Genomic DNA, 57,671 nt, shown 5'->3' on the forward strand with positions numbered 1-57,671 from the left:
AACGAGTTAGGGGGATTTTTTTATGCAAAAGAATATATATTAATAAGGAAAAATAGGAAATAATTGCCCGCGGAGAGGCTGAGCGTAGCCTGAAGCTTATATATTAAATTTATTCATTGGAATTCAATATGTATTCGCTGATGTTAATGATGGTTTAATGGCTTATTCTAAAAAAGACTACACAAAAGCTTTTTAGGATATACAGATGCTCAAAGATCTCGATGAAATCGTTATTTTAGAAATATTGCAGAAGCGTTTTGATGAAAATATGCAGCGACATCCTCAATTAAAGTGGATAGATATTGAAAAGCAATTGATTGCGCAGCCCTTAAAATTAAAAACATTGTTTGAAATGCAAAGAACAGGCGGTGAACCAGATATTGCAGTGTTGAGTGAGCATCCTGCAGAGGTTGTATTTTATGATTGTAGTCTGGAGTCACCGAAACCTAGAAGAAGTCTGTGTTATGACCATGACGCACTGGAAAATAGGAAAGATCGCCCTCCTAAAGATAATGTCATTGATATAGTCAAGGAGATTGGCGCGGAGCTGCTTACTGAAGATGAATACCGTGCAATACAGAAAGTTTTTAATTTTGATTTAAAAACATCGAGCCGGGTATTAACTCCTTCAGCTATCCGAAGAAGGGGGCGGAGCTATATTTTGCGATAATCGATATGGGCATGTATTTACCTATCATAATAGTGGGCAGTCATACTACGCATCACGTGGATTCCGATGTAAGCTTATTCTCTAATAACTCTATAAAGCGCTTTTTAAAATTTTCTGATGTTGTTTGACTTGTTTAGCATAGCGTTTTCCTTGCTTTTTCATACGCCGGTCAGAGTTATACCCAGTTGGTCCAACATTGTAATATGCTAATGCTTTAGGCCATTCACCAGTTGTGTTTTTATAGCGGGCGATGATATAGCTTCCACATTGAATATTAGTGTATTCGTCAAATAAATCACCAGGACAGTTGTTTTGCCAATAGCGGGGAATAATCTGTGTCAGTCCAACTGCACCAGCAGGTGATGAAATATAACTGCGGTAACTTGATTCTTGCCTAATTACAGCAGCTAAAAGCAATGGATCTAAATCATAGCGTTCAGCGCTTTGTACAATCATTGGCGATACTCGATTAGCCATATTAGGATCAACCGAATAGGCGCGCTGGATTCCTGCAGAAAGTTTTGCCGCGCGTTTCTCAATTGATCCACCACCAAGAGATGAGCAGCCTGTAAAAACAGTTGCTGTAATCAGCATGCATAATGATTTAACAGTGATGTTTTTGGAAAAATGAAGCATATTAATGTGTTTTAGCTGCTGAATTGAGTTGATCAAAATATTTACTGTCGAGTCTTTGAATTACTTCAAAATATTATTCGGCATTATGTGAGCAGTCAATTGTTTCAAAAGCTGAAGCTGTGTTGAATTTGTTAAGCAAACACAGTTGCCATTAGTAATGGCGCAAATTGTTTGCTAATGAAAATCATAAGCTATGGCTGAAAAGCTTATATTAAACTTTTTAGCATCCAGATTTCACAGGCATGGTTATGTCCAGTATTGCCTTTCGGTGCAGATAAATGCTGGAAACCCAGTTTTTCGTAGAGTTTAACTGCCTGCCATAAATTGGCAGTGGTTTCTAAGTAGCAAAAATGAATGCCATGTTTTGCAGCAAATTCAAAAGCAAGGGATAAAATTTCTTTTGCAAATCCATGACTGCGAATTTCAGAACAAAAGTACATTTTTTGTACTTCTAAAATATTAGAATCACCCTGTAGCGGGGAAATGCCTCCACCGCCTAAAATGACTCCGTGATTGTTTTCAATCACCCAATAGTGTGCATTTTTCTGTTGGTAAACTTCATAAAGGTTATCCAATATAGGGTCTGCAACTGCAAAGCCTGATTCGGCAGCAAGTCCGAATTCTTCCGAAACTTCACGGATGACACTGGCAATTTGAGCATTGTCTTTTTGTTCAATAGTGCGGATTTTGTACATATAAAGTTTGGGATAAAAAACAGTAAAGATGGATTGTTATAGTATGTTTTACTGTAAAAATCCATCTTTAAATGAAATCACAAATAGCTTAGCTTAGTGCTTTGAAAAAAGTTATTTAAGTTCGCTGGAAGATTTTCCCAGTTCACGCCGCGCGATAATAAGTTGCTGAATTTGCTGCGTGCCTTCAAAAATATCCAAAATTTTAGAATCCCGTGCCCATTTTTCTAGAAGCTCATCTTCGTTATAGCCAATACTTGCTGCCAACTCTACGCATTTGAGTGTAATTTCATTGCCTACGCGGCCTGCTTTTGCTTTAGCAATTGAGGCTTCACGTGAGTTTGGCTTTTTGTTGTCAGCCATCCAAGCAGCTTTAAGCATTAGTAAACGGGCTGCTTCCCATTCAGCCTCCATATGGTAGATTTGAGCAGCTAGATTTGAGGTCTGTAAATAGGGAGTCGCATATTGCTCATCTAGCTCATCTTTAAAGATTTCCTTAATACGTTCTAACGATGCTTTTGCACAGCCAACTGCCATGGCTGCGACGAGTGGACGGGTATTGTCAAAGGTTTCCATGACGCCTGCAAATCCCTTAGCAACATCAATTTCAGTATTTCCCAATAAATTAGCAGCAGGCACCCGGCAGTCGATGAAACTGATAGCTGCTGTATCGGAAGCTTTAATGCCGAGTTTGTGTTCTAAGCGTTCAATCTTCATGCCAGGCGTTCCTTTTGCCACGACAAAAGATTTAATGGCGGAACGTCCTAATTTCTTATCCAATGTCGCCCACACGACAACTGAATCTGCACGCTCACCAGAAGTAACAAAAATTTTTTCACCATTGAGGATATAGTCATCGCCATCTTTTATGGCAGTCGTACGGATTGCAGCAGAGTCAGAACCGCAATTGGGTTCAGTAATCGCCATTGCGGCCCATGTCCCATTAAAGCGTTGTAGCTGTTCCTCATTTGCAACGGCTGCAATTGCTGAGTTGCCAAGACCTTGACGGGGCATGCTCAGCAGCAGTCCTGTATCGCCATAACACATTTCAATGATGCTGAGCGCTGTAGACATATTGACGCCATTTTTATTGCCAGAATTCGTATCACCGCGCTTATTTACAGCTGCGCCGGCATTCATGCCGTCACCGCCTTCATTCATGCCATCGACTAGAGCTGAGAGCATATCTAATTCTTTGGGGTAGTTATGTTCGGCTTTGTCATATTTTCGGGAAATTGGGCGCAACACATTCAGAGCAACTTCATGTGCTTGATCAATAAGCATTTTGAATTTTTTAGGGTTTTGCAAGTTCATTGATTTATTCCTTTTAATGCTTATTAGGCATGCAGGCCAGAGTGCATGATGGCAGTCGCGCGCAGGTCCCGGTACCAGCGCTCTACTGGATGTTCTTTGGTAAAGCCATGACCGCCAAGAATTTGCACGCCATCTGTGCCAATTTTCATGGATTTTTCTGCACAGAGCAGGCGCGCCAAGTATGCTTCACGGTGGAAAGGCTTTCCGGATTCAGCCAAGCTTGCGGCATTCAATACCAGCATGCGCATTGCATCAATTTCAATTGCCATATCGGCAACCATGAAGGCAACGCTTTGACGGTGTGAAATAGGTTCACCAAATGCAGTGCGCTCATTTGCATATTGAATGCAGTATTTTTTAACAGCTTCGCATGTGCCAATCGCCATTGCACACCACATTAAATTGCCTAAATTCAAGAAAGCAGCATAATCAAAATCGTCATCACCTAGCCGTTCAGCAGGTGTATTATCAAAATGCAGGGTGACAGTTTCGGCGGCTTTTAATCCCATAGCAGGAGATTTTTTGACAGTAATACAGTTATTTCGAGTAACGGCAAATACATCAGACCGGCCTTCAAATTCAGCGGAAACCAGCAGCACATCAGCCGATTCACCTAATAAAACCAGTGTTTTTTCGCCAGTAATGCTGTACAGGCCATTATTTTTAACGGCTTTCGTTTTTAACTTAAAGGGATTAAAAGCTGGTGTAGCTTCCTGTACTGCAAAGCTGCCTTGAATTTCAGCATCTTCTGCAAAACTCGGCAAATATTTGGATTGAATCTGCTCAGAGCCCCATTGTGTAATGGCATTGATGACGCTGAAAGTGGAAAGCAGACCGGCACTTAAGCTAAAGTCACCTTGAGCCAATTGCTCGGCAATTAAGATATTGCTGATGATATTTTTTTCTGCGGCAACACCGCCGAGCGCTTCGGGCAATGCATAGAAATTCAGGCCCAGTTCAATACTGTACTGATATAGCTCTGATGGAAATTTTTCATTTTGATCTGCATTTTGCGCTAAAGGATAAAGCACTTCTCGCGAAAATTGCGCCATGGCGTCCGAAGTCATCTGCTGTTCTTCAGATAAGCTTAAATCAAATAATGACTTTGATTGATTTGGTAAACGCTGTTTATGTACATTATTTTGCGGTTTAAATGCCTTTTGCGTTTTATTCAGTGTTTTAAATCCAGCTTTAGAGCCTTGGTACAGTGATTTTTCGACAAATTTTCTTAATTTGAGTTGATCTAATACATCACTGCCGGCAATTTTTGTGAGCAATGACAGCCCAAATCCTTGCGCTTTATTTACCATATCATTCATTTTTGTTTTTCCAGAAAGAAATGTTTTTCTAAATTTATGCTGACATGCGGATTGTAAAAATACCATGTCAAAACTGACATAGTTTATTGACATTGATGAACGGATAGCATTTGAAGAAATATATGTTTAATGAATTGATTTTTAATTATTTAATTTTTTTTGTATTTTGGAATTTACAATAGGAATTGACCTGAATGACAAAGGTCATTCAGGTCAAAAACCGCTTATTTGTATTTTTGGATCATTTTTCTGACATTGGTTTTAGCTTCAATGACGGTCATGAATGTGTAGGCGCCAATAAATTTCCGGCTGATAAACATGAACTCCTTCGGTGGAACACTGAAGTAGCGGGATGCCATCGATTTGGAAGCCTGCTGCATGACACGGCTATGCAGCTGGCTTTTTTTCCAGTCATAGCGGTTCTGTTCATCCATTACGCCGGCAGGCAGGTCTGCATTATTGAGCGGGGTGCTGAATGCTTCGGTTGCCAGCAAGAAAACTTTGGCCATATCAGGCTTAATGCTTTGCGGAATAGAGTCGAAGAAGCTGTATCCAGTCATTGCATTTACCATTTCATCAGCATTGTGATTAAATCCTGCAAAAATAAGATTGTGTGCAACTTTCAGCAAATGCTGATCAAATTGGCGGATTGCGCCAAAATCCAACAGCACAATTTTGTCTTGCACATCTAATCCATTGCCTAAACGGACTAAATAGTTGCCGAAGTTTGGATCGGTTTGCATTTCACCCCATTCAAACAGTTCACGTACTGCAATTTCAAGTGAAGCCTCACCTAAAGCATTGCGGCGTTCTTGCGGCAAAGACAGCATCACTGGGCTGTTGATGGGTACGCCGCGTTCGAAGGTCATGCACAGTACTTGATCGGTGCAATATTCATCAATAATCTGCGGGACGATATAGCGCGGATCATCTTTCAGGCGTGATGCAAAACGGCGTGTGGTCTCAGACTCAATTTTGTAATTGACTTCACGGTGCATCATGTCACGCACTTCATCAAACCATTGATCAAATTCGCGGGTTTGCGGCACCATTCGAGTGAGTTTCAGCATATTCCGGAAGAGATTCATATCTGAATCTATGGCATCTGCTACCCCTGGATATTGTATTTTTAAAACAATTTCTAAGCCGTCAGATTTACGGACTGCACGATGAACTTGCGCCAATGATGCAGTACCCAGCGGTTCGCGGTCTATGGTCAGCTCATCTAGCTTAGAACCCAGCTGAACATGCAGCTGTTCTTTAATTGCAGGCCATGCCAATGCTATTGTTTGATTATTCAGTGTATTTAGGGCTTGCGTAATTTCTTCTGGCAGAAAATGCTCGCCATACAATGCCATCATTTGGCCAATCTTTACAATTGAACCTTTTAGCTTGCCAATTTCGGCAACTAAATAGTCCGCCTGTTCTTTCATAGCTTTCTTGCGTTTACGTTCTTTTTCTTCCTCACTGGAAAAAATAGAGGTAGCATTTGATGCAGCCCAGCGGGTTCCTGCAAGCAAAGATGCTTTTGCAATCGATAAGCGTCGATCCATTGAAGATGTTTTCAGCTGTTTGAGCTTATCGTTCTGATCTGACATGTAAACTAAATCCTTTAATCAGCAAATAGCAGAATAATTCATTGTAACGAATCTTACCGTGTCTGCGCGTATTAAAAAAGTTTAACGTGCTGAATAACCAGTAAAGTTATGCAGCTTAAAGGATAAAACTGCTTTAAAGAAAGGCAGTGGATTGCTTAAACATTGAATTTAATTTTCATTTCCGATTTTTGCTGCAATAGCAGTTTGTTGTCCTGCACATGCTGGCAAATAAGCTTTTTGACAGATTGATGCTTAAAGCCGCTTGCGTAGCCTTTCACAATAATAATGCTGGGCAGGCTAAAAAACAGATGTTTTGCATCTTCCAAAGTAGGCATGGTGAAAATGCCATTTTCAATTAGAACCTGCTGAAAGTACTGTTTTTCTTCAATGACTTTGGGAGAGAGTGAATCATTCCAGTAACTTTGACGCATCGCCATAAGGTTATTGTGTTTATAGCTCATAAGTAAAGAATGCTGTTTAAAGTCGCAATTATTCAAAATAGATGAGGGCTTTATTTTGGGTTTCAATGTGCAGGCAGAATTTTTAAATGTGAATAAAATGTCGGCGAGAATTTTTTGCTTCGTATTTCAAGCTTTCATTGTTCAATTCTACAATTGAATCCTGTAGTATTTGAGAAATTAAAAGAAAAGTTTTTGTGATATGCCTTCTATTCAGGCAAGGGGATAATAATGCGTTTTTGGAGTTTAATGTTCATCAGCCTAGCGGCTTTAAGTGCAAGTTCTGTGTTCGCGGCTGGCGTAACCAAAAAATATCAGCAGTGCATGACAGGTACTTATGGAAATACAGATACAATTCAGGGTTGTATTAAAGATGAATTAAAAATTCAGGAAAAAAGCTTAGATAAATACTATAAAAAATATTTGAAAAATTCAGGTGAGTTTGAAGCGAATTATATAACACAGCATAAGCTGTGGGCATTCCGTATTAATAACGTTTGCGGTTCAAACACAGTTTCTGTGCATGCGGTTATTCAGCAGCAGCAATGCATTTTAGGCATGACTGCAGATCGGGCTGAATTTTATAAGAACAAGACCCGGACATTCGAATAATTCATTATTCTCGGTTTGAAAGCTTAATAAAACCACCAAAACTAAGGTATCATAAGGCGTTTAAAAATATGACCTTGGAGACGCCTTAAGTGGATCGACCGACTATTAGCCCTGAACATATGCAGGAAGCCGCTGAAAATTTAACAACTATTCGTGATTTTATCCGTTTTGGTGTTTCAGCTTTACGTCAATACGATGCACATTTAGGTCAAGGTACAGAAGATTATTTTGCTGAAAGTTCAGCATTGGTACTGCAAACTTTGTCATTGGACTGGAATGCCAATTCTGAAATTTTAGATGCGAAACTGCTGCCTAGCGAAGCGGCTGAATTCTTGGCGCTGCTGGAACGCCGCATCAATGAAAAAGTTCCAACGTCATATCTATTGAATTTGGCTTATTTCTTTGGCAAGCCATTTTATGTGGATGAGCGCGTACTTATTCCACGTTCACCAATTGCAGAGCTGATAGAAAACCGTTTTGCTCCATATTGCTTGGGTGAAAATGGTGAAATGGGCGCAGCCGTCAATAATCTGCCGGAAAATCCAAATCCTAAAACGCCGCAGCGCATTTTAGATATGTGCACAGGTTCAGGCTGTATCGCGATTGCGCTGGCTTATGCATTCCCAGACTCAGAAGTGGATGCCACAGATATCTCTAAGGAAGCGCTCGAAGTTGCTTCAATTAATGCAGAGCATCATAACAAGCAGTATCAGGTCGCATTGCTTGAATCTGATCTGTTCGCCAAAATCCCTGCCGAAAATCAATATGATTTAATCGTGTCGAATCCTCCTTATGTAGATGCGGAAGATATGGCTGACTTGCCTGAAGAGTTCCATCATGAACCTGAATTAGCTTTGGCTGCAGGTCAGGATGGTCTGGATTTAGTGCGTAAAATGCTGGCTCAGGCCGCTGATTATTTAACCGAAGACGGTTTGATTGTGATCGAAGTCGGCAATTCTGAATGGGCGATGCGTCAAAATTTCAACACTGTTGATTTTTACTGGCTGCAGTTTCAAAAAGGCGGTACCGGTATTTTTGCTTTAACGGCAGAGCAGTGCCGTACATACAGAGATTTATTCCTCCAATCTATTCAAGCTTAAGGAGCTGTTGAACATGGCTGGCAATAGTATAGGGCAATTATTCCGTGTAACGACTTGCGGCGAATCACATGGCGCAGGATTAATGGCCATTGTGGATGGTGTTCCGCCAGGCCTCGCGCTGTCTGCAGAAGATTTGCAAAAAGATTTGGACCGCCGCAAGCCTGGCACATCTAAATTTGCAACCCAGCGCAAAGAGCCGGATGAAGTAGAAATCATTTCAGGTGTTTTTGAAGGTAAAACAACGGGTACATCTATTGGCCTGCTGATCCGCAACACCGATCAAAAATCTAAAGATTACGGCAATATCGCTCATACTTTCCGCCCCGGCCATGCCGATTATACGTATACGCAAAAATACGGCTTCCGTGATTATCGGGGCGGCGGACGTTCTAGCGCACGTGAAACTGCGATGCGTGTTGCTGCTGGCGCAATTGCGAAGAAGTGTCTATTTGAAAAATTCGGCATTGAAATCCGTGGGCATGTGACTCAAATCGGCACCGAAAAAGCTGAAAAACTGGATTGGAATGAAGTTCCGAATAATCCATTTTTCTGCGGTGATGCAGATGCTGTGCCTCGTTTTGAAGCATTGGTCACTTCACTCCGTGAACAAGGCACCAGCTGCGGTGCAAAATTAGAAATTATTGCATCGAAAGTGCCTGTGGGCTGGGGTGAACCTGTATTTGACCGTTTAGATGCAGATATTGCACATGCCATGATGTCCATCAATGCGGTAAAGGGTGTAGAAATCGGTGACGGTTTTGGCGTTGCCGAACAGTTTGGCCATGAAACACGTGATGAGTTGACGACGGATGGATTTCTTGCAAACCATGCTGGCGGCATATTGGGCGGAATTTCGAGCGGTCAGGACATTCGTGTTGCCATAGCATTGAAACCGACAGCTTCAATTACCACGCCGGGTAAAACCATTACGATCAATCGCGAGAATGCCGATGTGCTGACCAAAGGCCGCCATGATCCTTGTGTCGGTGTTCGAGCAACGCCCATTGCAGAAGCTATGCTGGCCATAGTGTTGATGGATCACTTCATGCGCCATCGTGCGCAAAATGCTGATGTGATTGCGCCATTTGCGCCGATTGAGCCTAACTGATTATCATTTTGATGCTAAAAAGGCCAGACAATTGTCTGGCCTTTTATTTTAAAGAGATGCATGATGCGCTATAAAAGAACAATACATTAGAAAAAATTGCAGTAGAAATATGATAAAGCCGAATTTTAGACTGGCGCACATGGATGACTTGGCTTCTTTGACTGAAATGATAAATCAGGCATACCGCAGCAATACGGGCCAAAGCTGGACCAATGAAGCCGCTATTGTAGATGGTTTACGGATAACCCAAGCACAATTGCAGGAAAGCACGAGGCAGCCTAATTTTGAGATTTGGGTATTAGAGGGAAAGCAGGAGAATCCATTGCGCATATTGGGATGCATAGGATTAACAAAAAATTTAGATTCTGTAGAAATCGGCAGTTTTTGTATTGATCCATTTTTGCAGAATATGGGGCTAGGCAAGGCGCTGTTGAATTTTGCAGAGCGTTACGTTGAGCAGAATTATTCTGAAATTAAAATGCTGGACATGTATGTATTGAATGTTAGATCTGAGCTTATTGCCTTTTATGAGCGGTGCGGTTATACGAAAACATTGAATATTGAAGATTATCCGATAGATGCCAATGTAGGTGTACCGCTTGTTGATTTACATTTAGTGCATTTACAGAAAAGAATAAACAGCCTGACGGCTTAGCTGTGTAAATGATGGAATATAAAAATTTTCATTGAAGAGAAAAGGCGCATTAAATAATGCGCCAAAGGAGCATTTAAAAATTTGCGAGCGTTTTTAAATGCAGAAAGGCTTTGCCTCAATATGCGCGAAGGAATAAGCGGTAAGCTTTTGATTGAGTTCCATTACTCAGCATAGCATGTAAAATGTCTCTTTGATTCGAGCTGAGCAGCACCTGAATATCTTTTGCATTTCTAAAGCGGGTCAAAAGGCTTGATGGTACATACACGGTATTTGATGAATCAATGACATTCGAATTTTCTAACTGATGGTATGATGCAGCGCCGATGGTGCTGTAAGAGTATTTTTACCATCAACAACAAACGTAAATTCGTTTAACTCTATTTGGTTCGGGCTGTAAATATGAATGGAAAGATCGTGTGCGCCTTGGCGTTTAGTCCAATCAATCACGAGTTCCGGACAGCTGGGGATATTTTCACAAAGCAGTGGGCCACGTGTTGTCGTACGTGTCACAGCCTTAGAGTTTTCAACAGCTTTGACCCCTTGAGCGATGGATGCTGGCGTTGAGCCTGATTTAGACGGCACAACAATACAGCCTGACAGCAATGCTGTGAGGCAGGCAATAAGCAGACAGTTTTTCATTTTTAATCCTATAAAACTTTTTTTATTAAGCTGTATTTATTTTGCTGGCTATAATCACATTATGGAATGTGTATTTGATGAATATTTTTAAGCGATTGCTTTCACTTGTCTTAATTCAATTGTGTGCTGTTGAATTGTCATTTTGATGCACTGTAAGGCAGCAAAAAATCAGAATGATTATTGTGTGCGCCCGTCAAATCTATGATTTTGCAAGCTTAATTTCTTTATCTTATCTAAAAGCCTGTTCTTTGCTTGATCAATCATCGCTGCGTTGGTCGCTGTTGATAATTCAGTTGCCGATTTTTCACCTAAAAAGTATTTAATACGTTCAGCATTGGCGCCAGAAGGATGCGGAAAGCCATCCAAAATTTGTTCTTCACGCAAATAGCCTAAGTTTGATAGAGCATAAAGCACTTCAACTACACTGGAACCGAAAGGGATATAAATGGCGTTAGGCAATTGTGCAATTTCAGGTAAGAAATACGTTTTTATATGCTGGTTTAAAAAGTCATTTTTCAGCATATTGGGGCTGGCGCCAGTATAATTTTTACCTTTGACGAGAATGCATTGATGCAGCACAGAAGTCATCTGAACTAAAGACTGCTGTTCATTAAATAAAAGTTCCGTTCCTGAAATTTCCAGCACTTGCGGCAGGCCAATATAATCTAAGATTTTAACTAAATTTTTGCGCATAGGCCCGCTGAAAGCGCCGGCGGCTTTTGCCAGCTTTAGAATCTCATCCGTATCTAATCCTTGCTTGAGGCCATCTTGCGCCGCTTGCAAAGCATTGCGCCATTGCAGCTGACCTGGACAGATACCGACCAGTACAATTTTTGCCTCAGTATTGATTGCATCGAAAGGAGTATAATAACTGTTCAAATTCCCAGATGAGCTAAGGCGCAATATGGATGAGTGTGTCAATTCATCAATGGAATGCTGCAAAATTTTATCTGAAAAATCTTTAAAACTGTAAGCGTGCATTGTCTGGATAGCTGTTAAAAGCGGAGGAACTCAATTTTATATTTTATCAGCGCTACTGGAAAAGCTGAATATTAAATTTCGACTGCAGGCTGAAATATGAAATTAAAAAAATTGCTTGGATCTGGTATAAAAATTGCTCATATTATAGAGAGCAATTATTGCAGGAGAGAAGCGCTCAATGCGCTCGCCGAAGGAGCAAAGCCTCAGGAAACTCTCAGGCAAAAGGACTGCAGTAATTGAAAAAATCTGGAGAGAAGCATTTAAAAGAGAATGCTCACCGAAGGAGGAAGATGAATCTGAAATCATTCAGCTTCATTGAAGCTCTCAGGTACCCAAAACAGATGAGGCGCAATGATTTGAAATGCTTTTTGCATTTTAAGGAGTGCCTATGTGCCGTATAGCAGTGATTGGTGCGGGAATTACCGGTGTTACAACAGCCTATGAGCTTAGCCTTCTGGGGTATCATGTTACTGTAATAGATAAGCATTTGTATCCGGCAATGGAGACATCATTTGCCAATGGCGGACAGCTGTCTGCATGCAATGCAGAAGTTTGGAATCAAAAGGCGACGGTGCTTAAAGGCATTAAATGGATGTCGGAAAAGTCTGCCCCCTTGCTTTTGAACCCCAGTTTCAGTGTGCATAAATATGCATGGCTGATGGAATTTTTAGGCAATATCAAACATTATAAAGAAAATACTCAAGAAACAGTCAGAATGGCGTTATTGGCCCGGCAGCGGCTTTTTGAAATTGCAGAAAAAGAAAGTATTGATTTTAATTTGGAAAAACGCGGAATTTTACATTTTTACTATACTAAAGCAGATTATGAAACGGCAATTCGGGTCAATACGCTGCTATGTGAAGGCGGTTTGGAACGCTATGCGGTAAGCCATGATGAAATTAAATCAATTGAGCCAAGTTTAACGGGAAATTACTATGGCGGATTCTATTGTCCAGGGGATGCGACAGGCGATATTCACAAATTTACCGCTGGCTTGGCGCAAGTCACACAGCAAAATGGTGTGGAATATTTATTCGGTCAGGAAGTCATATCCATTCAGCATTATGGGCAAGGGATCAGTATTCAGCTTAAAGCCAGCGATGAAAATATGGATGCAGATGCCGGCATCATTGAAGCATTGAATGCTGACGCTGTCGTAGTATGCGGCGGTGTGGGCAGTTATCAGCTAGCGGACATGCTGGGTGACCGTGTAAATATTTACCCTGTTAAGGGATATTCGATTACTGTTGAGCTGCGGGATGCCGAAAGTCAAAAATATGCGCCGTGGGTGAGTTTGCTGGATGAAAGCGCCAAGATTGTCACTTCACGGTTAGGTGCTGACCGTTTGCGCGTTGCAGGAACGGCAGAATTTAATGGCTATAACCGTGATATCCGCTCTGACCGGATTCAGCCTTTAGTCGATTGGGTGAACCGCAACTTCAATTTATCCACTGAATTTTCTGTACCGTGGGCGGGGTTGCGTCCGATGATGCCAAATATGATGCCCATCGTAAACCGCGGTAAACGGGAGCGGGTTTTTTACAATACGGGACATGGGCATTTAGGCTGGACGCTGTCAGCGGCAACGGCGGCAATGATTAGCCAGCAGGTTGCTCAAAGTCATCCTATATAATAAGTTAAAAAGGCACAAGGACTTGGAGTTGTGCCTTTTTTTGCAGGTATTATTTAAAAAAGGTGTTATCTTTTTTCATGCATCTGGTAACCAAGCATGAGTATGCTGCCCGCTATTTTTAAATACAGAAAAGTTGATCAATCATACAGGCGGTATATGCCCGCAAAACGTTCGCAGCCCTTTTGCACAGTTTTAACTGAAAGAATCGCCTTGCTGTAGTTAAACTGATATTTGCAATCATGCTCGTTGTCAGTGACTTCAGTTTTTTGGTCTGGCGTGGTATAGGCTAAAAAGGCGATGCTTTGAGCATCTAAGCGGTTATTCGGATTGCGGTAGGCCACAGCTTCAATTTTAATGCGGTCTTTGCTGAGCTGATGGACTTTCATATGCACCTGCTGCTGTGCAAAAGCGCCGCGTTCAAATTTTAAGTAGTGCTGAGTCAGGCTTTGATTCAACGATACAAAAATATTCAGCTCATCTGCGCGCAAATCAATTTGCTGTTTAATGCAGTCAATACTTTTACATTGCTTTAACCGCTGAACCCACATCAGCTGAGTGTCTTTGATAATGCGGGAAGGCGCATCGGTAACCAGGAGTGAGGTCAGGTAGAGGTTATCCAGATGATCACGCTGTTTAGAAAAAGATGCTGAACACACTTTTTGCAAAGAGTGGCCGGGGACCGCGCAGTCTATTGCTTCTGCATGGATAGGGCTTGAGAAAAAAAAGCCAATACTTAAGCCAATTGTAATGGTTTTGATGATATTTATATCAGATTTCAACAGCATGATCGCTTATACTTTCACTACGTTGCGCTTGTACTAACTATAGCGAAATAGAAAGCGTGAATACAAGATTTCAATCGTTTATTTCTAAAGGAAGAATGCGATGGCTGCACAAATTAGAATCGGTCAGGGGCTCGATGTCCATGCTTTTGAAGACGGTGAGTTCGTTACTCTCGCTGGGGTGCAAATCCCGCATACGCATGGCTTAAAAGCGCATTCAGATGGCGATGTGGTTTTGCATGCGCTGTGTGATGCCTTATTGGGCGCATTGGCGCTTGGTGATATTGGACAGCATTTTCCAGATACAGATCCAAATTTTAAAGGCGCTGACAGCAAGGTTTTGCTGAAGCATGTTTATCAGCTTATTTTAGACCGCGGCTACGTGCTGTCGAATGCGGATATAACCGTCGCATGCGAACGCCCTAAACTGGCAAAGCATAATTTAGAAATGCGCCAAAGCATTGCGGATGTGCTGAATGTGGATACGACGCAAATCAGTGTGAAAGCGACGACCACTGAAAAACTTGGGTTCACTGGCCGTCAGGAAGGCATTTTATCGATGGCAACCGTGCTGGTTGTTCACGCAAAATGATTTGGATGAATTAAAGACTGTTGCAGCTCTTGAGTTGATTTACGGCCCTGCAGCTGAAGTGAAACTGCATGAATTAATCCTGTCCATGTTTCATTCGGCTCCCAAATCTGGTGCATCAGCTCCTGTGCTGCGGGCATATCTATATTCATATAGTATTGACGGTATAAATACATCAGGCTGCTGATACGGAAATTTTTTGAGCAGTGCACCCACACCATTTGTTCCTGCACAAGATGATCAATCATATCCAGCACCAGCAAACATTGATCATCTGACGGCGTATCCCAAAGAATGGGCACGTGAATATAGTTCAGGCCTAATTCCAGGCAAATACGGTCTTCGCTGTCTAAATGATTGCTGGCATCCGTCAAGGCAAGGTTGATGACGGTGGTTACGCCGTATTCTTTAATCAGCTGCAGCTGTTCCGCAGACGGCTGCCCAGAACTGAACAGATGTTCGTGAACGAACTGGAAGTTTTCAATTTTGCTTAAACCGTTTTCAATCTCATTCATGCTGTTATTTTTGCTTTCAAGTCATACAGTCACTATAAATTAAAAACGCCATCTTGACGATGGCGTTTTACAGTTCTTTGCGTCTTTGCTTAGCCCTTAACGGTTTGGCAATACGCTTTTGAGCGCTTCATGCATTTCCAGCAAAGCGTGCTCAGTGGTTTCCCAATCAATACAGCCATCGGTTACAGATTTGCCGTATTCCAAGCTGCTCAGGTCAGCAGGGATGTCCTGACGTCCGCCTTTCAAGTGGCTTTCAACCATCAGTCCAACAATAGACTTGTTGCCGTCTAGAATTTGCTCGGTAATATTCTTTAATACTAGCGGCTGCAGGTACGGGTCTTTGTTTGAGTTGGCATGGCTGGCATCAATCATGATTTTGCCGCTGACTTTGGCTTTGGCCAATGCTGCTTCTGCTTCCGCAACTGAACCTGCGTCATAGTTTGGCTTGCCGTTGCCGCCACGCAATACGACATGCGCATAAGGGTTGCCGCTGGTATGAATGACAGAAACTTGACCTTGGTCATTCAAGCCAAGGAAGCTGTGGCCATGCTTCACAGACTGCATCGCATTGGTTGCCACAGTCAAACCGCCGTCTGTGCCATTTTTAAAGCCGACTGGTGAAGATAAGCCTGATGACATTTCACGGTGTGTTTGGCTCTCTGTGGTGCGCGCGCCAATTGCAGACCATGAAATTAAATCTTGATAATACTGCGGTGAGTTCGGATCAAGCGCTTCAGTTGCGCAAGGCAGGCCTTTTTCATTTAGTTCACGAAGCAGCTGGCGGCCAATGCGCAGACCTTTTTCAATATTGAAAGAGTCGTTCATATCCGGGTCATTAATCAAGCCTTTCCAGCCGACGGTGGTACGCGGCTTTTCAAAGTACACACGCATGACCACATAAATCGTATCTTTAATTTTTTCGCTTAATACTTTCAGGCGGTCAGCATACTCATGCGCAGCAACGGTGTCGTGAATTGAGCAGGGGCCAATCACAATGAAAAGGCGCTTGTCTTTGCCATCCAAAATATTGCGGACAGTTTCACGGCCTTTAAGAACGGTCTGATAAGCAGTTTCAGTCAAAGGTACTTCTTTTTTGAGTTCCGCTGGCGTTACAAGAGGCTGAATGCTTTTTACATTCACGTCATCGATATCTGATTGAGTAATTGGGTTTGACTGTTGTGTATTCATTGCCGTCACTGGTTGTTCATACAAAAGGTTGTTTCATGAGCCGAATATAACATGAATGCACTGCTTCATTGTTATAAAAAAGATCAATATGTCGGTGAAAAAAAAGTGATGAATCGTAAAGACAATTTAAACATTCATGCTTTTATGCAGATTTTCAGCATGGGTTTGAATGAGCATTGCTGTTTCAGGTTTAGCCGCTGGTTTTGATTTTACGGGATGAATAATGAAATTTATTCCCAGTGCAAATAGCGTAATGCCTAAAATTTTACGGATTAATTTTTCCGGCAGGCGAGAGCTGATCAGGGTGCCGATGACAATAGCCGGGATTGAGCCGCACAGCAGCCAGCCAAGCAAATGGAAATCGACGTTGCCTGAAGTCATATGGCCCATGCCGGCAACAAAAGTCAGCAATACAGCATGGACGACATCTGAACCGATAATGCGGATCATCGGCAAATTAGGGAACATCAATACCAACGCCATAATGCCGAATGCGCCGGCGCCGACAGAAGAAAGCGTAACGAAGATGCCTAAAATAATGCCCATAATGACAATATATAGGCGTTTATTTTTTGCCTTGAAATTAACGTGTTCCAAGTCTTCTGTCATGTCGTCTAAAACATCAGCTTTACGGAATTTGTTGAAAAAGCGTTCAATATGTCCGCGGAACATAATTGAAAGGCCGGTCAGGGTCAGCATAAAGCCAAGCACCATTGTCAATACGGCTTTATAGCTGCTGGATTGGCTTAAATAATTGTCCAGAACCCAATGCGTGGCGAAGGAAGCCGGGATGCTGCCGATGGCAAGCCAAATGACGATTGGCCATACAATATTTAATTTTTTTGCATGTACTAAGGAACCGCAGAATTTTGAAATAGCGGCATAAAGCAGGTCAGTACCAATGGCGATATGAGGCTCAATCCTAAATAAGCTGATGAGGATAGGAGTCATTAGTGAACCGCCGCCGACACCGGTAATGCCGACACAGAAACCGACCAAGACACCAGCCAGAATAAATTCAAAAGGACCAAACATGGTTATATGCCAAAATCAAAAAACGAGCATATCTTATGACTTTTAAATATAAGCTGTTGTCTTGATTAGTGATTTGCTTATTCTAAAAAATGATAAAGATTGCGGAAAGCATGCTGTTCATGCAGATGACCTATTAAGAGGCTTCCACAGCGACAGGCTGCCTAACCAAATCAAATTGATTAGGCAAAGCATTCTTAAGAGATATAAAGGCATGTATACAGTTTTCTGCCATGCTGCAAAGTCCTTTGCATTGGCGGCATAAGTGATGATTTTCTGCTTAGGTAAATGTTCTGTAAATTGGATTTTACGGATAAACATATCTTGTGGCGTATTTTTATAGTTCATCAAACTGCGCTTAAAGACTATGCCTTCAAGGTGAATAATTTTGGGCTGGATATTTTTTCACAGAGCGATTGGATCGATTTGGCCTGATGAGCGCAATCCATTTTTTTCGATGCTTCTGAATAATCACTGATCGTTGCCGCCGCTGCAGAATATCGATATTCTGCAGTTTGAACTGCATGGGCTGCGGAGACATTGGTATCCATGTGCTTGGAAACACAATAAAGACCAATAACTGAAAAATGCCGGATAGTATGAGGGTCAACAGGACATACTGTTTGCACCAATGCCATAGGTTTAGAAGCGGCTGCCTAATTTCTTGCATCATCCAAGTTTATACAGTGCGCAATCGTATTCCTTTAATGCTATGAATAATTCCTTTGCGCCTTTATAGCCTTGCTTCTGCGCCAGTACAGCGAGCAGCTATAAAATACAGGACTATGCTAAAATGTACGTACTTTAGAAAATATTAAACTCTTGAGGATAAAAAACTTGCAAAACCGGAAACTCAAAATTGGAATCGTCGTGGGGGAAGTCTCAGGAGATACTTTGGGCGCCAAACTGATTCGCCGGTTTCGTGAGCAGGGCATCGATGCTGAATTTGAGGGCATTGGCGGTCCGCAAATGATCGCTGAAGGCTTTAAAAGCTATTATCCTATGGATATCCTTTCGGTCATGGGTATTGTTGAAGTTTTGAAGGATATCAAAAAACTTTTTGCAGTGCGTGACGGGCTGGTTGAGATTTGGAGCAAGAATCCTGTTGATGTGTTTGTCGGCATTGATGCGCCAGATTTTAATCTGCGGCTGTCTAAAAGCTTAAAACAGAAACAGTTGCCGATTAAAACCGTGCAGTATGTCAGTCCCTCGGTATGGGCATGGCGGCAGGGCCGCGTGCATGGCATTAAGGCCAGTATTGATTTGGTTTTATGTTTATTTCCGTTTGAAAAAGCATTCTTCAAGAAATGGGATGTGCCGGCAGCCTTTGTCGGCCATCCTTTAGCAAGCCAGCTGCCATTAGCAAATCCAATCGCAGACGCCAAAGAAGAATTGGATCTCAATCCAGATCAGCAGCATATTGCATTATTACCGGGCAGCCGCCGCGGTGAAATTGAGCGCTTAGGACCGCTGGTATTGGATGCGGCTCAGATTGTGATGCAAAAGCATCCTGAGTATGTCTTTTTGATTCCGGCCATTAATGATGCGCGAAAGCAGCAGATTCAAGCGCTCTTAGATAAGTATCCTGCTGATGTTAAGGCCAAAGTACAGCTGCTTGAAAATACGGATTCAGAGTCAAAAATTGGCCGTCAGGTAATGAATGCTTCAAATATTGTGGCATTGGCTTCGGGTACGGCAACGCTGGAAGCCATGCTGCTGCATCGCCCAATGGTGACATTTTATCAGCTGAATTGGCTGACTTATCATGTGGTGAAATTTTTAATTAAGATTCCATATTATTCTTTGCCAAACATCATTGCCGGGAAAAAAGTCATTCAGGAGCTGATTCAAAAAGACGCAACACCGGAGAAACTGGCGGATGAAATTGAAAAATTGATGAATGTTGAAACCGCGCAAATTCAAGCGATGCAGCATGTCACCATGCATAAGCAGCTGCTGTCTGGGAACAGCGAAGACCCTGTGCAGGCCATTTTAAGTCTGTTGGAAAAGGCATGATCACTTTTGCAGTTGCTGAATATGATTAAGCGTTTTGCGGATGCAGCTGCCGATATTGGCTCGGCGTCAGTTCATAGCTGCGCTTAAAGCTTTGGCTAAAGGCTGTTTCAGATGAATACCCTACTCGATATGCGATTTGCTGAATAGACAGCTGGCCAGAGCGCAAATGCTGTGAGGCTAGCCTCAGGCGGTGCTGCTGTAAATAAGCCAGTGGCGTTTCACCGATGATTTGGGTAAACAGATTGGCGAATTTTGAACGCGACATGCAGCATTGTTCTGCCAAGCTTTCAACAGTCCAAGGCAATTCAGGCTGTCCATGAATCACGGCCAGTGCGTTAGAAAGTTCAGCGTGAGTCAGCGCATTCAGCCAGTTATGCGAATCGCTGAGCTGTGCAATATAATCACGCACGCATTCAATAAATAAAATACTGACTAAATGATCGAGTATTTTATCCCGTCCTGGGCGGATTTGATTAACTTCCACAGCTAAGAACTGCAGGCCAATCTGCAGCCACTCAGGCGCTGTGCTGCTTAAAATATGCTGTATATGCAGATATTTGGGCAGCGCGTTAAACAGAGGTTTCGCCATAATGCTGTCGACATGTCCGCGTATGGCAAGAATTAGGCAGTCTTCGCGCTGCGGATATTGATCTGACTCTAAATTGATCGTTTTTTGATGCTTTTCATCAAACAGTGGACGGATCTCTAGCGCATCTTGAAAAACCGAATCGGTTGATGCGGTGCAAAGGTGATTTTGTCCTGACGGAATCAAAATCAAATCACCTGCTTCAAGCTGAATTTTTTCACCTTCAACATGCAGCAGGCATTGGCCTTGCATCATGATATAGGCAATCATTGCGCCGTGTTCATGGTATTGAAAAGCCCAGTTATTCTTGGCTTTCAAGTAAATGTATTCAGATTTGTTCAGGTGAATATCATCAAAAATTTTACTTAAAGCATCCATGTTTTATCATTCTATCTTCATTACATATTGGCTGGTTAAATATCCCAATACGGTCAATACCGCATTCAGAGGACAATTTTTATCAATATATGCCAAAGACTTTGGCATAGTTTTTTTGGACGCTTGCAACTGTTATTGCGCCTGTATTTCTTGAAATATAAACATAGTAGAGAGAAATAAGGAAGTCTTGCAAATGAATGCTCCAGCAAAATTAAACCAAGAGCAAATGCAGCAGTTCAATGGCGCGTCTATTGATAAGAAACGTTACGGCTGGCTATTAAGCCCAGGATTGCCTGTAATAGGTATGGGTATTTTAGCGGGCTATCACTTTGGCCCGAAAATGACCAAAAAAGTTTTTGCCATGGGGGGGCCGCTGTTATTGCATGTGATTATTCCTGCAATTGATGCGCTTGTTGGTGCTGATGACAATAACCCGACAGATGAAGAAATTAAAGTGCTGGTGCAAGACCCGTACTATGACCGCATTGTCAAAGTATTTATTCCTTTACAGATGGCCGCGAATGTTTTTGCCGGCTATGTAGTGACGCGCAAAGATGTGTCGTTCTTAGACCAGATTTTACTGGGCGTATCGATGGGTGCGATCAACGGCATTGGTGTCAATACAGCGCATGAGCTGTGCCACCGTCCAAATAAAAAGGATCATTATTGGTCGCATGCGACACTCGCGCCACTGGTATATAACCACTTCCGTATTGAACATCCGTATGGACACCATAAGCGTGCTGCAACGCCTGAAGATCCTGCATCTTCAAAAATGGGAGAGACTTTTTATGAATTTTGGCCGAGAACGGTTTTTGGCGGGATTAAATCTGCGGTTCATATTGAAAAGCAGCGTTTAAAACGTAAGGGCTTGTCTTTCTGGAGCAAGGAAAATGAGCTGTTTCATGGCTGGGCAATGAGTGCTGGATTCCATGGCGTAATGTTCTCATTATTTGGAACAAAGGTAGCGCCGTATTTGGCAACACAAGCGCTCTACGGCATCAGCCTATTTGAAATTATTAATTATATTGAACATTATGGTTTAAAGCGTGAAGAAAAGGCGGATGGCAGCTACGCGCGCACCATGCCTGAACACAGCTGGAACAATAACAATGTGGTGACGAATTTGTTCCTGTATCAGCTGCAGCGGCATTCAGATCATCATGCATATCCAACGCGGCCATTCCAGGCGCTGCGCCACTTTGATGAAGCGCCTGAGCTGCCAAGCGGCTATGCGACGATGCTGCTGCCTGCACTGATTCCATCGCTGTGGTTCAAGATGATGGATAAGCGAGTTTATGATCATTATGAAGGGGACTTAACGAAGGCAAATATTCATCCAAAACGCCGCGCCAGCATCTTTAAGAAGTTTGGGTTGAGTGCCTAAAAGCGATTCAAGGTAATCAAAAGCCCAAACAGACTGTTTGGGCTTTTTTTATAAATGATGATGAAATATATCGTAAAGTGGCTGAATATTTAAATAAAAATATAATAATCAAAATTATACGATAATAACGAAGAGTATTTAATGGTATTGCAGAATTTAGAATATGGCTTTCCTGCAGGAACCCGTATTATCACTAAACATGGTTTAGTTCCTATTCAGCAGATATAAATTGGTGATTTAGTCTTAACACAATCGGATTCTGGGCAAGGGGAGCCGTTAGACTATTTTGAAGTTAAGGCGAATACAGATTTAACAAAACTTCATAAAGGAGAATTACTGCTACTTTCCCATAAAGGAAAACTTAAGGGTGCATTGGTTTCTTCAAACACGTTGTTTCTGGTTAAGAATTTGGGCTGGACACCTTTATATGAGCTAAAAAATGGTCAAATCATACAAACTAAGAGCTCAGAAATTGAAGTTTTAGTATTTATGGTCAATCCCCTGAGGGAAACAACACTGGCAAATTGTGCTGGAAGCTATCATGTTCGAAATCTATTGGATGCTGATAGAAAAGGTTTTGACATTCCAGATGATGATTATTTTGATCTATTTGAATATAACGATCATGGTTTATGTGCAATTTTAGCTGAAAACTCCTTCAGTCCATTAAAAGCCAATGGACAAGAGGATCATGTTTTAAGCACAAAATTTAAAAGAACAATCTACAATTTGAAAGTGAATGAACGTTCTAATTTTTATATTTTATCGGATGGATTATTGATTAAAGGCGTTTAATTTTAAATCGATGTTCATCCTCAGTAGATTGTTCAGGATGAATGTTGCACAAATTGGTTTTAAAATATTCAAATTGAATTCTGATCCATATTTATCAATAGTTTAGCTTGGGAAAAAGTCCACAAAATCTGTGGAAAACTCTTGGGATAAAACAAAAAACCGATAAATTATAGAGTAGATAACCTAATAATTAATTCAAAATCAACTGATTGATTTGAATATAAGTACATCGGAAGCTTATACAAATAAATAGCCTAAGCAAGCTAAACAATTCATTTTAAAAAGCATATAATTTCAGAATCACATGCTACATATCAATCAAAGATGACACCTGCTTGCAAAGTTTTAAAATCACAAAAAATTGAATTTTCTATTCATGAATATGAGCATGACCCAGATGCAAAAAGTTTTGGTCTAGAAGCTGCAGATAAGCTCGGGCTGCAGGTTGCAGAAGTCTTTAAAACACTGATGGTGACTGATGAAAAAAACTATTTTGTTGCGGTATTGCCAGTCAATCATCAGCTGAGTTTAAAAAAAACAGCAGCAGCATTTGGCTGTAAAAAACTGAAAATGGCTGATCCTAAAGATGCTGAACGTTTAACAGGCTATTTGGTTGGCGGGATCAGCCCAGTCGGGCAGAAGAAGCGCTTAAAAACAGTGATAGATGTATCTGCAGAAAGCCTAGTTAAAATTTATGTCAGCGGCGGCAAGCGCGGGCTGGATATAGGGCTTAAACCGCAAGACTTGGCTAAGGTGTTGGGTGCAAGTTTCGCAGATATTATTGATGAATAACCATATTATTTTAATTTCTAAAATTGAGCATCATAGAATGTGTTACTCATATTATTGCTCATAAATGAAAATCCTTGAAACCAATAAAGCCGCATTAGGCGGCTTTATTGGTTAATGATGCATCACACATTTATATGCACTAAGAATTGGCCGCCGATGGCGCTCTCGAGCTTCAGGTCATTCACTATCCTTTATAGAAAATGGCAATTCTTCATATTCCTCGCGGTACGTACTCATTCACTCACTGATGAGTATAAACAGCCATCTTTTCATCCTTAAGTTTCAGCACATACCAAAAAATAAGAGCGCTTATGGGCGCTCTTATACTGGATATTCTATACTTGGATGAAGTCAGTGGAAGATGGTTTCCAGCGCCTTCAACCCAACTTTAGGATCGAGCAGGCCATTGTAAATGTCTGGAATGTCGCGATCTACACCAAAGAATTCATAAATAGCCAGCATGGCGCCGCGCACTGAATATTCAACGGTAAACACGACATCATCTTCAATTTCTACGAACTGACCCAAGAAGGCAAAGTTTTGAGAACCCTGTGGAATGACTAATGGACGGTCACCTGGTTTGCGGCATGCGAACAGTGCGGATGCATAAGGCATCATTGCTGTCGTCACATCGGTTGTCTGCAGCACATGCTCTAAAATGTCATCAAAACCCAGCTGCTTAACCAGTTCAGTTAAGATCTCTTTGCCTGTCGCTTCACTCATGGGTTTCTTGATGTAGTCGCCGTTATGGTCAATTTGGAAACCGTAGCCCCATAGCGTGTATGTGCCCTCGGGCAAGTCGGCAAAATGCGGCTGTGCAGGAACAACAATTGATAAGTGCCAGCCAGACTCAAACCAAGTCATCAGCGCACCTGTACCAGGCTCATTGCCGGTGTAGTCAATAATGCGTTTTAATAGCACATCGTCTTTCATGGTAAGCGTGAACGACTCCCATTTATGCTCATCGATGTTGCCGAAGAACGTCATCGGGCGTCCAAAATCAGGGGCTTTTTTGGCTAAAGTTTCCCACAATGTCCAGCCATGATCCAAACGGTCACGGATTAAAGGCGGCACATCATCATTGCCACCATAGCGAGAATCGGCAGTAATTGAGCCTAATGTGAAAATGGCTAAGTCATGCGGTTTCAGCTCGATCTGCTCTGTGCCCTCGGGCAACTTGACATATAATCGTGTCGCGCGGCGCTCCTGAGTTTGTTCATCTGTGACAAAGTCAGCATCGGTCACGTAATTGCCAAAGCGCACATCAACACCTTGCGCTGTCAGCCAGCGCTGCAGAGGCAGAATCATGGAATCATACTGATTATATTTGGTGCGTTTTACGCCGGCGAGGGTATGAATGCGTGGCAGTTCCTGAATAAAACGCAGAAAGTAGCGGCGCAGTTCAGCAGCGCTATGCCATTTTTGAAAGGCGAAGGTGGTGCGCCACATGCGCCAGAAGTTGGTGTCAAAAAAGGCCTCATCAAAAAATTCGTCAATACGCCGGCTGCCAATTTTTTCCTCTTTAGAGGCTAATAGGCGCAACATTTGCGCGCGGTGCATTGTGTTTAGGCCTAATTTGGCAGCGTCAGCAATAATATGATTCGAATCAATCAGGCGCGCTTTGGCGTGAGTTTTCACCTGTTCGTTAAACTCACGGCACTCTTCGCGTACGGAAATTTCTGGGTTTTCTAAGGAAGGAATACTGGAAAACAAGTCCCAAAGGCATAAATAGGTTTCATCAGTTAACATGCGTCCGCCGCGCGTTACCCATGCCTGCGCAGCATGCGGGGTATGGCCGCCGTCCATTGATCCGCCGGAGATATCAAGTTCTTCCAGAATATGAATGTTTTTTGCTGGAACTTTGGCATCACGGATGGCAAAAGCCGCTGCAGCCATACCTGCAATACCGCCGCCAATAATCCAAAGATGTGACTGCTGGGGATCTAAAGAACTGCGTTTGTTATTTTGCATTGTTTACCCTCGTTTGATAAAAATTATATGCGGAAGGTTTTTAAAACCTTAATTTTAGTAAGTCTTTTTATATATGAAAAATGCATGAAATTTAAAGCATTTTAATGATAATTTTTGTAATGATGAAGCCATTCTGATCTGAGGTCAGCGGGGAGCAATCCTCGAAAATCCAGTTATGCACCTTGCAATGGAGCCGATATCTTGAGCTGCGCAGCTTGATAAAAACATGCACCCTTCAAATCAGGCAGTGTGTCCAATTTTGGGGGTGCAGATGAGAGTAGGAGTTTTATAGATAAAGTACTGTATTCAACAAGACTTTATTTTTTACTTTTTGATTTCTTAGATGCTAAGTACTCTTTATGAGCATCTTCTGCAAAACGCCGTAAAGAGTCGCCAATTGCCGCATATTCAAACTCATTTAAATTTGCCAAAGACGCACGTGCAGAAGGATGCTGTACAGCAAATCCAGAACCAGGCAGTAAAACTACGCCAGTTTCCTCTGCTACACGGAAAAGCAGTTCAGTTGGGTTCTTATTTTTCATTACCCAATCAGCAAATTCATCGCCATATAATATGCGTGAAGTGGTTTCTAAATTAACAAGGGTGTAGTAATCAACAGCATTTGGATCTTGAGGAACATCAACACCAAGCTGTCGATAGAGTGCCGCGTCACGTTCTCTTACAACAGATTTGACTGCTTCCTTATAGCTTTGACGGGAGTCCATTAAATTAAACAAGGCAAATAAAACCATTTGCACTTGCTGCGGAGTGGACAAGCCTGCTGTATGGTTTAATGCCACATTACGGCTATCTGCAACAAGACGGTCAATGAACTTAAGGCTCGCTGGGTCCGTGGTTAAAGAGGAATAGCGCTCTTCAAGTTCTTTTTTGTCTTTAGTTGGCAATTCTGTCAGTTTCTTATCAAGAATATTGTTATTGCTGAGTGCAATTATGCCTAATCGCCAGCCTGTTGCGCCAAAGTATTTAGAGAATGAATAGACCAAAATGGTATTGTCTGGGCATATTGCAAATAGGGATTTAAAATTATCTGCAAATGTTCCATAAACATCATCGGTCAAAATAATTAAATCAGGACGTTTTTTGACAATATCCGCTAAAATTGCCAAACCTTCATCACTCATCTTCACTGATGGGGGATTACTTGGGTTGACTAAGAAGAATGCTTTAATGGACGGATCTTCCAGTTTTCTAAGTTCAGATTCTGGATATTGCCAGTCTAAGTTTGGATCAGCCTGAATTAACACTTCTTCAAGCTGATAATCATTGAGTTTTGGAATTTCAAGATACGGTGTAAAAATGGGTGCGCCAATTGCAATACGGTCGCCATTTGCAATGATTTTATTTTCTTTTAATGAATTGAAAATATAGGCCATGGCAGCTGTGCCGCCTTCAACTGCAAATAAATCCAAGCCATCTTTAGGCATACTTTGTACACCCATTTCACGCAAAATATATTCTTTTATAATGGTTTCACTAATTCTGAGCATTCGGTCAGGCACTGGATAGTTACAGCCTAAAACGCCTTCAACCATTTCAAGTAAAAATGCATCTGGGTCTAAACCAAGCTGATCACGAACATATGATACGGCTTTCCCTAAAAATACTACGCCGGGTTTATCACGGTTCTGCAAAATAAAGTTATCAAAGCGGTTCTGTAACGCTACAGGGCGGGGGAATCCACCTAAACCCTCGGGCATAAATGAAAATGAAAACTCAGATTCTGTAGTAGAAAATAAACCAAGCTGGAAGAAGGCTCTGCGTGGAACAGTAGCTAAAAAGTTAGGATTTCCTCGGCCTGCATTAAGCATCATGCGGTCTGTTTTACTTTTAGCTATTTCGATGAGTTTATCTTTTAGTTCAAATGGGCTGAGTTTTGAATATTTAGTGTAATCAACATTCCCCATGAGGAGACTCCTTTTTATATTAAAGCGGATGTTTTATTTAGATCGGCTGATTTAAGCCAAACCTACAATGAGTGGACCAAGTAAAGTTAAAAATACGTTTGCTAAAGCATATGTAATTGCAAAAGGGACGGTAGGAATTGAGTTTCCAGCTTTATCAAGTACAGCACCAAATGCAGGGTTCGCACTGCGTGCGCCAGAGATTGCACCTGCCATTACTGCTACGTTGTCATAACGTAGAACATAGCGGGCGAATAACATTGCAAGAATCAGCGGAACAATAGTGACGACGACACCAATCATAAAGAGTGAAAGGCCGCTGTCTTTGATGGTTTGTATGGCTTGCAGTCCTGACTGCAGGCCGACAGCAGCAACAAAACCAGCTAAACCGAGATCTTTTAAAAGTTGAGAAGCTGCCAATGGCATATTCCCCCGCACTTGATTGCGGCTACGCAGCCATCCAAATAACAGGCCGGATAATAAAGCACCGCCGCCTGCACCCAGAGTAAGAGGAACACCGCCAATACGAATCACAAATAAACCGATGAGCAAACCAACGACCAAGCCAGCGCCGTGGAAAACCCAGTCTGTTTTTAAGCTTGTTTCTATGGCTTTCCCTGCTTCTTTTACTAAACGCTGAAGGTCGTTTTTTGTTCCATAAACGGTTACAACATCACCTTGACGCAGTACAGTATCGTCATTCAATACTTGCACTTCATCATTGCGTTTAATGGAGAGTACAAAAATCCCGTGCTTTAAATAGGGCGGTGTATTTGCTTTAACATCACCCAGCGTGCGATTAATGTATTTTGAATTGATTAAAATGACATCTGTTGTATCCATAACCATTTCCATACCCTGAGAGGACTGGAGTTCTGGGCCAATTTTTTCAGATACTGCAACGACATTTGCGCGGCGCCCGACAATTAAAATGACATCATCATCTTGTAAAATCTGCTCTGCAGAAACATCTACAAATTGATTGTTGCGCTTAAGGCGTTCAATGGTAACGCTTGATCCCATTGCTTCAATTTCTGCAATGGTTTTTCCTGAAGCGTACTTAACTTTATAAATGCGGCCAACAATTTCAGGTACAGCAAGCTCCTGGCCAGGAGCCAACTCAAAAGCGCCTTTTAGACGTTCAGATTGCGCTTTAAGTGCATCATCACGAATTTCGCGGCCCATGAATTTAGGCAGTATGTTTGCACAAATAATAATGGCGCCAAGTGAACCAAATATATAAGTCACTGCGTAGCCAATTGCGACGTTGGCTTGAAGTCTTTGAATCTCTGCAAGAGGAAGATCCAGTCTTGAAATTGCATCACCGGCAGTACCGATAATCGCAGATTGAGTCATGCCGCCAGCAGCGAGACCAGCAGCTAACCCCTTATCAAGATTGAAAAGCTTGGCCATAACTAAAACTGTAATTAGGCCAGTCACAGCCATGAAGACTGCTAATAAAATTTCTTTAATCGATTGAGGGCCAAGCGATTTGAAAAACTGCGGACCACTTTCAAACCCGACCGCGTAAATAAATAATGCAAAGAGTATGGCTTTGACACCATTATCTATAGGGACACCAAGCAGGCTTAATACAACAGCAACAAGAAGTGAACCTGCGACACCGCCGAATTGAAACTTTCCAAACTGAAATTGACCAATCCAAAAACCGATTGCCAATGACAGGAACAATAGGATTTCTGGGCTATGTTTTAATTCATTTTGTAACCATTCAATCATTTTTGATTCTCACTTTATAATATGTCGTGCCTCTAGTTTTTTAGGATGTTTTAAGTTTTACAGTATTCTTAATTCACAGTTTTTTTAAAATACTATGTGATTGATTCTTGTGCAAACATAAGGAATTTTTAGAACTTAAAGTATAGTTTATTTAAAGTATTTACTTATTAGTTATTTAGAGTGGTTAAGCCATTGGGTATTCGAAGAGGAATGATTTTTGAGATACAAACTTATACAATAAACACTATAAAGTTACTTAATTAATTCATGATTTTTAGTTGGAACTTAATAAAAAAATATGAGCGAAGATTGGCTGTAAATCATAGTTGGTTTTTTATTTTAAATTGTAAATGCTTATTGATTTTGCAGAAGCCTAGAGTTTACCCCTGCTTATCCAAACTAAGATTTTCTGATGAATGACTGCATTAAATATTATTGAAAATATTGGGTTTTTTATGATAAATAATTGTTTCCTCATTTGGGTAGCTCAGAAGTTTTCAATTTATTTTCACTGCTTTTTTCCTGCATGATTTAATGAGTGGATAGACAGTGCAGGGAGGTTTAATAAACCGATGAATAAAAAATTAATATCGCCATAAGTATTAGAATTGCCGTTACACTTATAGCCTTGATCCTTAGCGCCCAGAATAAGATTGAATATGGTAGTTTTTTTGTACGGGGGAATTTAACTTTTAAGTAATATTCGGAAAGAAATTGTTACGTTTAACTTTACCTTCGAATAGCTATATTTATGTAGATGAGACTAAGGAATTTAGAGGGCGGTTGTATGCAGTAAATCCGTGGTAAAGTGTTAATTAGTCCTCATAATAAACTCAGTAACGATTATGGTTATTAAGCTGCTCATCATCATAATAAAAATAACTTCATATTTTAATTTCACTGCAAAAATCCTTATAAAATAATTAGCTGTATGATTATTAATATTAACTCAAGCATTTAAGGAGTTATGCCTTAAGTTTTTATGATTAGCGCTATTGAGCAGCCAAATTTGCTTAAACTGCATTGTCCATGACATGGTGGCGTTCTTGATGATAAGACTCTTCTGTGTGGCCTTTTTTCCAATACGGGACTGCGTACAAATGCGTTTTTTTGACTTTATAAAGATGTTTAAACACTTTCAGTAAAGACACTACCCGAGAATTTTCACCCGCTAAACTCACAGAAATTTGCTGCTGATTCCAATCTAATTGCGCTAATGAGGCATAAATTTTCGCTTCGGCATCTGGATGCTGAATCAGCCAATGTACTGCTACAGCAGCCGGATGAATCAAGGAGATGCAATCTTTTTCATCTTCAATTTCAATCCAAACTTCACCCTGCGCATGAGCCGGAAGCAGTTCTAAAGAAGCAGCAATCATCGGCAAGGCAGAAAGGTCACCAATAAAAATCCAGTAGTCTGCAGCAGGATTAAATCGCGGGCGGCCGCCCGGGCCAGCTAAGCCAATAACTTGCCCTGGTTGAGCGGTTATGGCCCAATGTGCTGCTGTGCCATAATCCGCGTGCCGTACAAAATCGACCACCAATAATTGCTCATCTGCTAAAAAATTACGGATGGTGTATGTCCGTGTAATTGGCTTTTGCCCATCAGGCCACAGCACTTTTCCTTGTTCATTGCGGTAAGGCAGCAGGGGGTTTAAGTGTGCTTGTTCTGAAAAAAATAACTTAATGTGAGCACCATTTTGGTCGGTAGGAAAATCTGAAAAATCCTTACTTGAAAAATAGACCCGCTGCAGATGCGGAGATAATTGCTCAGAGGCATGTACACAAATGTAACGCGGCGGTGTCGGTAATGGAAAAGCCATAGTTTTCTGCGTCTTAACGTTTAAGTAACAAATGGTGGACAGGTTTTGATGAATTAATCGAAAGATTTTGTGGTGCTAATGTAATGTAAATGAATATTGTTTGCAAATGATAATCATTATATTTAATATTTAAGGGATGACTCAATTCAGTCAGACAACACACGTCCTATAAATACATTTCAATTTTTTATTCTTATAAAAAATGTTTGATCTACGGTGCTACACATGCAAACAATGGATTCTCTGGCTCCTTTAACCCGCGCACAACACAGTATGTGGAAAGGGCATCATCATCATGGCAGCTACCCATTCCATACTGCAGAATGGCTGGTTATTGACGGGCCGCTAAACCGAGAATTATTTCATCAAGCGATTGAATTCACATTAAAAGAGGCAAAGGCATTACATTGGCGAGCGCTCGAAAAAGATGGCAAGGTTTACCGTATAGATGATGTGGACGTGCGTCCGCCACAATTTGCCGATTTATCCCATCTAGATGACCAAGCCATTTTAGATTGGGCGGATTGTGCAGTAGAACCGCCTTTTGATTTAAGCACAGGCCATTTATACGATTACGTTTTTGCCCATTTAGATGATAACAAATATGGGTTGTTTTTTAGAGCGCACCATGTGGCTCTAGACGGTTATGCCTATGGATTGATGATTAATCGCTTCTTAGATTATTACCAGTCTTTAAAAAATGCATCGGCTCTAAAAAACAAGGCTTTTGATCATTTTGAAAAGTTTTTAGCAGATGAGCAGCGCTATCTTGCTTCACCAAAAGCTGAGCAGGATTTACAGTTTTGGCGTGAAAATTTTTCTCATGAGCTTGCACCGAAAAAGCGCTTAAAACGGAAGCTAAAACAGCCGTTTTATCAAGGCCCTCGGTATGAAGAGGTCATTGATTGGGAAACGCAGCAGAAAATGAACGCATTGGCTGCGGAACTGAAATTGCCGAGTGCCATGGTGGTCATGGCCGTCATGATGAGTTATTTGGTTAAGCAGTCCGGTGACAGCAAGCAATGCTTTGGTGTGCCGATGATGTCGCGTTTAGGGACTGCATCAATGCGCATCCCCTGTTTAGTTATGAATATTTTACCTTTACGGTTGGCTGGAACAGGACAAGAGAATCTTAAAGAAACTGTTCAGCTCTTAGCGCAGCGGTTTGCGGAAGTCAGACCGCATCAAAACAGCTATTTTGAACAAATGCGTTTTGTATTAGATGGATTTGATCCCTTTGACAACATTTTATTTGGCCCGATTGTAAACTGGATTCCTTATCCATTACCTGAGTATTTTGAAGGCTGCCATTTAACAAAGACTACCATTTCTGCAGGTCCAATTGAGGACTTTGATATCGCGATCACCAATAAGTTTGTGGATGGCGTTGAGCGCTTATATCTTGCGGTCGATGGGCATAAAGAACTCTACAATGTCGAAGCTTTAGGCGAGTACTGGCATGACTTTATGCGCATGCTGCGCTTATGGCTGCAGCAGCCCGAGCAGTTAGCCAATCAATTAAGCATTGAAAAAAAACTGCCAGATTAAATCTGGCAGTGTTTAATACGCTTTATTTGCAGGCGATTAAACCCCGAGCGTTGCGCCGCCATCAACAACCAGTTCATGCATAGTAATTTGTTTGGCCTGATCTGACAGCAAGAACAAGACGGCATTTGCGACATCTTCAGGCTCGGCAATTTTTCTCAGCGGAATGCCGCTGCGGTACTGTTCAAGGTTGCCTTCAATAATGCCCGCGGGCGGCTGATCATCTGTCCATAGCTGCTTTTGCATTTGAGTTAAGGTTGAACCCGGCGAAACCAAGTTGCAGCGAATGCCATGCGGTGCAAGCTCTAAAGCTAAATTTTTAAAGTAGTGGCTGACTGTGGCTTTCGTGGTGGCATATAACCCCATGTTCATGCGGGGAATAAGCGCAGCATTTGAGCTGATGCTGACAATGGCCCCGGATTGATAAGGAATCATTTGCTGGGCAACCCATTGAGACAGCAGGGCTGGCCCCATAAAGTTGACTGCCAAGTTGTGCTGCCATTGGGCTTCAGTGGTCTCAAGCAGGCTGCCCATTTCTAAAATGCCAGCGGCATTCACCAAGCCTGTAATAGGCTGTTCTGCCCAGGGTGATTGCTGAATACACTCTATCAGGCTATTGGTTCGCTTAATATTATGTGAAATGGCATAAAAATTTTGTTGTTCTGATGGGGTGAGTGTCTGAATGACTTGCCATTTTTGAGAGTCAGGCTGCAGATCTATCCCAATGACCTGATGGCTTTGTTGAAGTAATTTTTTTACCACCGCTGCGCCAATCCCGCGTGCGGCACCCGTCACAATAAATACTGTGGACATTTAAACATCCCTTAATCGGTTAACAAAAAGTAACGATTATCGTTACTATTTGAGAATAATAATCATTATAGTTATTGCGTTCAACTACTTTAGCCAGAAGGCAGTAGGATTGAACATTTAAAAACATAATTGAAAGATGTGAGAGCAAATATGTTGGCAGTAGAACCATCAGTCTTTAAAAATATGATTGGAATAACCAGGGAGAATTTAATTGAAGCAGAAGTTGCCGGCTTTGTATTTGCGACACCTACGGGAACTATTTCAAGTAAAAAACTGCTTGAAAATATCCATTTTGAGCGTCAGCCGGAATTGTCTTTTGTCGAGCAGCAGCAGAAATGGCTGAAGCACGCACAGCATAAACTGCAGCAAAGAATCCAAGCGACCGGAAATTCTGAACTCATTTTGGTGGGTAGCTTGCCCTTCGATCATCGTGATTTACCTGAAATGTCGATTGCGGAAGCAAAAAATACCTATGTCACGGATGGATTAAATTTTGTACCGCCTTTTGAAAGACTCTCACAAGTTCAAGCAACTTTTGTTCCCCCGCAGGCCGACTATGTCGATGGTGTAGCGAAACTCGTGGAATTAATGAAAACAACTGAGCTGGAAAAGGCCGTTTTGGCGCGTGCAATTGATCTTCAATGTGAGCAAAAAATACCTGTTGTAGACTTGTTTTATCAGTTATTTAAGAATAATCCTGAAGGCTATACCTTTGCCTTAGCGCAAGATCCTAGAAAGTCTGGATGGTTTATGGGAGCCAGCCCCGAATTGCTGGTTGCCAAGCAAAATCAGTATGTGTTCAGCAATCCAGTTGCAGGAACCTTGGCGCGGAGTGCCGACGCGCTAGAAGACCAAGCGCAAGCGCAGCGTTTGCTGGCATCTGCAAAAGACCGGCATGAACATGCTGTGGTGATTGAAGCGATTGCGGATTTACTCTCGCCATTGTGTGACAAGCTGAGTATTCCGAAGTCTCCATCCTTAATCAAAACTCAAACGGTTTGGCATTTGGCTACTCAAATTCAAGGCACACTGAAAGATCCTGAAATGCATGTTTTCGATTTAGCCTCAATTTTGCATCCCACACCTGCTGTTTGCGGGCAGCCTGCGCCTTTAGCGCGTCAATTGATCTCTGATTTAGAACCTTTCAACCGCAATTTATTTGCGGGCACGATGGGCTGGAGTGATGCTCACGGCAATGGCGCATGGGCTGTGAATGTGCGCTGCGGCCGTATTTTTGAATATTCAGCGCGGTTATACGCGGGTGCAGGTATTGTTGAGGCATCACAGCCGGCCAGTGAATTGAATGAAACAATTGCGAAATTTAAGACCATGCTGAATGCATTGGGCTTGAATGCCGATCAACTGACATATCAATAAGGCGCAGTGTCATATTAAAACAAGAAACGAATGCACAGCATCTCTGGGACGGTATTGTGCAATATCCGCCTGAGTTTGTAGAAAAATATATCGCCAAAGGCTACTGGCAGGGGCAGACCCTCAGTGATTTCTTTATTGAATGTGCTGAAAAATACAGCCAAAACACTGCGCTTATTTGTGGCGCACGCCAGTTCAGTTATGCGGATTTGCAGCAGCGTATAGATGCGTTTGCGGTGTATTTAAGTAAACAAGGCTATCAGCTGGGCGATAGCGTAGTAATTCAGCTCCCGAATATTGCGGAGTTCTTTATTGCCTATTTTGGCGCATTGCGTATTGGTATGCGGCCAATCATGAGTTTGCCTGCGCATCGTCATATTGAAGTCAGTCACTTTATTGGTCAAACCAATGCAAAGCTCTATATTTGCGCTGATAAATTTATGGGCTTTGACTACCGCCGGTTAGCGCATGAATGTCTGAAACGGTGTGAAAGTTTGCAGCGCGTCATTGTTGTGGGAGATGCCGGTGATTTTGATGCATGGCCTGAGACGGATCAGCCCCAAATGCATCGCGTGGTTCCGCCGCAATTGACGGCACGTCATGTGGCATTTTTCCAGCTTTCCGGCGGCAGTACGGGGACGCCAAAACTGATTCCGCGTACGCATGATGACTATTTATATAGTGTCCGCGCCAGTGCAGACATTTGTGAGCTGAATCAGCAAACCAAAATGTTAATGGTATTGCCTGTTGCGCATAATTTCAGCATGAGTTCTGCCGGTTCATTAGGGCTGTTTTATGCTGGCGGCACGTTGGTTTTATCACAAGATCCTTCAGCAGCAGCATGTTTTGCTTTAATCAAAAAGCATGGAATTTCTCATGCTGCCTTAGTGCCCGCTTTAGCCGCATCTTGGGCTGAGGCCGTACAAAAAGGGCAGGAGAATATTTTTCCCCGCCTTGCGGTACTGCAAGTTGGGGGAGCCCGGCTAGCCGATGCCTTGGCGCGTCAATTGACTGAACAATATCAGTGCCGCTTACAGCAGGTCTTTGGCATGGCGGAAGGTTTAGTTAATTACACCCGTTATGATGACGATATTGAGCAAATCATCTCGACACAGGGCAGCCGCATCAGTGCGGACGATGAAATCAAAGTGGTGGATGATGAAGACCAAGAGCTGCCGATAGGTGAAGTTGGACATCTATTAACTCGAGGGCCCTATACCATTCGGGGCTATTACAATGCGCCCGAACATAACCGTAACGCATTCACGGTTGATGGTTTCTACCGCACGGGTGATTTAGTCCGCATCAATGCTGCAGGCAACATTATTGTAGAGGGTCGCAGTAAGGATCAGATCAACCGTGGCGGTGAAAAAATCGCCACTGAAGAAGTAGAACAAGTGCTCAATCAGCATCCTCAAGTCATTCAATCAGCATTGGTTTCTATGCCTGATTCAATGCTGGGTGAAAAAAGCTGCGCTTATATTCAATGGCGCATAGATGGGCAAGACCCCAGTCAAACACGGCTAAGCATGCAACTTCGGCAATATGTTCAACATTATGGCCTGGCGACTTATAAAATTCCCGATCATATTGAATTTGTTGAAGACATGCCTTATACCGCTTTGGGAAAAATAGATAAAAAAGCCCTCAGACAGCGTTTAGCTGCAGCACACATTTTATAAAATATATAGGTAAAACCATGGCTATTCCGCGTATCGCAAGTTATCTAATGCCGCAAGTACAGCACTTTCCAAGCAATAAAGTGAATTGGACGCTTGACCCAAGCCGCGCCGTACTTTTAGTGCATGACTTGCAGCAATATTTCTTAGATTTTTATGATCAAACACAGGCGCCTATTCCAGAATTGATACAGCATTGCCGTCAATTAATTGATCAATGCCATAAGGCTGGCATTCCTGTGTATTACACCGCGCAGCCGGGCGATCAAAGCACAGAGCATCGCCAGCTGCTGACTGATTTTTGGGGTAAGGGCTTGGCAGCAGATCCCAATATGGTACAGATTATTCCAAGCCTTCAGCCTGAAGAACAGGATACCGTTTTGACCAAATGGCGTTACAGCGCATTTAAGAAAAGTGATTTTGAACAGCGCATTAAAGATGCAGGACGAGACCAATTAATTATTTGCGGTGTTTATGCGCATATTGGCTGCTTATTGACAGCGGCTGAAGCTTTCATGCTGGATATGCAGGCCTTTTTAGTGGGGGATGCGCTGGCAGATTTCAGTTTAGAAGAACATGAAATGGCATTGAAATATGCGGCTGGACGTTGTGCCAAAGTGGTAGATACTGCAACAGTCTTAAATGAACTTCAAACGGAGATTGTACGATGAGTCAGGCTGCTTTGACTTTGGAGGGGCTTCGTCAAGCCATTGCGAAACAATTGGAAATAGACGCCAGTGAAATTCAAAATGATGACAATTTATTTATGCTCGGGCTGGATTCAGTCAGTCTGATGACGCTGGTTGGTCAGTGGCGTGAACTGGGCGTAAGCGTTGAATTTCAGGATTTGGTTGAAGAGCCGACGCTGGCTGATTGGCAGGACCGTTTAAAGCGCAATCCAGCATAATGCAATGATATAACCCAAACGATTAATCTTAGGATTGGTCACTTTATTAAACGGCCCTAGCCAATTTCAATAGCCAAAGGCCATTTCCGTTAACAGCAGTAAGTAACGCGAGTGGATCTTCCATGCAGTTAAACAATTATTATTCATCTCAACAATGGCAAAAAATTCAAGACTTTGCTGCGCATAAACCAAGTCCATTTTTAGTGGTTGATTTAGACCGTGTTGAATTTAAATATCAGGAACTTCAGCAAAGTTTCCCCATGGCGCATATATTTTATGCAGTGAAAGCAAATCCGAGCTGTGAAGTGCTGCGGCGCTTAGATCAATTGGGTTCATATTTTGATGTTGCATCAGTGTATGAATTGGATCGCGTGATTGGCTGCGGCATTTCACCAGAGCGGATTTCTTTTGGCAATACCATTAAGAAAGCGGCAGATGTGAAGTATGCCTATGATCAAGGCGTGCGTTTATTTGTCACCGATGCAGAAGCAGATTTAGAGCAAATTTCACAGTTTGCGCCCAGTTCACGGGTCTTTGTGCGTGTTTTAGTGGAATCAGGCACGACGTCTGACTGGCCATTATCACGGAAGTTTGGCTGTGATACCCCAATGGCAATTGATTTAATGGTCAAAGCAAAGCAGCTGGGACTACAGCCCTATGGCGTTTCATTTCATGTAGGAAGTCAGCAGAATGATGTGACAGTCTGGAGAACTGCATTAAAAATTGTCAAAGAAGTTTTTGATACGCTTGAGCAGCAGCATGGCATTCAATTGGAATTGATTAATGCGGGCGGTGGGTTTCCTGCACAGTATTTAGCAGAAATAGACACTATTCAGGATTATGCGCAACGCATTAAAAATTATATAAATGAAAGCTTTCAGCGGAAAATCACGCTGTTTTTAGAGCCTGGCCGCTCTTTAGTGGGGGATGCAGGGGTCATTGTCTCTGAAATTGTGCTCATTTCGAATAAATCAGAACAAGATGACAAGCGTTGGATTTATACCGATGTCGGAGTTTTTAATGGCCTGATTGAAACGTTAGGGGAAATGATTAAATATCCAATTTATACACCCAAAATGCAAAATAACGCGCCGAATTCCAATGTTGTTTTAGCAGGCCCAACCTGTGATTCGACTGATATTATGTATGAAAAAGTGCCGTATCAATTGCCGCAAGACCTGAAAATGGGGGACCGTTTATATTGGCTGAGTACGGGCGCATATACAACTTCATATGCATCGGTTGAATTTAATGGCTATCCGCCATTAAGAACATTTTACTTAGAATAATAATCGTGTTTGTTTTTAAGCCCCAGTCTTAGATATTAAGATCGGGGCTTTTTTTATTTAAGAGCATTTAATTAGTTACATAATATAAATAATAGAACAATTGATAAAATGTAAATAAATGATAATTATTATGATTTATTAATGGAAATGATTATCATTTATTTGTATAGTATCCAACCATTAGAAAATCATTTTTTAATGAGGGAAATTACTTTGAAAAGAACCATTTTATTTTTATCTCTAGCTGCGTCTCCATTTTTTGCAATGGCTGAAGAAACTGTGTCACTGCCGACAATTGTAGTCAAAGCGGACTCACAAGAAACCGATGTGACGGGGAAACTTAAAACCAAAGCAACGCTGAATATTTTGGGTGAAAAAGATGTCCTTGATACGCCTTTTACGATTCGTAACTACAGTGATCAAGCCATTCAGGACTCACATGCTCACTCAATGATGGATGTGCTTAAAATTGATCCAAGCATTCGTACTACAACCAATACAGGCCATTTAAATGAAAATTTTAATATGCGCGGATTTGGCATTACTTGGGAAGATTATAATTTAAATGGGGCTTATGGCATGGCGCCAACTGGGCGTATCACGACCGATATTCTAAGTTCTGTGACGGTGTTAAAAGGCCCAAATGCGCTGGTTGCAGGCATGGCGCCTGGCGGGAGCGTTGGCGGGGTCATTATTGCCAATACGAAGCGGGCGGATAAAGACATTACCCGCGTGAGCGCTAATTTTGAAGACGAAGGCTATTATAAATCAGGTTTTGATTTTTCACGCCGCTTTGGTGAGAACCAAGAATTTGGTGCACGTTTAAGTGCGAATCATGGCCAAGGTGAACACATTGTTGAAGGGCTGGAAGACGAAAGCACATCGGCTGTATTGGCTTTAGATTGGACTACGGATAAAGCCAAAATCAATCTAGATGCATATAGCACCAAAGACAAGCGTGATGGCGGCTCGCCTGCGATGGTTTCATTTGCACAATTGGGTAAAGTACTGGATGCGCCAGATGGCAAGAGTAATTTCTTCCCGAACATTCATGGCCGTCAATCCGCGCAATATATTGGCTTATCTGGTGAATATAAACTGCTTGATAACTTGAAAGTGATTGCTGGTGCGGGAACTGTTGAGCAAAAGTATCAAGGGCATATTTTTGGTACACGCATGATTGTGACCAATGAAGCAGGTGATGCGAACTCACAGTACTATCATGTCAATATGAAGCAGAATAATACCTCAGCAAATTTAGGTCTAGAGGGTGCTTTTAATACAGGCGCTATTTCACATACCGTGGGATTGCGTACGGACTATTTAAAAATTAAAAAAGATGCACAAGCTGGTCAAGGCTCAGAGCCTATAACTTTTACAACAAACTTATATAACCCAAGTGCAGGCGGATCAATGCCTGTCGATACCCCCGAGGTCTTACCAACAGCAGACAATGAATATGTCAGTTACACTTTAACAGACCAAATTTCGATGCTGGATGATAAATTACAATTCATTTTGGGGCTGCGTTATCAAGATATCGATGTCGATAGTACGAGCTACACTCGAAACTATAGAACTGACGTAATTACTAGTGCAAATACGAAATATAGTGAAGATAAGCTATCTCCGAGTTTAGGGGTTGTCATTAAGCCATGGAGTGAAGATTTATCATTCTATGCCAGCTATGTAGAGGGATTATCACAGGGCAGTACTGTAAATAATGCATTAGATGCAAATAACGGCAAAACTTTTGCGCCGTTCCAAACTAAACAATATGAAGTGGGTACAAAATATCAGCAGGGCTCTTGGCTGCATACCCTTGCTGCGTACCAAATTGAAAAACCAAGTACGATCACAGAATTTTATGCAACGACGGTTAATGGTGCGTCCCAAATCACTACCGATGGCGGTGAAACAACTTCGAAAGGGATTGAATATGGTTTCTCTGGCAACGTCACGGATGATGTGATTCTTTGGGGCAACTTGGCTTATATTGATGTTGAATACAAGAAAGGAATGAACGGCAAGGTGGATATATCAGGGAATACCGTTGAAGGTCAGCCTGAATTTACTGCTGGCTTGGGTGTTGAATATAAACTTCCCTATGTGGATGGCTTAAGCTTTAATGCGCGCGGCACCTATGTGGATAATCAATATTTAAACAATACCAATACCTTAGAATTGCCTGATTATACTTTGCTTGATTTAGGCGCGAAATACACCACCAATATTGGCGGAGTAGATACAACCTTCCGCGCCAATGTAGACAACGTGACGAATGAAAAATATTGGGCGGGTGTATTCAACAGCGGCTTTACCACATTAGGCGCTGGCCGTACTTATAAACTGGGTGTGAGTTTTGATTTCTAAGCCCTAAGAATATTTAGTCGTAACGAAATTCTAAACGCAAGAAGCGGGATATCTTCCAATGGCTGGAATGGTATCTCGTATTTTTCCATTTAAAAAAGGATGTAAGTTTTGAAATTCCTTGCATTTTCTTTTGTCTTTATTGGTAGCATTCTGCTGTATTGCACGCACGCAAACCAGCGCTTGGTTCAGGCGGTTTTGCCACCGTTTTATCGTTGGATTGGCTTTGGCTGTGTGGTTTTATCGCTGCTTCTTTTTTTAGCAACGCTGCCTAAGCTCGCTGCAATTTATATGTGGCTGTTAACCATGCTGGTCGTGTGGACATTTTTACCATTTATACCGCTGATGATTAAAAAGAATAGCCCATGAACTCATTTTTTCAACAGAAAATTCAATCTGACTGGTGGTCAAAATCCTTTGCTGGGATATGCTTGGGTTTTATTTTTGCCTTACTCTGCGCATCAATTATTACATTATGGGCCATTCAAAATGTAAGCCCAAGTTTGGCACCGCAATTAGGCATGTGGTCTATTCCCTGGATTTGGCTGCCTGTATGTTTTATTGCGTACTTTATACCTAAAGGCTGGCAGTCCATTTTAATTTTTACGGTATTTAATATTTTGGCTTACGGCATTTTATGTTGGATGCGAGGTTGATGACATGAAAGTGCGTACTGATATTATTCGTCATGCTAAAACGCTGCATACATGGGCTGGAATTACCTCTGGGATTTTTTTATTTATCTGCTTCTTTGCTGGCGGCCTCAGCATGTTTCAGCATGACTTGAGCCGATGGGCAACACCGCCACAGCAGCAGTTGCAGCCCATTTCAGCAGCTCAATATGATCCGCTTATTCAGCAAGTCCAAGCACAATATCCAGAAACAATAAAAAGCTACCAATTAAATTTTAATTCCAAAGAATTTTATAATGCGCCAATGCAGTGGCAGACACCTTTACCGAAAAGGCAGGATGATCATGATTTCAACACGCATCAGCAAAGTATGCTTGCCACCCTAAATGCAGATAGCGCATTACAAGTTAGACAAGAAAACTTGTCGAAATTGGGCTGGCTGATTGAGCAGCTGCATGAAACGGCAGGTATTCCAGGAACTTTAGGGCATCACACAATAGGTGTGTATGTGATGGCGATCATTTGTGTCTTGTATTTTCTAGCGTTAATGACAGGTTTAATCATCTTATTGCCGACGTTGGTAAAGGATTATTTTGCAATTTGCGCCGGTAAAAATAAAAAAAGGTTCTGGCTGGATGCCCACAATGTGGTCGGAATCACCAGTTTTCCGTTTCATATTATTATTAGTGTCACCGTTATTTCTTTTGCCTTTCATGATGTTTTTTATGATGCGATTGATAGATTAATTGCCAAGGAAAAGCTTGCGCGGCCGCCGGCTGTTAAGATAGCAGAGCCTATTGAACCTTTAAATATTGAAAAACTGCTGGAAAAAATTCAGCAGCAAGCGCCTGAATATCAGGTGAGTTCAATTAGTTTTAACAATTTAGATGTGCCCGAAAAAGCATCTGCACGCGTTAATTTATATAGTGCAGATCAAATGCTGCGCGGTGATCGTTTTGATGTCATGATGTTTAATCCTTATTTAAATAAACCATTAAATACCAATAATTTAAATACACATGCGACAGCGATGGATCAAGTAGTCCGCTCGATGTTTAGTTTGCATTTTGGTAATTATGGTGGAAACCTCACGCGCTGGCTATATTTAATTTTAGGTTTGGGCGGCGCTTTCCTCTTTTATTCTGGCAATTTACTCTGGATTGAATCGCGTCTGAAACGGCAAAAAATATTGAGTCAGCGCCACCTAAACAGCGTAAGGATGTTATGGTAATTGCCAATCTTACTGTTGGGGCATGTTTAGGCTGTATTTTTGCTGTCGTGAGCAGCATGTTAATTGGCCGTTGGGGCTATGTTCTATATGCAGAATTAAGCAGTGTAAATCATTTGTTTTTGTACAGTTATTATGCGGTCTTTTTACTGAGCATTGTATATAGTTTTGCGGTTGGCGCTGGTAAAGCATTGCCGCAGCTTTTATTCGCCATTGTATTGGTGCTGTGCTGCCTGCCGTTGACATCTTTCATCGCACTGATATTTCCTCAGCTTGGGATATGGGCTTCAATTTCATCGTTATGGTGGATTGATATCTTTGCTATCGCTTCCGCAGCGCTCTTCATTTGGTTTTATTTGAAAGCGAAGCACCGCCAAAAACATGCAGCAGAAAATACTATATGGGCTTAATTGATCACCTATATTGATTAAATCATTCCGTTGAGCCTAGAGATCCATCTGGGCTCATTTATTTTTGAAATTTGAACGATCATGAGATAGGTTTTATTGCAGCCATATCAAAAAATGGGCACTTACTAATTACGAAAGGATCCAAACTTAAGCTGCAACTTGGGGGTGAAGCGTGAAATAGACAAGTGCCTATTGGATATAAAGGAGGCTTTCTGCACAAACCCATCATTAAAGGCTAGTCAGCAATGGACTTCGCAAAGGAATAAGCCTGCATCTAAAATCTATCTTAACCGATGGGCCTTCTTACAGTAGCGTTTTGGTGAGTCGGGGAAATTCTCTCGATCTGTTTGATGCCAATCTTCATAGTATGCATCGCTAAAAGTTACACACGGACGAAAATCAGGCCTGATTAGATATTGCATCACAACGTGGCGGATAAATTTAAAGCATTAGGCTGACTATCTACCCAAGCTGTAACTTAAATTTGGATATTTTAAGGCGGCTTTAAATTTTAAATGTGGATGAAAAAAACCGAGTAACTGAAGTGTATGCAAAGCGCTAGAGTTAGTTGGAAGTCTATCATTTAAGTGGGTTTTTTTTCACAATAAAGAGCGATTAAAATACAATCTTAATAAATTAACACATCCTGAATTGAGTAAGTTTATCGTTTAGAACTTCTGAATTAGCAAATGGTGAGTTAACTAGTAATATTTTACCAATGATTAAAAAATAAATTTGGAGTTTAAATGGGTTTGTATAATTTAAATACATAATATATAAATTATTTTTTACACATAGTGAAAACATAAATTATTATTCTTTTGAATTTTTATGCAATTTTTATAGCTAAGGCAATAAGTTAATTTAACTGTTTATTTTAAGAATAAGTGAATAATTAGCCATGAATAAAGATTTTGAACTATATGTCTTATATCAAATATATGAATTTCTTATTGAACGCGAGGGATTCAATAAAAAAAGTCCTCACAACCAGGTTTTAGACTTTTTTAAAGAAGCGCATTTGGGGGCTATTTCTGATTTTATTATTTCGAGCCCAAGCAGTTTGCGTGGAAAATTTGGAAATGTTACTCAGGTCAATTTACTCAATGTTCCTTTATTTAGGGATAAGGACAGGTTTATTAAATGGGCCTATAAACAATTAAATTAACTGTACGTAAACCATAGTTAGAAAATAGAGACCCCGCTAAATCAAGGGATAGCGGGTTTTTTTAGCCAATAATACATTTTGGTAAGTAAGAATGTTAATTTGTTGTGAGATTTCTCTGCCAAAGACAAAGCACGGCTGGCACATTAGGCCTTGGCATGTATAACCTTTGGAATGCCGATTACAAGTCCGTGATCCGCTTTCAAGCCTTCCCGCCCAGGGCAGAACCTATGGATCTGAAGCATTCATTGCATTAAGCCATGAGCGCCAAATGCAATGCATCGAAAAAAGCTGGCGCGTGCGGCCGTTTTTACTTTATAACCATGTCAGCCCTGTAAGTGATTAAAATAATGAATCAAAATAATAAAATTTTTATTGCAGCCAGCCTTGCCAATGGCGCAAGTTTTTCCATGATTTTACCGATGCTGGCGCCGCTGGTGCGCAAGCTGCGGCTGACTGAACTGCAAGCAGGTGCCATGGTGTCTATTGGCGCATTGCTTATGGCTATAGCGGCAATCTATATCAGCAAGCATCAGCAAAAATACTCCATTTTTCAGCTGTTGAGCATCGGCTTCGTAGGCATGGCTGTAACTTGGGGCATTTTTACAGGCGTATTGATGTATGGGCTGGCTGCACATCTTTCATTATTGGTTTTATTTACATTGCTGATGATTTGCCGTGCCAGTACAGGTGTATTTATGGCCATGCCGCAAATTGCGCTGCAAACATATGTGATGACTCGTTATGGTAATGAGCAGGCGCGTGCGCAAAGCATGTCTAAATTTGGCGCACTGAATAGTGCAGGAGTGGTTTTCGGGCCGCTTTTGACAACGCTGCTGCTGCCTCAAGGGATGCTCGCGCCGTTATGGGCTGCAATATTGCTTCTTGCTGGCATTAGCGCTGTGATTGTATTCGCTTTTGATCGTGAAGAAACAGCGCCGCAACTGAAACCGTTGAACTGTAAAAATCAGCAGCGGGCCAATTTACAGGATGGCACTCAGTTCAGTTTTAAGCAATGCTTTTCATGGCTGCTGCTGGGTTTTAGCCTATATTTAGCCATTGTTACCTTGAATTTAACGGCAGGTTTTTATATTCAGGATCATTTCAAAACGGGTATTGCGCAGGGAGCAGTATCATTTGCGCAATGTTCGCTGATTGTCGGGATTTCATTGGTTGCAATGCAAAGCTTAATCTCTAAATATCTGCAATGGCCGGTACAGCGGCTGCTTTGGGTTGGTTTAGTCACCATGCTCTTGGGGCTGCTGATTTCAGTATCTACACAGCATTTGCATATTTTTCAAGCGGCTTATGTGCTGTACGGTATTTCCGTAGCCTGTTTGATTCCTGCCTTTACCACGGGCGCTGCCCAGACCGCGCCGCAAGCCATGCAGGCTAAAATTGCCAGCCTGTGCACAGCAACACAGGCACTTAGCTTTGTAGCAGGGCCGCTGATCAGTACTGGGCTGTATCAATGGCATTCGGCTTATCCCTATTATTTTTTAATTTTCAATGTCGTTACGCTGATGGCTTTTTTTGCAGTTAAATTGCTGTTAACAAATGCGCAGCCTCAGATGGCAAATGAGTAGACTGCATTCATCGGTATTTTTTTAAATGAATGGGAAAATGGCAGTATCAGCAATAAGGTAAGCAGCTTAATTGCTTCCGTTATATTCAAAGCTGAACGGGATGCTGAGTGATTGCATAGAAATCTTTTTGCAGAATGAATAAAATTCAGTTCAAAATGAATATTGCTAAAGCAACAAGCCATCCTAATTATTCAAATTCATGCTTAAATATATGAAATAATTTCATTGTGATTTGTGTGTGTTTCTTTTGCCTTCAATGCCAGTGGTGCCAACGCTTGCACATGACTATCCTGAGTGGCATAAAGGCCGTACCGCATTTTCCCTCTGGTATTTAGAGGTTCACTCTCCTGAGCTGCTCAATTATTTAGAACAGCTGCGTGCGGAGTTTTCAGATTTTTTATTTCAGCCCAACACCCGCCAGTTTCATATTACTTTATTTATCTGCGGTTTCTGGGAACAATACAGTCAATTTGACGACGATTTTAACTTTCAGCAGTTAGATGCGCAGACGTTCCAATTGCAAGAGCTGAGCCTTTCATCGTTTAAACTGAAAACAGGTAAAATTAATAGTTTTGAAAGCGCGTTGTTCATTGAAATAGAAGATAGCCAAGGCATTTTGAATACAATCCGCCGGCAGTTTTATCAATGTTCAAGCGAAATTGCGCCGCTCAGCTATTGCCCGCATATTACAATTGGCTTATATGGTCATGCTCTGAACAGCAATGATGTGTTTTTACGTATGCAGCAAATTGAGCAGCGCACTTTTGAGATCGAAGTACAGCAGCTGACTTTTGGCACCTATGCAGCGCAGCAGCTGCAGGGGCCGCTTTCAGCATATCAGCAATTTAATCTGGACAGCTTATGATTCAATTCATTTTAGGCGGTGCGCGTTCTGGGAAAAGCCGTTTAGCGGAACAGACAGCTATTGCATCGAACAAGCCTGTTACATATATCGCAACGGCTCAGGCTTGGGATAATGAAATGCAGGAACGCATCGTGCATCATCAGGCGCAGCGTCCCGCAGCATGGACATTGGTTGAAGAACCCCTGCATTTGGCAGCGCGCTTAAAGCAGCTGGACCAAGCGGGGCGTGTGATTTTAGTGGACTGTCTGACGCTGTGGATGAGCAACCTCTTAATGCAGAAAGATGAAAACATTCAAGCAGATGAATGCACTCAATTATTGCAGGTTTTACCTTCATTGCAGGCAGAGATCTTGCTGGTCAGTAATGAAACAGGTTTGGGCATTGTGCCGATGGGGCAAATCAGCCGTAAATTTGTGGATGAAAGCGGCCGCCTGCACCAGCAATTGGGGCAGATTGCTGACAAAGTTGTATTTTGTGTCGCGGGTTTTCCCATGATTTTGAAAGGAGATAAAGCATGAACTGGTGGTTAGATGCGTGCAAAACGCCAAGTGAAGAAGCAAGACAGCAAGCTGAGGCGCGCCAGCTTCAACTCACTAAGCCGACAGGTTCATTGTCTGAGTTAGAACGTACTGCGGTACAGTTGGCAGCTTTGCAAAATCAGGCGAAGCCAGAAGTGACGCTGCCGTGGATTGCTATTTTCGCAGGCGATCATGGCGTAATGGAAGAAAATATCTCAGCTTATCCGCAAGAGGTAACCCGTCAAATGCTGCAGAATATTGCATCTGGCGGCGCCTGCATCAGTGTGATTGCCAAAGAATATCATGCCCAGCTGCAGGTGATTGACTGCGGTTCAGTAGGTGAGGCCTATGAATATGCCGGGGTAGAACGCCATTGCATTATTCCTGGCACAGCCAATTTTGCTAAACAGCTTGCCATGACCGAAGCGCAGTGCATAGATGCGGTGAATTTAGGCCGTCAAAGCGCTGAAAAAGCGTTGGCGCAAGGCGCTTCGGTTTATATTGCTGGTGAAATGGGGATTGGCAATACTTGTTCAGCATCTGCTGTCGCCTGCTTTTTATTAAATGAACCAGCAGAGCAGCTGACAGGTGTAGGCACTGGAATTCGCGCTGAGCAGCTGGCGCATAAAAAGCAGGTTATTGATCAGGCCTTGGCGCTGCATAAAGATTACGTAGGTACAGATGCTTTCAAGGCCTTGTGTGCTGTAGGCGGTTTGGAAATTGCAGCCATGGCGGGGACATATATCCGATGCGCGCAAATTGGCTTGCCAATTGTGGTGGATGGCTTTATTTCAACAGTATCTGCGTTAGTGGCTGTTCGGCTGAATCCAGCAGTACGTGACTGGATGCTGTTTGGACATCAATCTGCAGAGTATGGCCACCGCCGCCTGCTGGATGAACTGAAGGCTGAGCCATTGCTGAAACTGAATTTACGCTTAGGTGAAGGCAGCGGTGCTGGAGCATCATTAGGGGTGATTAAGCTGGCATGCAGCCTGCACAATAACATGGCCACTTTTGCTGAGGCCGCAGTAACCGGTGAAAAAGTTTAATCCTATTCAGGCATAATAGTTCAAGAATTCGGTAAATAACATGTTTCAGATTGATCTGCTTCGGCATGGAAAAACGGCATTAAGCCATACTTTGCGCGGATCGACTGATGATGCGCTGACCGCTGAGGGCTGGCTGCAAATGCAGCGCACGTTAGACCAGTCTTTGGCAATGCAGCGGCAATGGGATGTGATCGTCTGTTCACCGCTGCAGCGCTGCCACCAATTTGCGGCACAGGCTGCACAGCAGCTGGGTCTGGAATTGATGATTTTGCCAAGTCTGCAAGAAATGCATTTTGGTGACTGGGAAGCCGTAGAAGTACAGCATCTTTATGACACTAAACCGGAAGCGCTGGAACAGTTTTGGCTGCAGCCCACGCGTTTCAGCCCGCCAAATGCGGAAACGATGCAGGATTTTAAAAATCGGGTAATGTTGGGGCTTGGGCAAATGCTTCAAATTTTGCAAAGCCATAAATATCAGCGGGCGCTGGTTGTGACCCATGGCGGTGTGATTAAGCTGCTGAAATGCAAGGCGCTGAATCAGCCTCTGGATGACATCTTAAAAATGAATGCAGAACTGGGCCAGTTAAGCCATTTTGAAATGCCGGATGCTGAAACGATATATTTAAGAGAGCAACATACATGACGCCATTTTGGATTGCATTGCAATTTCTGACGGTATTTCCAGTCCAATTAAAAGCAATGCCCAGCAAGCAGCAAAATGGCCAATCCTTGCTGTTTTATCCAGTGGTTGGGCTGATGATAGGCGTCATTCTTTTTGCAATTGCTTATATATTACAGGCCATTCCAGCCATACTGCTGTCCAGTGCAATTTTGGTGATTTGGATATGGCTGACTGGCGGGCTGCATTTAGATGGTTTGGCTGATACTGCTGATGCCTGGGTGGGCGGCTTTGGCGATGCAGAGCGGACTTTGAAAATTATGAAAGATCCCGCCTGCGGGCCGATTGGTGTACTTAGTCTGATTATTATCTGTTTATTAAAGTGGTCAGCGATTTATCTGCTGCTGCAAAAACAGCTGTACAGCGCGCTTATTCTTTTTCCAATTTTAGGCCGTTTGGCGCCTTTATTTTTATTTCTCACCGCTCCATATGTGCGCGCCAAGGGCTTAGGCAATTCAATGGCTGATTTTATTCCGCGCATAGCCTCATGGGGACTGTTTAGCGCAGTAATCGCGGCGTCTTGGTATTTTTCATGGCTGGGATTGATTGCCAGTATCAGTACATTAATCACCTTGCTTTACCTGCGCCATAAATTTATACAGCGGATCGGCGGAATTACCGGGGACACCGTTGGAGCTGGTATTGAAATTTCAGAATGTGTCAGCTTATTAGCCTTTGTCATTGGCAGTTTTTATCTTGCTGTGTAAATCAAATATATTGATCAGAAAAATGATGGGGTGAATAATCGTATGAAGCGATTAATTATTCACACGGCCATTTTCAATATTAATTACAAATGTATTTTAAGCAGTAAGAAAGCTGGCATTTGCTTTTACAGAACAGCATTTTTCTGCTCGATTTACGCGGCTACGTGCTGAATTTTCCAGTATTCATTACACATCAGTTCGAGTTCATGCCTTTGCACAGCAATCAAAATCAGCTGCCTTCCGGCAGTTTAATATTTACCGATAGGCCCGTATCTTATTGGCATCAATGGCACCACCTTGTCTTATGAGGTGACTGCAGGCGGGCATGAGTTTCTTGTGAAATATGGAAAGCAACAATGCCGTGCCAGGCATGAGCCTAATGCAGCAAGAAGATAACTCTATTCAGGGCCTTTCTCCATTATTCAATCTAAACTGAGCTGTATGTCGAATCACAGGGTGGGAGGTTAAGCTGGAATACTGCTGCTGCGCAGCCGCATGCCTTAAAAACCGCGATACGGTTAATGTTGGCAGACAGGACTCTCCAAGTCTGCCGTCAGACGAGTATAAAGACCAATTGTCAGTTTACATAGAATACTGATTATGCATTTTAAATGCGGGGGAGCCAGCGCTTAAATTGATAACAGTGATGCTCACTTAATTTAAAAGCCATACCGCAGTGTGAATTAAACTAGGCCCTAAAAGCACCATGAATACACCTGCCAGCACCATGCTGAGACAGGCGGCTACACCTTCTTCTTTATGGCGCATAAAGGCCTTGCTGGTGCCAAAGCCATGCGCTGAATTGCCTAAAGCGGAACCTTGCGCAAATTTAGAATGCAGCTTCAAGCCAGCCAATATAAGGTCGGCAAATGCAACGCCCGCAATACCGGTAATCATGGTGAATAAAATGACTAATTCGACAGAGCCGCCTAAATGAGATGTCAACTCCATGGCAAATGGTGTTGAAATAGACCGTGCCATTAAGCTGTAAGTTGTTTCCTGATTAAAGCTGAATAACTGAGCCAGATAAAATGCGCTGATAATGCCTGACAGCATACCGGCCACAATACCTAAGCTGATGGAAAGCAGATGGTTTTTAATGACTTGACGGTATTCATAAATTGGAATGGCGAATGCAACGGTTGCTGGCCCAAGCATCCAGACAATCCATTGATTTTCTAGCATATAAGTATCGTAAGAAACATGGAATACCAGCATGAAGATGATTAATAGAAACGGCACGAATAAGGCTGGCGACAGCAGCATGTATGGAAATTTGCGGTGAAGTTTTTTAACCAGTACATAGCCAATCAGCGTTAAAGCCAAGCAGATGACAGACATGAAATTGATATGAAGGATGCTCATTTTATTTGCCATGCACTATTTTATGATTGGAAGCGTCTTGCGGTTTTTTATGGGTTTTAAATTTTGATTCAAGTTTAAAGCCAAAGAATACACAATAAGCCGTACAGACCATGACACAGACAGTTCCTAAAACGACAGCCACTATGAGCTGCCAGCCTTGGGTCAAAAAAAGCGCTTTGTATTTAATCAGCCCGACAACAATAGGCACAAAGAACAGCACCAGTTCCGCTAAAATCAAATCGGAACCCTGTTTGATCCATTGCAGCTTGAAGAGGCCGCTCAGTAAAGCTGCCGTCAGCAGCAGCAGTCCAATAACCCCAGCAGAAATAGGAAGATTGAGACTTCTTTGAATCAAAGCGCCAATCCACCAAATAAGTACCAGCAAACCAAGCTGTGCTGCTGTTTTTAACAGGTGTGTGAATTTGGGGTATTGCTTTAAACTGAACATAACTGACTAAATCAATTGTAATAACGCTATTTTAAAATTGACCCATGTTAATAATTATGAATAATAAAAAAATAATTATGCTTATCTGGAATAATATAGGTGGATATTAAGGCATTAAATGTTTTTGTCACTATTGTGCAGAAGCAGAGCTTCAGTCTGGCTGCAGAAGAATTGTGTGTAACGCAGCCCACGATCAGCAAGATGATCCGCCAGCTGGAAGACGAAATAGGCGTTCCTCTGTTTCATAAAGGCAGTGCTGGACGCAAGCGTGAAGCCGTCATGACCAATATCGGCGAAAAAATTTATCAGCATGCTTTGGTCATTTTAAATGAACAGCAGCGCATTGCAGAAACAGTGACTCAAGTGCGCGCGTTAAAGCAAGGCAAATTGACTTTGGGCCTTCCGCCGCTCAGCTCCGTTTTGCTGAGCGCTTTAATTGCCCAATTTCACCGCCAATATCCAAATATTGAATTGAGTTTTTTTGAAGTTGGCGCAGCAGGCATTGAAGATGCAATTCTTGAAAAAAGAATTGATGTTGGCATTATTTTAGGACATTTAAAACCGTTCTTGAGCGGCATTCAAATTATGAACTCACCGCTGTGCCTGCTGTCGCACAGGCAGTCACAATGGCATGACCGTGAACAGGTGTCTTTAATCGAGTTGAAAGAAGAATCTTTTATGCTGTATGCCGATACTTTTACTTTAAACAATATGATTATTCAGGCCTGCAATTATGTCGGATTTGAGCCTAAAGTTGTGTGTAAAAGCAGCCAGTGGGACTTTATTGTTAAAATGGTTGAATCCAATGTAGGCATCGCATTGCTGCCCAAAATTTATTGCGATCAGCTCGATAAGCAGAAGTATAATGTCAGCCTTTTGGAAAATCCCAATTTGAATTGGACGCTCAGTATGGCATGGAACACGACTGTGGCGATGAGTCCGGCAACAAGCGCGTGGCTGCACATTATAGAGCGGCATTTGGATGAAATTCGTTTTTAGGCGCATTGCCAGATGAAAAGATTGAGCAAGTTCTGCTTTCCAAAACAGATTTATTCCATTAATTTTAGCTTTATACATCATGTAGCAGGTTAATCAACATGAAATGGGACGATATCGGCAGTCAGCCGTGTTCAATAGCGCGGACATTATCAATATTAGGCGACCGCTGGACCATGCTGATTCTGCGCAATGCATTTATGGGCATGCGCCGTTTTGATGATTTTCAGCAAAATTTAGGCGTAACCCGCCATGTATTGTCAGAACGTTTAAAGCGCTTGGTTGAACATGAAATTTTAATTAAAGCCGCTTATTTTGATAGGCAGGAACGTTTTGAGTACCGTTTAACGGATAAAGGACTTGAGCTGTATCCAATCTTACTGTCTATGTCGAAATGGGCAGATAAGTGGATGGATGACGGACTCGGTGCGCCTGTGCAATATATCCATCAAGGCTGCGGAGAATCATTTTATCCGGTTATGGTCTGTTCCGAATGCCGGGAAGAGGTCCATGCCAAACAGGTTAAGCCAGTTTTTACCCGAAGCTATTATAATCTGATAAATTCTGAGCAAAAACAGGCTTAGCTTGACATATTTAAGTGCTTAATTCATTTACAAACAATTTGCAGGTTTTGGAACACCTGCCAAACGGCTGAGATGGCGTGCGACTAAGCCTGTTTTAAATTTATCTTGCAGAAGGGCATTGTCTATTTCAGGGCTGACGGTTTTCATTAAAAACTTAATCAGTGGGCGGGTGGCGGGTGAATGGCCAAATTGCTGATAAAACTGACGGACGGCCTGCAGCACTTCAAAATGCCAAGACGTCAGCTCCAACTCTAACGTTTTTGCCAGTTCTTGCGCAACAGCTTCATTCCAAATGGTGTAATCGACTAAATGACCGTCTTGGTCGAGTTCTAAGTTCATTTCTAAAACCGATATTTAATTTATTTGATAGAAATACAGCGGGTAAACTGCAGGCACAGCGCTGCGAATTGTCCATAATTAATCAGCTGAATATTGTTTTGAGCTGAATTCAGCAGCGGCTGTTCATTTTCCAGCACGTAGCAGTTTTCCAATGCCTGAATTGCCTCATGCGCTGCATGCATGACCGATTCACCCATGAGAACGACCTGATTGTCGCTGGTATAGAGCTGCTGCAATTTAGAAAGCGCCAATGGAGCCGCAGCATAGCTGGCTTGTATAAGATATAAAGTATTTTCTGAGGACTTTTTACCGGACATATATTTCACCGCTTACCAAAACAGAACATGATCAAATTGTTGAATGAGCGCGGCATTAAACTCCGTGAACTCAAGCTCTTGTGCTGAATGTTGAACAAAGGGATTGTTTCTATGATGTTCTTCAATCAGCACAGGCGTCAGATCATAGAATTCAAAACTGTCGACCATATTCGATGCAATCTTAAATGCATGTTTCAATTGATTAAATTCAAGTTCAGACGCCAGCAGGCTTAACGCGCCATCTTGCAGTAAAACCCTGACTTCACAGCCAAACGTCGCCAGCACCATTGTGGCAGATAAGCTTTCATGCACCTGCAGGCTGGATAAGTTTGGCTGGGTTAAGATAACAAGTACAGTATTCACACAATCAACCTTTTAAATGCTGCAAATTTTAGAAAATATAGATCTTAAAATTGAATTAACCGCTGTGAAGATTGAACAGCATCGGCCAGTTCACCAAGGCCAACCAGCTCGAAGCCTTCGGCAAGATTATGCTGCTGAATATTGTGCCGCTGGGCATTTTCCTGATCCGTAATTCCGCGGGCCAATGCCGCGCTGACGCAAACTGGTAAGCGAATAGCAAGCTTCTGCCATTCTGAAGTCAGTTTGCGCTGATCATCCGGTACCCATTGCAGGGCATTGGCTGCAGCCACCGCATCTTGGTAGAAGAATACACGGAACTCTTCTTTCTTGTTTTGCAAAGCCTGAGCTAGACCTAAAGCATGCCAGGCATGAATAGAAGTAGGCGGCGAGGTTATCAGTAATAAAGTGCTCATTTGAAATTCACTGCGGAAACTGGCAATTGCAGTTGGCTTGCCCAAGCTTCATAAGAAAAAGGCATTATACAATGATTTTAGGTGGCATCTAAATGATTCGGCATTGTATGTAAAAAGAATTCTAAAAATAAATGATTAAAAACAATAAATTATAATGTTTAAAAATTTAGGAGTATAAGAATCATTCTTTTATTTGCACAAAACTCCCCCCTGGTTTTCTTTCTTTTTCTATTGTGCCGATAAATAAAATAAAAAGACAAGCTAAACCCAACTGCGGCATAGGCTGGTGCAGTTTTCTTTTTGGATGATGGCAGGCCGCCAAAGTCCAGCTGGTAATCGTATGCTAATGCGCCAATTACTACGCCTGCAGGGCATACATTCACAGTAAGGATTTTGCATAGGGTAACGTTTTTTATGCTTAGCTCGCAGTGATCTGTAAAAGCGCCTCGGGTCTTAAACTTTGGCGCTTATTTTCTGTCTATGAGATACAGGCAAGGTAACTTATTTTTATGGCTATGAGGATTGGATCATTTAAATTACTTTTTGGCTTTTGATTTATATTCGGCAAGAGAAAGCCCTGCAGAAATAGGGCTGCTTGATAAATGCTGATCCTAATTTAGTAGACTCCGTTCCAAAAATAAAACCCTATATAAAATAGGGTGAGATAGGTGTTGCTTAGTTATTACAGGTTTGCTTAGCCTTCAAACCTTAGACACAGTATGGCTGCAAAAGGTGACAAAATAGTTAAAAGATAGATGAGAAAATCTATTTTTTCTTTGTATAAAAAATTATAAGCAGGACAACGATAAGTAAAATGATAGCTGTAATGAGCGTATATTCAAGCATAAATCACTCCAATAAAAATTGCCTATAATAAGATGGTACTCGCCCGAATAAATGATGAATAGAAGAAAATGGTTACGCTTTGATGTTGAGGTAAATATATTAATTATCATTTGATAATGATAATTAATAACTTGTAATATGTAGCAACTGAATTAGAAATTAACCGAACAATGACTCTTCGCTTAAAAAATATAATGGCCTATTCATTGGCTGCCGTTTTTGCCATGGGGATGAATGTTGCGACACATGCAAAACCGGAAATCAAACCGCTTGGCGCCAATATTACAGAATTGGGTTCTGAATATTACAGCTTCAAAGTCAAAGAATTTGCATCAAACGATAAGCAGCGGATATATAAAGTTTGGCTAGGTATCCCCAAGGCGAATCAAAATATTCAACAAAAGTTGCCTGCTGTATTCATGCTGGATGGCAACGCAGTGATGTCTCATCTGAATGATCCATTACTGAGAGCCTTAACTGAAAATGATTCGCCAGTATTGGTCGCTATAGGCTATAAGACAAACTTGCCGTTTGAGTCTGCTTCGAGGTCCTTAGACTACACTCCAGCAGATATGGCTGTCGGTAAACCGGCACCTGATCCGCGAAGCCCTGAGCGCATGAGCGGCGGAAGTGCAGAATTTAGAAAGGTTCTTTTAAATAATATTGCCCCGTGGGTTGAGCAAAACGTTAAATTGGATGCCAATAAGAGAGCTGTATGGGGTCATTCATATGGCGGTCTATTTGTATTGGACAGTTTGCTGGCAGGGGATTATTTCAGTCATTACTTTGCGGCAAGTCCATCACTGTCATGGGCTGATAATAGAATGATGGATAAAATTAATGCTGTTAAAATTAGAGCACCGACTGAGAAGCATGTATTGCTGATGGAAGGCGATGTTTCAATGAATGATGGCGAAAAGCAAAGTTCAAATTTTGATATGAGCGGAATCGATAAAAACAGAAAAATACTATCGAATTTTGATGAGCAGGGTATCGATGCAAAATTTTTGATTTATCCCAACTTAAAACATGGCCAAGTGTTTAAAGCATCCCTTATGGATGTGCTGCTGAATAAATTGCATTAATCTTTAAAAAAGAGAAATTAGCGGTTTTTTATCTAGTGAATTAACCTTAGCTGCAGCTGATGTTTAATTTTTCTTTGTAGTAGTTCACTGCCATATCTAGGTCATTCAGCAGCTTTGTTTCTGTGTAGTCATGAGGCTGCAGCTGCAACAAAGCAGGCATATAATGGTTTTTATATTCTGCAGGGTAATCTTTGCAGATTATATTGATTTGCTCTGCTTTAGGTGTATTGGGGTTGTCGAGCCTATCCAGATAGTTGCCGATAATGACATCTGATTTTTCAAATTGGGTTTTAGCTGTGCGATTTTCTGTGGGATTTTCGGCCTGCTGCTTTTGGCAGCCAGTGATTGTCAAAGTAATGAGCAGAGTGCTAAATATTTTTATTTTCATGGTTTTGTCTTGCTGTTATTGGTGAATGAATTATAAAGACAAATAGGTAAAAAAACCTACACAGAGTGGATTTTGTTTGGAATGCAGCATTAAAACAGCTGCATATTCTCTAAGCCTTCTATTATAAAGCGAGACTGGCTATTTCCAACTTGAGTCACAATAATGTTCATCAAAATTGCGTTACGGAGCCATTTTCGATTCATAATATCTGCATCATTGAATTTTAAATCACACATTCCGCGAATAACTCTATATCTAGCCTAAAATTCAAACGATCTTGAATTAGGATAGTTTACAGTATCATTAAAAGTCATCCGTGACTTAATTGTTATATATCTCGCAACTAGCAATGATCTGGATCGTTAAAATAAATTTAAAGACGCTCTAAATAGTGGATCAGGGAGTCTGGCATATTTCAGTTATACTGGCCGAAATGTTTGTAACGCACTGAAGTTAATTAAAAGCTCACCAAATGGCGGGCTTTTTTATTGCCTGAAATATGACAATCATATACTGAAAGTGTACCAGCTTGCAGAACATGCCTTGAGTAAAAACCTCGATGTTCCCGCTAGGGCTTGGCAACCCGTGCTTAAAGAGAGTGAAAGCAAGCATAGTTTAGCGTGTATATAAGGTTGATGTAATTGTGAGCAGCGTCCAGACCCGTGAAGCTTTTGGGGCTTTTTAACTGATTAAAATGGTATAATGGGCTTGTCGTTCAAGTATCTTATTCTATGTCTGAAATCTATAAATATCTATGTACTCAAATGAGTACATTTGGAT

Annotated in this window: 56 protein-coding genes, 2 pseudogenes and 1 riboswitch (1 of these 59 running past the window's edge); of the genes and pseudogenes, 32 read left to right on the top strand and 26 right to left on the bottom strand. The window is 41.9% G+C overall.

Annotated elements, in window-relative coordinates; translation table 11 throughout:
* Positions 1-205: 205 nt before the first annotated feature.
* Positions 206-755 (top strand): annotated as a pseudogene (locus tag OKC24_RS12585) (DUF4256 domain-containing protein).
* Positions 756-760: 5 nt separating this feature from the next.
* Here OKC24_RS12585 and OKC24_RS12590 read toward each other — a convergent pair.
* The 6 genes from OKC24_RS12590 to OKC24_RS12615 all read right to left on the bottom strand — a co-directional run bounded on the left by OKC24_RS12590 (position 761) and on the right by OKC24_RS12615 (position 6,690).
* Positions 761-1,264 carry a lytic transglycosylase domain-containing protein gene (locus OKC24_RS12590; RefSeq protein WP_228257639.1) on the bottom strand — a complete coding sequence of 168 codons (504 nt, stop codon included), beginning with the start codon at positions 1,262-1,264 and terminating at the stop codon, positions 761-763.
* Between the two features lie 248 nt (positions 1,265-1,512).
* Positions 1,513-2,001, bottom strand: coding sequence for a GNAT family N-acetyltransferase (locus OKC24_RS12595; protein WP_265465447.1), 489 nt, complete (start codon positions 1,999-2,001; stop codon positions 1,513-1,515).
* A gap of 111 nt (positions 2,002-2,112) precedes the next feature.
* Positions 2,113-3,312: an acyl-CoA dehydrogenase family protein gene (locus OKC24_RS12600; RefSeq protein WP_130147928.1), complete on the bottom strand. Its 1,200-nt coding sequence runs from the start codon at positions 3,310-3,312 to the stop codon at positions 2,113-2,115.
* 23 nt (positions 3,313-3,335) lie between these two features.
* Positions 3,336-4,622 (bottom strand): acyl-CoA dehydrogenase family protein, encoded by a 1,287-nt coding sequence (locus OKC24_RS12605; RefSeq protein ID WP_171457757.1) that lies wholly within the window; start codon positions 4,620-4,622, stop codon positions 3,336-3,338.
* A gap of 233 nt (positions 4,623-4,855) precedes the next feature.
* A complete protein-coding gene (locus OKC24_RS12610; RefSeq protein ID WP_130147924.1) occupies positions 4,856-6,229 on the bottom strand; it encodes an ABC1 kinase family protein in 1,374 nt (457 codons plus the stop codon).
* Between the two features lie 155 nt (positions 6,230-6,384).
* Positions 6,385-6,690, bottom strand: coding sequence for a hypothetical protein (locus OKC24_RS12615; protein ID WP_130147922.1), 306 nt, complete (start codon positions 6,688-6,690; stop codon positions 6,385-6,387).
* Between the two features lie 228 nt (positions 6,691-6,918).
* Between OKC24_RS12615 and OKC24_RS12620 the strand changes: the two genes are divergently transcribed.
* The 4 genes from OKC24_RS12620 (at position 6,919) to OKC24_RS12635 (ending at position 10,162) form a co-directional block, all read left to right on the top strand.
* A complete protein-coding gene (locus OKC24_RS12620; protein WP_130147920.1) occupies positions 6,919-7,299 on the top strand; it encodes a lysozyme inhibitor LprI family protein in 381 nt (126 codons plus the stop codon).
* Positions 7,300-7,388: 89 nt separating this feature from the next.
* Positions 7,389-8,399: a 50S ribosomal protein L3 N(5)-glutamine methyltransferase gene (prmB, locus tag OKC24_RS12625; protein ID WP_130147918.1), complete on the top strand. Its 1,011-nt coding sequence runs from the start codon at positions 7,389-7,391 to the stop codon at positions 8,397-8,399.
* A 13-nt stretch (positions 8,400-8,412) separates the two neighbouring features.
* Positions 8,413-9,507, top strand: coding sequence for a chorismate synthase (gene aroC / locus OKC24_RS12630; RefSeq protein WP_130147916.1), 1,095 nt, complete (start codon positions 8,413-8,415; stop codon positions 9,505-9,507).
* A gap of 109 nt (positions 9,508-9,616) precedes the next feature.
* Complete coding sequence (locus OKC24_RS12635) at positions 9,617-10,162, top strand: GNAT family N-acetyltransferase (protein WP_130147914.1); 546 nt, start codon at positions 9,617-9,619, stop codon at positions 10,160-10,162.
* A 297-nt stretch (positions 10,163-10,459) separates the two neighbouring features.
* Here OKC24_RS12635 and OKC24_RS12640 read toward each other — a convergent pair whose 3' ends face one another.
* Positions 10,460-10,801, bottom strand: coding sequence for a hypothetical protein (locus OKC24_RS12640; protein WP_252151838.1), 342 nt, complete (start codon positions 10,799-10,801; stop codon positions 10,460-10,462).
* A 177-nt stretch (positions 10,802-10,978) separates the two neighbouring features.
* Positions 10,979-11,680, bottom strand: coding sequence for a uracil-DNA glycosylase family protein (locus OKC24_RS12645; RefSeq protein ID WP_252151839.1), 702 nt, complete (start codon positions 11,678-11,680; stop codon positions 10,979-10,981).
* 253 nt (positions 11,681-11,933) lie between these two features.
* Positions 11,934-12,022, top strand: a riboswitch (glycine riboswitch).
* A gap of 148 nt (positions 12,023-12,170) precedes the next feature.
* On the opposite strand from OKC24_RS12645, the gene OKC24_RS12650 reads away from it, so the two are divergent.
* Positions 12,171-13,415, top strand: a complete 1,245-nt coding sequence (locus tag OKC24_RS12650; protein WP_130147910.1) for a D-amino acid dehydrogenase — start codon at positions 12,171-12,173, stop codon at positions 13,413-13,415.
* 137 nt (positions 13,416-13,552) lie between these two features.
* Here OKC24_RS12650 and OKC24_RS12655 read toward each other — a convergent pair whose 3' ends face one another.
* On the bottom strand, positions 13,553-14,200 hold the full coding sequence (locus OKC24_RS12655) for an A1S_1983 family putative colistin resistance protein (protein WP_131275587.1): 648 nt from the start codon (positions 14,198-14,200) through the stop codon (positions 13,553-13,555).
* Positions 14,201-14,300: 100 nt separating this feature from the next.
* Between OKC24_RS12655 and ispF the strand changes: the two genes are divergently transcribed.
* Positions 14,301-14,789 (top strand): 2-C-methyl-D-erythritol 2,4-cyclodiphosphate synthase, encoded by a 489-nt coding sequence (gene ispF / locus OKC24_RS12660; RefSeq protein ID WP_131275588.1) that lies wholly within the window; start codon positions 14,301-14,303, stop codon positions 14,787-14,789.
* Here ispF and OKC24_RS12665 read toward each other — a convergent pair.
* The 4 genes from OKC24_RS12665 to OKC24_RS12680 all read right to left on the bottom strand — a co-directional run bounded on the left by OKC24_RS12665 (position 14,777) and on the right by OKC24_RS12680 (position 18,159).
* On the bottom strand, positions 14,777-15,301 hold the full coding sequence (locus OKC24_RS12665) for a protein tyrosine phosphatase family protein (RefSeq protein WP_131275589.1): 525 nt from the start codon (positions 15,299-15,301) through the stop codon (positions 14,777-14,779). The genes ispF and OKC24_RS12665 overlap by 13 nt on opposite strands.
* Positions 15,302-15,397: 96 nt before the next feature.
* Positions 15,398-16,489 (bottom strand): 3-deoxy-7-phosphoheptulonate synthase, encoded by a 1,092-nt coding sequence (locus OKC24_RS12670; protein ID WP_005009544.1) that lies wholly within the window; start codon positions 16,487-16,489, stop codon positions 15,398-15,400.
* A 126-nt stretch (positions 16,490-16,615) separates the two neighbouring features.
* Complete coding sequence (locus tag OKC24_RS12675; protein WP_131275590.1) at positions 16,616-17,524, bottom strand: sulfite exporter TauE/SafE family protein; 909 nt, start codon at positions 17,522-17,524, stop codon at positions 16,616-16,618.
* A gap of 362 nt (positions 17,525-17,886) precedes the next feature.
* Positions 17,887-18,159 (bottom strand): hypothetical protein, encoded by a 273-nt coding sequence (locus OKC24_RS12680; RefSeq protein ID WP_252151841.1) that lies wholly within the window; start codon positions 18,157-18,159, stop codon positions 17,887-17,889.
* A 199-nt stretch (positions 18,160-18,358) separates the two neighbouring features.
* Here OKC24_RS12680 and lpxB point away from each other — a divergent pair, with 199 nt between their 5' ends.
* Positions 18,359-19,537, top strand: a complete 1,179-nt coding sequence (gene lpxB / locus OKC24_RS12685) for a lipid-A-disaccharide synthase (RefSeq protein WP_131275591.1) — start codon at positions 18,359-18,361, stop codon at positions 19,535-19,537.
* Between the two features lie 25 nt (positions 19,538-19,562).
* Here the strand turns inward: lpxB and OKC24_RS12690 are convergent, their stop codons facing one another.
* Positions 19,563-20,501, bottom strand: coding sequence for an AraC family transcriptional regulator (locus tag OKC24_RS12690; RefSeq protein WP_005009549.1), 939 nt, complete (start codon positions 20,499-20,501; stop codon positions 19,563-19,565).
* A 193-nt stretch (positions 20,502-20,694) separates the two neighbouring features.
* On the opposite strand from OKC24_RS12690, the gene OKC24_RS12695 reads away from it, so the two are divergent.
* From OKC24_RS12695 to ybaK, 3 genes are all read left to right on the top strand, one after another.
* Positions 20,695-21,888: an alkane 1-monooxygenase gene (locus OKC24_RS12695; RefSeq protein WP_131275592.1), complete on the top strand. Its 1,194-nt coding sequence runs from the start codon at positions 20,695-20,697 to the stop codon at positions 21,886-21,888.
* Between the two features lie 408 nt (positions 21,889-22,296).
* The gene (locus tag OKC24_RS12700; RefSeq protein WP_252151842.1) at positions 22,297-22,683 is read left to right on the top strand and encodes a hypothetical protein; all 387 of its coding nucleotides are present in this window, start codon (positions 22,297-22,299) and stop codon (positions 22,681-22,683) included.
* A gap of 324 nt (positions 22,684-23,007) precedes the next feature.
* Entirely contained in the window at positions 23,008-23,475 is a 468-nt protein-coding gene (gene ybaK, locus OKC24_RS12705; protein WP_130147892.1) for a Cys-tRNA(Pro) deacylase, read from the top strand.
* Between the two features lie 351 nt (positions 23,476-23,826).
* Here ybaK and OKC24_RS12710 read toward each other — a convergent pair whose 3' ends face one another.
* The 4 genes from OKC24_RS12710 to OKC24_RS12725 all read right to left on the bottom strand — a co-directional run bounded on the left by OKC24_RS12710 (position 23,827) and on the right by OKC24_RS12725 (position 30,931).
* The gene (locus OKC24_RS12710; protein ID WP_130147890.1) at positions 23,827-25,446 is read right to left on the bottom strand and encodes an oleate hydratase; all 1,620 of its coding nucleotides are present in this window, start codon (positions 25,444-25,446) and stop codon (positions 23,827-23,829) included.
* Between the two features lie 317 nt (positions 25,447-25,763).
* Positions 25,764-27,371, bottom strand: a complete 1,608-nt coding sequence (locus OKC24_RS12715; RefSeq protein WP_130147888.1) for a bifunctional aspartate transaminase/aspartate 4-decarboxylase — start codon at positions 27,369-27,371, stop codon at positions 25,764-25,766.
* Positions 27,372-27,422: 51 nt separating this feature from the next.
* Positions 27,423-29,108, bottom strand: coding sequence for an aspartate-alanine antiporter (aspT, locus tag OKC24_RS12720; protein WP_130147886.1), 1,686 nt, complete (start codon positions 29,106-29,108; stop codon positions 27,423-27,425).
* A gap of 1,013 nt (positions 29,109-30,121) precedes the next feature.
* Positions 30,122-30,931 (bottom strand): siderophore-interacting protein, encoded by an 810-nt coding sequence (locus OKC24_RS12725; protein WP_130147884.1) that lies wholly within the window; start codon positions 30,929-30,931, stop codon positions 30,122-30,124.
* 225 nt (positions 30,932-31,156) lie between these two features.
* On the opposite strand from OKC24_RS12725, the gene OKC24_RS12730 reads away from it, so the two are divergent.
* Entirely contained in the window at positions 31,157-32,479 is a 1,323-nt protein-coding gene (locus OKC24_RS12730) for a condensation domain-containing protein (protein ID WP_130147882.1), read from the top strand.
* A 36-nt stretch (positions 32,480-32,515) separates the two neighbouring features.
* On the opposite strand, the gene OKC24_RS12735 is transcribed toward OKC24_RS12730, so the two are convergent.
* Positions 32,516-33,289, bottom strand: coding sequence for an SDR family oxidoreductase (locus OKC24_RS12735; protein WP_130147881.1), 774 nt, complete (start codon positions 33,287-33,289; stop codon positions 32,516-32,518).
* A 150-nt stretch (positions 33,290-33,439) separates the two neighbouring features.
* On the opposite strand from OKC24_RS12735, the gene OKC24_RS12740 reads away from it, so the two are divergent.
* From OKC24_RS12740 to OKC24_RS12815, 16 genes and pseudogenes are all read left to right on the top strand, one after another.
* Positions 33,440-34,666 carry an isochorismate synthase gene (locus tag OKC24_RS12740; protein WP_130147879.1) on the top strand — a complete coding sequence of 409 codons (1,227 nt, stop codon included), beginning with the start codon at positions 33,440-33,442 and terminating at the stop codon, positions 34,664-34,666.
* 11 nt (positions 34,667-34,677) lie between these two features.
* Complete coding sequence (locus OKC24_RS12745) at positions 34,678-36,345, top strand: (2,3-dihydroxybenzoyl)adenylate synthase (RefSeq protein ID WP_130147877.1); 1,668 nt, start codon at positions 34,678-34,680, stop codon at positions 36,343-36,345.
* A gap of 17 nt (positions 36,346-36,362) precedes the next feature.
* Positions 36,363-37,013 (top strand): isochorismatase family protein, encoded by a 651-nt coding sequence (locus OKC24_RS12750; protein ID WP_130147875.1) that lies wholly within the window; start codon positions 36,363-36,365, stop codon positions 37,011-37,013.
* Positions 37,010-37,249 carry a phosphopantetheine-binding protein gene (locus OKC24_RS12755; RefSeq protein ID WP_130147873.1) on the top strand — a complete coding sequence of 80 codons (240 nt, stop codon included), beginning with the start codon at positions 37,010-37,012 and terminating at the stop codon, positions 37,247-37,249. Before OKC24_RS12750 ends, OKC24_RS12755 begins: the two co-directional genes overlap by 4 nt.
* A 122-nt stretch (positions 37,250-37,371) precedes the next feature.
* Positions 37,372-38,538, top strand: a complete 1,167-nt coding sequence (locus OKC24_RS12760) for a type III PLP-dependent enzyme (protein ID WP_131275595.1) — start codon at positions 37,372-37,374, stop codon at positions 38,536-38,538.
* 198 nt (positions 38,539-38,736) lie between these two features.
* Positions 38,737-40,911, top strand: a complete 2,175-nt coding sequence (locus OKC24_RS12765; protein ID WP_131275596.1) for a TonB-dependent receptor — start codon at positions 38,737-38,739, stop codon at positions 40,909-40,911.
* Between the two features lie 108 nt (positions 40,912-41,019).
* Positions 41,020-41,277 carry a hypothetical protein gene (locus OKC24_RS12770; RefSeq protein ID WP_130147867.1) on the top strand — a complete coding sequence of 86 codons (258 nt, stop codon included), beginning with the start codon at positions 41,020-41,022 and terminating at the stop codon, positions 41,275-41,277.
* Positions 41,274-41,564, top strand: a complete 291-nt coding sequence (locus tag OKC24_RS12775; protein WP_130147865.1) for a hypothetical protein — start codon at positions 41,274-41,276, stop codon at positions 41,562-41,564. The genes OKC24_RS12770 and OKC24_RS12775 overlap by 4 nt, the downstream gene beginning before the upstream one ends.
* Before the next feature lie 4 nt (positions 41,565-41,568).
* Positions 41,569-43,178: pseudogene (locus OKC24_RS12780) on the top strand (PepSY-associated TM helix domain-containing protein).
* Positions 43,179-44,079: 901 nt separating this feature from the next.
* Positions 44,080-44,346: a hypothetical protein gene (locus tag OKC24_RS12785; RefSeq protein ID WP_130147861.1), complete on the top strand. Its 267-nt coding sequence runs from the start codon at positions 44,080-44,082 to the stop codon at positions 44,344-44,346.
* Positions 44,347-44,693: 347 nt separating this feature from the next.
* Positions 44,694-45,929, top strand: a complete 1,236-nt coding sequence (locus tag OKC24_RS12790; RefSeq protein ID WP_130147859.1) for an MFS transporter — start codon at positions 44,694-44,696, stop codon at positions 45,927-45,929.
* A 256-nt stretch (positions 45,930-46,185) separates the two neighbouring features.
* On the top strand, positions 46,186-46,794 hold the full coding sequence (locus tag OKC24_RS12795) for a 2'-5' RNA ligase family protein (protein WP_130147936.1): 609 nt from the start codon (positions 46,186-46,188) through the stop codon (positions 46,792-46,794).
* On the top strand, positions 46,791-47,312 hold the full coding sequence (cobU, locus tag OKC24_RS12800; protein ID WP_130147857.1) for a bifunctional adenosylcobinamide kinase/adenosylcobinamide-phosphate guanylyltransferase: 522 nt from the start codon (positions 46,791-46,793) through the stop codon (positions 47,310-47,312). Before OKC24_RS12795 ends, cobU begins: the two co-directional genes overlap by 4 nt.
* Complete coding sequence (cobT, locus tag OKC24_RS12805) at positions 47,309-48,361, top strand: nicotinate-nucleotide--dimethylbenzimidazole phosphoribosyltransferase (RefSeq protein ID WP_130147855.1); 1,053 nt, start codon at positions 47,309-47,311, stop codon at positions 48,359-48,361. The genes cobU and cobT overlap by 4 nt, the downstream gene beginning before the upstream one ends.
* A gap of 40 nt (positions 48,362-48,401) precedes the next feature.
* The gene (locus tag OKC24_RS12810) at positions 48,402-49,004 is read left to right on the top strand and encodes a histidine phosphatase family protein (RefSeq protein ID WP_130147853.1); all 603 of its coding nucleotides are present in this window, start codon (positions 48,402-48,404) and stop codon (positions 49,002-49,004) included.
* Positions 49,001-49,747 carry an adenosylcobinamide-GDP ribazoletransferase gene (locus OKC24_RS12815; protein WP_130147851.1) on the top strand — a complete coding sequence of 249 codons (747 nt, stop codon included), beginning with the start codon at positions 49,001-49,003 and terminating at the stop codon, positions 49,745-49,747. The genes OKC24_RS12810 and OKC24_RS12815 overlap by 4 nt, the downstream gene beginning before the upstream one ends.
* 654 nt (positions 49,748-50,401) lie before the next feature.
* On the opposite strand, the gene OKC24_RS12820 is transcribed toward OKC24_RS12815, so the two are convergent.
* Together OKC24_RS12820 and OKC24_RS12825 are read right to left on the bottom strand one after the other, a co-directional pair.
* Complete coding sequence (locus OKC24_RS12820; protein ID WP_416346080.1) at positions 50,402-51,112, bottom strand: LrgB family protein; 711 nt, start codon at positions 51,110-51,112, stop codon at positions 50,402-50,404.
* Between the two features lies 1 nt (position 51,113).
* Positions 51,114-51,560, bottom strand: coding sequence for a CidA/LrgA family protein (locus tag OKC24_RS12825; protein WP_130147849.1), 447 nt, complete (start codon positions 51,558-51,560; stop codon positions 51,114-51,116).
* 99 nt (positions 51,561-51,659) lie between these two features.
* On the opposite strand from OKC24_RS12825, the gene OKC24_RS12830 reads away from it, so the two are divergent.
* Positions 51,660-52,559, top strand: a complete 900-nt coding sequence (locus tag OKC24_RS12830) for a LysR family transcriptional regulator (protein ID WP_130147847.1) — start codon at positions 51,660-51,662, stop codon at positions 52,557-52,559.
* A gap of 98 nt (positions 52,560-52,657) precedes the next feature.
* The gene (locus OKC24_RS12835; RefSeq protein ID WP_130147845.1) at positions 52,658-53,140 is read left to right on the top strand and encodes a winged helix-turn-helix transcriptional regulator; all 483 of its coding nucleotides are present in this window, start codon (positions 52,658-52,660) and stop codon (positions 53,138-53,140) included.
* A gap of 27 nt (positions 53,141-53,167) precedes the next feature.
* On the opposite strand, the gene OKC24_RS12840 is transcribed toward OKC24_RS12835, so the two are convergent.
* Genes OKC24_RS12840 through tusD form a run of 4 tightly spaced genes read right to left on the bottom strand, consistent with a single transcriptional unit; the run spans position 53,168 to position 54,572 of the window.
* Entirely contained in the window at positions 53,168-53,479 is a 312-nt protein-coding gene (locus tag OKC24_RS12840; RefSeq protein ID WP_005009615.1) for a TusE/DsrC/DsvC family sulfur relay protein, read from the bottom strand.
* A gap of 20 nt (positions 53,480-53,499) precedes the next feature.
* Positions 53,500-53,796, bottom strand: coding sequence for a hypothetical protein (locus tag OKC24_RS12845; RefSeq protein ID WP_131275597.1), 297 nt, complete (start codon positions 53,794-53,796; stop codon positions 53,500-53,502).
* A gap of 12 nt (positions 53,797-53,808) precedes the next feature.
* Positions 53,809-54,159 carry a hypothetical protein gene (locus OKC24_RS12850; RefSeq protein WP_130147841.1) on the bottom strand — a complete coding sequence of 117 codons (351 nt, stop codon included), beginning with the start codon at positions 54,157-54,159 and terminating at the stop codon, positions 53,809-53,811.
* Between the two features lie 44 nt (positions 54,160-54,203).
* A complete protein-coding gene (gene tusD, locus OKC24_RS12855) occupies positions 54,204-54,572 on the bottom strand; it encodes a sulfurtransferase complex subunit TusD (RefSeq protein WP_130147839.1) in 369 nt (122 codons plus the stop codon).
* 1,040 nt (positions 54,573-55,612) lie between these two features.
* On the opposite strand from tusD, the gene OKC24_RS12860 reads away from it, so the two are divergent.
* Complete coding sequence (locus tag OKC24_RS12860; RefSeq protein ID WP_130147837.1) at positions 55,613-56,503, top strand: alpha/beta hydrolase; 891 nt, start codon at positions 55,613-55,615, stop codon at positions 56,501-56,503.
* Between the two features lie 46 nt (positions 56,504-56,549).
* On the opposite strand, the gene OKC24_RS12865 is transcribed toward OKC24_RS12860, so the two are convergent.
* Positions 56,550-56,891 (bottom strand): hypothetical protein, encoded by a 342-nt coding sequence (locus OKC24_RS12865; RefSeq protein ID WP_130147835.1) that lies wholly within the window; start codon positions 56,889-56,891, stop codon positions 56,550-56,552.
* A 731-nt stretch (positions 56,892-57,622) separates the two neighbouring features.
* On the opposite strand from OKC24_RS12865, the gene OKC24_RS12870 reads away from it, so the two are divergent.
* A protein-coding gene (locus OKC24_RS12870) for a hypothetical protein (RefSeq protein ID WP_130147833.1) crosses the window boundary here: on the top strand, positions 57,623-57,671 show its 5' portion. Its footprint extends 239 nt past the window's final position; the window shows 49 of its 288 coding nt (coding positions 1-49); the start codon lies at positions 57,623-57,625; its stop codon lies off the right edge, out of view.

The organism is Acinetobacter entericus (genome assembly GCF_026168575.1).
GTDB lineage: Bacteria > Pseudomonadota > Gammaproteobacteria > Pseudomonadales > Moraxellaceae > Acinetobacter > Acinetobacter bouvetii.

Excerpts from the sequence above, each read along its gene's own strand:
- OKC24_RS12610 (WP_130147924.1), bottom strand. The coding sequence starts at position 6,229 with ATGTCAGATCAGAACGATAAGCTCAAACAGCTGAAAACATCTTCAATG.
- OKC24_RS12725 (WP_130147884.1), bottom strand. The coding sequence starts at position 30,931 with ATGGCTTTTCCATTACCGACACCGCCGCGTTACATTTGTGTACATGCC.
- OKC24_RS12860 (WP_130147837.1), top strand. The coding sequence starts at position 55,613 with ATGGCCTATTCATTGGCTGCCGTTTTTGCCATGGGGATGAATGTTGCG.
- OKC24_RS12600 (WP_130147928.1), bottom strand. The coding sequence starts at position 3,312 with ATGAACTTGCAAAACCCTAAAAAATTCAAAATGCTTATTGATCAAGCA.
- OKC24_RS12595 (WP_265465447.1), bottom strand. The coding sequence starts at position 2,001 with ATGTACAAAATCCGCACTATTGAACAAAAAGACAATGCTCAAATTGCC.
- OKC24_RS12605 (WP_171457757.1), bottom strand. The coding sequence starts at position 4,622 with ATGGTAAATAAAGCGCAAGGATTTGGGCTGTCATTGCTCACAAAAATT.
- OKC24_RS12835 (WP_130147845.1), top strand. The coding sequence starts at position 52,658 with ATGAAATGGGACGATATCGGCAGTCAGCCGTGTTCAATAGCGCGGACA.
- OKC24_RS12825 (WP_130147849.1), bottom strand. The coding sequence starts at position 51,560 with ATGTTCAGTTTAAAGCAATACCCCAAATTCACACACCTGTTAAAAACA.
- OKC24_RS12815 (WP_130147851.1), top strand. The coding sequence starts at position 49,001 with ATGACGCCATTTTGGATTGCATTGCAATTTCTGACGGTATTTCCAGTC.
- OKC24_RS12620 (WP_130147920.1), top strand. The coding sequence starts at position 6,919 with ATGCGTTTTTGGAGTTTAATGTTCATCAGCCTAGCGGCTTTAAGTGCA.
- OKC24_RS12840 (WP_005009615.1), bottom strand. The coding sequence starts at position 53,479 with ATGAACTTAGAACTCGACCAAGACGGTCATTTAGTCGATTACACCATT.
- OKC24_RS12690 (WP_005009549.1), bottom strand. The coding sequence starts at position 20,501 with ATGGATGCTTTAAGTAAAATTTTTGATGATATTCACCTGAACAAATCT.
- OKC24_RS12675 (WP_131275590.1), bottom strand. The coding sequence starts at position 17,524 with ATGTTTGGTCCTTTTGAATTTATTCTGGCTGGTGTCTTGGTCGGTTTC.
- OKC24_RS12785 (WP_130147861.1), top strand. The coding sequence starts at position 44,080 with ATGAATAAAGATTTTGAACTATATGTCTTATATCAAATATATGAATTT.
- OKC24_RS12845 (WP_131275597.1), bottom strand. The coding sequence starts at position 53,796 with ATGTCCGGTAAAAAGTCCTCAGAAAATACTTTATATCTTATACAAGCC.
- OKC24_RS12760 (WP_131275595.1), top strand. The coding sequence starts at position 37,372 with ATGCAGTTAAACAATTATTATTCATCTCAACAATGGCAAAAAATTCAA.
- aroC (WP_130147916.1), top strand. The coding sequence starts at position 8,413 with ATGGCTGGCAATAGTATAGGGCAATTATTCCGTGTAACGACTTGCGGC.
- OKC24_RS12775 (WP_130147865.1), top strand. The coding sequence starts at position 41,274 with ATGAACTCATTTTTTCAACAGAAAATTCAATCTGACTGGTGGTCAAAA.
- OKC24_RS12615 (WP_130147922.1), bottom strand. The coding sequence starts at position 6,690 with ATGAGCTATAAACACAATAACCTTATGGCGATGCGTCAAAGTTACTGG.
- ispF (WP_131275588.1), top strand. The coding sequence starts at position 14,301 with ATGGCTGCACAAATTAGAATCGGTCAGGGGCTCGATGTCCATGCTTTT.
- cobT (WP_130147855.1), top strand. The coding sequence starts at position 47,309 with ATGAACTGGTGGTTAGATGCGTGCAAAACGCCAAGTGAAGAAGCAAGA.
- OKC24_RS12730 (WP_130147882.1), top strand. The coding sequence starts at position 31,157 with ATGCAAACAATGGATTCTCTGGCTCCTTTAACCCGCGCACAACACAGT.
- OKC24_RS12755 (WP_130147873.1), top strand. The coding sequence starts at position 37,010 with ATGAGTCAGGCTGCTTTGACTTTGGAGGGGCTTCGTCAAGCCATTGCG.
- OKC24_RS12740 (WP_130147879.1), top strand. The coding sequence starts at position 33,440 with ATGTTGGCAGTAGAACCATCAGTCTTTAAAAATATGATTGGAATAACC.
- OKC24_RS12750 (WP_130147875.1), top strand. The coding sequence starts at position 36,363 with ATGGCTATTCCGCGTATCGCAAGTTATCTAATGCCGCAAGTACAGCAC.
- OKC24_RS12670 (WP_005009544.1), bottom strand. The coding sequence starts at position 16,489 with ATGAATACACAACAGTCAAACCCAATTACTCAATCAGATATCGATGAC.
- OKC24_RS12715 (WP_130147888.1), bottom strand. The coding sequence starts at position 27,371 with ATGGGGAATGTTGATTACACTAAATATTCAAAACTCAGCCCATTTGAA.
- OKC24_RS12735 (WP_130147881.1), bottom strand. The coding sequence starts at position 33,289 with ATGTCCACAGTATTTATTGTGACGGGTGCCGCACGCGGGATTGGCGCA.
- OKC24_RS12655 (WP_131275587.1), bottom strand. The coding sequence starts at position 14,200 with ATGCTGTTGAAATCTGATATAAATATCATCAAAACCATTACAATTGGC.
- OKC24_RS12640 (WP_252151838.1), bottom strand. The coding sequence starts at position 10,801 with ATGAAAAACTGTCTGCTTATTGCCTGCCTCACAGCATTGCTGTCAGGC.
- OKC24_RS12635 (WP_130147914.1), top strand. The coding sequence starts at position 9,617 with ATGATAAAGCCGAATTTTAGACTGGCGCACATGGATGACTTGGCTTCT.
- OKC24_RS12820 (WP_416346080.1), bottom strand. The coding sequence starts at position 51,112 with ATGAGCATCCTTCATATCAATTTCATGTCTGTCATCTGCTTGGCTTTA.
- OKC24_RS12680 (WP_252151841.1), bottom strand. The coding sequence starts at position 18,159 with ATGGCATTGGTGCAAACAGTATGTCCTGTTGACCCTCATACTATCCGG.
- OKC24_RS12665 (WP_131275589.1), bottom strand. The coding sequence starts at position 15,301 with ATGAATGAGATTGAAAACGGTTTAAGCAAAATTGAAAACTTCCAGTTC.
- cobU (WP_130147857.1), top strand. The coding sequence starts at position 46,791 with ATGATTCAATTCATTTTAGGCGGTGCGCGTTCTGGGAAAAGCCGTTTA.
- OKC24_RS12790 (WP_130147859.1), top strand. The coding sequence starts at position 44,694 with ATGAATCAAAATAATAAAATTTTTATTGCAGCCAGCCTTGCCAATGGC.
- OKC24_RS12765 (WP_131275596.1), top strand. The coding sequence starts at position 38,737 with ATGAGGGAAATTACTTTGAAAAGAACCATTTTATTTTTATCTCTAGCT.
- OKC24_RS12650 (WP_130147910.1), top strand. The coding sequence starts at position 12,171 with ATGTGCCGTATAGCAGTGATTGGTGCGGGAATTACCGGTGTTACAACA.
- OKC24_RS12810 (WP_130147853.1), top strand. The coding sequence starts at position 48,402 with ATGTTTCAGATTGATCTGCTTCGGCATGGAAAAACGGCATTAAGCCAT.
- OKC24_RS12865 (WP_130147835.1), bottom strand. The coding sequence starts at position 56,891 with ATGAAAATAAAAATATTTAGCACTCTGCTCATTACTTTGACAATCACT.
- tusD (WP_130147839.1), bottom strand. The coding sequence starts at position 54,572 with ATGAGCACTTTATTACTGATAACCTCGCCGCCTACTTCTATTCATGCC.
- OKC24_RS12590 (WP_228257639.1), bottom strand. The coding sequence starts at position 1,264 with ATGCTGATTACAGCAACTGTTTTTACAGGCTGCTCATCTCTTGGTGGT.
- OKC24_RS12795 (WP_130147936.1), top strand. The coding sequence starts at position 46,186 with ATGCCAGTGGTGCCAACGCTTGCACATGACTATCCTGAGTGGCATAAA.
- OKC24_RS12695 (WP_131275592.1), top strand. The coding sequence starts at position 20,695 with ATGAATGCTCCAGCAAAATTAAACCAAGAGCAAATGCAGCAGTTCAAT.
- ybaK (WP_130147892.1), top strand. The coding sequence starts at position 23,008 with ATGACACCTGCTTGCAAAGTTTTAAAATCACAAAAAATTGAATTTTCT.
- OKC24_RS12710 (WP_130147890.1), bottom strand. The coding sequence starts at position 25,446 with ATGCAAAATAACAAACGCAGTTCTTTAGATCCCCAGCAGTCACATCTT.
- aspT (WP_130147886.1), bottom strand. The coding sequence starts at position 29,108 with ATGATTGAATGGTTACAAAATGAATTAAAACATAGCCCAGAAATCCTA.